Source organism: Fangia hongkongensis FSC776 = DSM 21703, assembly GCF_000379445.1.
Taxonomy (GTDB): domain Bacteria; phylum Pseudomonadota; class Gammaproteobacteria; order Francisellales; family Francisellaceae; genus Fangia; species Fangia hongkongensis.
This window is the reverse complement of record NZ_KB902274.1, coordinates 1-57,671: the sequence shown is the minus strand read 5'-3', so window position 1 is coordinate 57,671 and position 57,671 is coordinate 1. Positions and strand designations below refer to the sequence as shown.

At 35.9% G+C, this 57,671-nt stretch carries 51 protein-coding genes and 1 tRNA gene; 11 read left to right on the top strand and 41 right to left on the bottom strand.

Annotation, left to right across the window (positions count from 1 at the left end; genetic code table 11):
• Positions 1-36 precede the first annotated feature (36 nt).
• The 3 genes from A37Q_RS16635 to A37Q_RS0113265 form a co-directional block, all read right to left on the bottom strand.
• Positions 37-144 carry a winged helix-turn-helix transcriptional regulator gene (locus A37Q_RS16635; protein ID WP_154648709.1) on the bottom strand — a complete coding sequence of 36 codons (108 nt, stop codon included), beginning with the start codon at positions 142-144 and terminating at the stop codon, positions 37-39.
• Positions 134-1,300 (bottom strand): S1/P1 nuclease, encoded by a 1,167-nt coding sequence (locus A37Q_RS0113270; RefSeq protein ID WP_083907074.1) that lies wholly within the window; start codon positions 1,298-1,300, stop codon positions 134-136. Before A37Q_RS0113270 ends, A37Q_RS16635 begins: the two co-directional genes overlap by 11 nt.
• 255 nt (positions 1,301-1,555) lie before the next feature.
• A tRNA-Ser gene (locus A37Q_RS0113265) sits at positions 1,556-1,643 on the bottom strand.
• A gap of 145 nt (positions 1,644-1,788) precedes the next feature.
• Here A37Q_RS0113265 and A37Q_RS15600 point away from each other — a divergent pair.
• Complete coding sequence (locus A37Q_RS15600) at positions 1,789-3,246, top strand: M17 family metallopeptidase (RefSeq protein WP_018300773.1); 1,458 nt, start codon at positions 1,789-1,791, stop codon at positions 3,244-3,246.
• 24 nt (positions 3,247-3,270) lie between these two features.
• On the opposite strand, the gene A37Q_RS0113255 is transcribed toward A37Q_RS15600, so the two are convergent.
• The 3 genes from A37Q_RS0113255 to lipA are packed head-to-tail and all read right to left on the bottom strand — an operon-like array spanning position 3,271 to position 5,441.
• Positions 3,271-3,690 (bottom strand): VirK family protein, encoded by a 420-nt coding sequence (locus tag A37Q_RS0113255; RefSeq protein WP_018300772.1) that lies wholly within the window; start codon positions 3,688-3,690, stop codon positions 3,271-3,273.
• A gap of 27 nt (positions 3,691-3,717) precedes the next feature.
• Positions 3,718-4,389, bottom strand: a complete 672-nt coding sequence (elbB, locus tag A37Q_RS0113250) for an isoprenoid biosynthesis glyoxalase ElbB (protein WP_018300771.1) — start codon at positions 4,387-4,389, stop codon at positions 3,718-3,720.
• Positions 4,390-4,448: 59 nt separating this feature from the next.
• Entirely contained in the window at positions 4,449-5,441 is a 993-nt protein-coding gene (gene lipA / locus A37Q_RS0113245; RefSeq protein WP_018300770.1) for a lipoyl synthase, read from the bottom strand.
• Between the two features lie 181 nt (positions 5,442-5,622).
• Between lipA and A37Q_RS16330 the strand changes: the two genes are divergently transcribed.
• Positions 5,623-6,096, top strand: a complete 474-nt coding sequence (locus tag A37Q_RS16330; protein ID WP_154648708.1) for a hypothetical protein — start codon at positions 5,623-5,625, stop codon at positions 6,094-6,096.
• On the opposite strand, the gene epmA is transcribed toward A37Q_RS16330, so the two are convergent.
• The 6 genes from epmA to ligA form a co-directional block, all read right to left on the bottom strand.
• On the bottom strand, positions 6,093-7,028 hold the full coding sequence (gene epmA, locus A37Q_RS0113235) for an EF-P lysine aminoacylase EpmA (protein WP_018300768.1): 936 nt from the start codon (positions 7,026-7,028) through the stop codon (positions 6,093-6,095). The genes A37Q_RS16330 and epmA overlap by 4 nt on opposite strands.
• The gene (locus A37Q_RS0113230; RefSeq protein ID WP_018300767.1) at positions 7,021-7,410 is read right to left on the bottom strand and encodes a hypothetical protein; all 390 of its coding nucleotides are present in this window, start codon (positions 7,408-7,410) and stop codon (positions 7,021-7,023) included. Before A37Q_RS0113230 ends, epmA begins: the two co-directional genes overlap by 8 nt.
• Before the next feature lie 18 nt (positions 7,411-7,428).
• Positions 7,429-7,902, bottom strand: coding sequence for a hypothetical protein (locus A37Q_RS0113225; protein ID WP_018300766.1), 474 nt, complete (start codon positions 7,900-7,902; stop codon positions 7,429-7,431).
• Between the two features lie 94 nt (positions 7,903-7,996).
• The gene (locus tag A37Q_RS0113220) at positions 7,997-8,542 is read right to left on the bottom strand and encodes a manganese efflux pump MntP (protein ID WP_018300765.1); all 546 of its coding nucleotides are present in this window, start codon (positions 8,540-8,542) and stop codon (positions 7,997-7,999) included.
• 33 nt (positions 8,543-8,575) lie between these two features.
• The gene (locus A37Q_RS16425) at positions 8,576-10,141 is read right to left on the bottom strand and encodes a 5-(carboxyamino)imidazole ribonucleotide synthase (RefSeq protein WP_018300764.1); all 1,566 of its coding nucleotides are present in this window, start codon (positions 10,139-10,141) and stop codon (positions 8,576-8,578) included.
• A 35-nt stretch (positions 10,142-10,176) separates the two neighbouring features.
• Positions 10,177-12,273, bottom strand: a complete 2,097-nt coding sequence (gene ligA / locus A37Q_RS0113210; protein WP_018300763.1) for an NAD-dependent DNA ligase LigA — start codon at positions 12,271-12,273, stop codon at positions 10,177-10,179.
• 100 nt (positions 12,274-12,373) lie between these two features.
• Here ligA and A37Q_RS0113205 point away from each other — a divergent pair, with 100 nt between their 5' ends.
• Together A37Q_RS0113205 and A37Q_RS15590 are read left to right on the top strand one after the other, a co-directional pair.
• Entirely contained in the window at positions 12,374-12,820 is a 447-nt protein-coding gene (locus A37Q_RS0113205) for a YidH family protein (protein WP_051074496.1), read from the top strand.
• 61 nt (positions 12,821-12,881) lie between these two features.
• The gene (locus tag A37Q_RS15590) at positions 12,882-13,676 is read left to right on the top strand and encodes a pentapeptide repeat-containing protein (RefSeq protein WP_018300761.1); all 795 of its coding nucleotides are present in this window, start codon (positions 12,882-12,884) and stop codon (positions 13,674-13,676) included.
• A 21-nt stretch (positions 13,677-13,697) separates the two neighbouring features.
• On the opposite strand, the gene A37Q_RS0113195 is transcribed toward A37Q_RS15590, so the two are convergent.
• Positions 13,698-14,615, bottom strand: coding sequence for an FUSC family protein (locus A37Q_RS0113195; RefSeq protein ID WP_018300760.1), 918 nt, complete (start codon positions 14,613-14,615; stop codon positions 13,698-13,700).
• Positions 14,602-15,657 (bottom strand): hypothetical protein, encoded by a 1,056-nt coding sequence (locus A37Q_RS0113190; RefSeq protein WP_018300759.1) that lies wholly within the window; start codon positions 15,655-15,657, stop codon positions 14,602-14,604. Before A37Q_RS0113190 ends, A37Q_RS0113195 begins: the two co-directional genes overlap by 14 nt.
• 194 nt (positions 15,658-15,851) lie before the next feature.
• Between A37Q_RS0113190 and A37Q_RS15585 the strand changes: the two genes are divergently transcribed.
• Both A37Q_RS15585 and ruvX read left to right on the top strand, forming a co-directional pair.
• A complete protein-coding gene (locus tag A37Q_RS15585; RefSeq protein ID WP_018300758.1) occupies positions 15,852-16,715 on the top strand; it encodes a MurR/RpiR family transcriptional regulator in 864 nt (287 codons plus the stop codon).
• A gap of 5 nt (positions 16,716-16,720) precedes the next feature.
• Entirely contained in the window at positions 16,721-17,131 is a 411-nt protein-coding gene (ruvX, locus tag A37Q_RS0113180; protein WP_018300757.1) for a Holliday junction resolvase RuvX, read from the top strand.
• A 39-nt stretch (positions 17,132-17,170) separates the two neighbouring features.
• On the opposite strand, the gene A37Q_RS0113175 is transcribed toward ruvX, so the two are convergent.
• From A37Q_RS0113175 to A37Q_RS16030, 4 genes are all read right to left on the bottom strand, one after another.
• Positions 17,171-21,247: a DUF6242 domain-containing protein gene (locus tag A37Q_RS0113175; RefSeq protein WP_018300756.1), complete on the bottom strand. Its 4,077-nt coding sequence runs from the start codon at positions 21,245-21,247 to the stop codon at positions 17,171-17,173.
• A 147-nt stretch (positions 21,248-21,394) separates the two neighbouring features.
• Positions 21,395-21,583 (bottom strand): hypothetical protein, encoded by a 189-nt coding sequence (locus tag A37Q_RS0113170; RefSeq protein ID WP_018300755.1) that lies wholly within the window; start codon positions 21,581-21,583, stop codon positions 21,395-21,397.
• A gap of 73 nt (positions 21,584-21,656) precedes the next feature.
• Positions 21,657-22,379, bottom strand: coding sequence for a helix-turn-helix transcriptional regulator (locus A37Q_RS16035; protein WP_018300754.1), 723 nt, complete (start codon positions 22,377-22,379; stop codon positions 21,657-21,659).
• A gap of 71 nt (positions 22,380-22,450) precedes the next feature.
• Positions 22,451-22,885: a GNAT family N-acetyltransferase gene (locus A37Q_RS16030; RefSeq protein WP_169710327.1), complete on the bottom strand. Its 435-nt coding sequence runs from the start codon at positions 22,883-22,885 to the stop codon at positions 22,451-22,453.
• Positions 22,886-23,372: 487 nt separating this feature from the next.
• On the opposite strand from A37Q_RS16030, the gene A37Q_RS0113155 reads away from it, so the two are divergent.
• Positions 23,373-24,533, top strand: a complete 1,161-nt coding sequence (locus A37Q_RS0113155) for a serine hydrolase (RefSeq protein ID WP_018300752.1) — start codon at positions 23,373-23,375, stop codon at positions 24,531-24,533.
• A 129-nt stretch (positions 24,534-24,662) separates the two neighbouring features.
• The gene (locus A37Q_RS0113150) at positions 24,663-25,397 is read left to right on the top strand and encodes a LuxR C-terminal-related transcriptional regulator (RefSeq protein WP_018300751.1); all 735 of its coding nucleotides are present in this window, start codon (positions 24,663-24,665) and stop codon (positions 25,395-25,397) included.
• Here A37Q_RS0113150 and A37Q_RS16025 read toward each other — a convergent pair.
• The 15 genes from A37Q_RS16025 to A37Q_RS16020 form a co-directional block, all read right to left on the bottom strand.
• On the bottom strand, positions 25,394-26,074 hold the full coding sequence (locus tag A37Q_RS16025; protein ID WP_018300750.1) for a helix-turn-helix domain-containing protein: 681 nt from the start codon (positions 26,072-26,074) through the stop codon (positions 25,394-25,396). The genes A37Q_RS0113150 and A37Q_RS16025 overlap by 4 nt on opposite strands.
• Positions 26,075-26,089: 15 nt before the next feature.
• Complete coding sequence (locus A37Q_RS0113140) at positions 26,090-26,659, bottom strand: HNH endonuclease signature motif containing protein (RefSeq protein ID WP_018300749.1); 570 nt, start codon at positions 26,657-26,659, stop codon at positions 26,090-26,092.
• Positions 26,660-26,668: 9 nt separating this feature from the next.
• Positions 26,669-27,730, bottom strand: a complete 1,062-nt coding sequence (locus tag A37Q_RS0113135) for a secretion/conjugation apparatus DotM-related subunit (protein WP_018300748.1) — start codon at positions 27,728-27,730, stop codon at positions 26,669-26,671.
• Complete coding sequence (locus tag A37Q_RS0113130) at positions 27,717-28,013, bottom strand: hypothetical protein (protein ID WP_018300747.1); 297 nt, start codon at positions 28,011-28,013, stop codon at positions 27,717-27,719. The genes A37Q_RS0113135 and A37Q_RS0113130 overlap by 14 nt, the downstream gene beginning before the upstream one ends.
• Entirely contained in the window at positions 28,003-30,363 is a 2,361-nt protein-coding gene (locus A37Q_RS0113125; RefSeq protein ID WP_018300746.1) for a type IV secretory system conjugative DNA transfer family protein, read from the bottom strand. Before A37Q_RS0113125 ends, A37Q_RS0113130 begins: the two co-directional genes overlap by 11 nt.
• The gene (gene icmT / locus A37Q_RS0113120; RefSeq protein WP_018300745.1) at positions 30,350-30,604 is read right to left on the bottom strand and encodes an IcmT/TraK family protein; all 255 of its coding nucleotides are present in this window, start codon (positions 30,602-30,604) and stop codon (positions 30,350-30,352) included. Before icmT ends, A37Q_RS0113125 begins: the two co-directional genes overlap by 14 nt.
• The gene (locus A37Q_RS15565) at positions 30,594-31,721 is read right to left on the bottom strand and encodes a type IV pilus twitching motility protein PilT (RefSeq protein WP_200403641.1); all 1,128 of its coding nucleotides are present in this window, start codon (positions 31,719-31,721) and stop codon (positions 30,594-30,596) included. The genes icmT and A37Q_RS15565 overlap by 11 nt, the downstream gene beginning before the upstream one ends.
• Positions 31,722-31,726: 5 nt before the next feature.
• Positions 31,727-32,479, bottom strand: a complete 753-nt coding sequence (locus A37Q_RS15560; RefSeq protein WP_018300743.1) for a type IV secretory system conjugative DNA transfer family protein — start codon at positions 32,477-32,479, stop codon at positions 31,727-31,729.
• A 2-nt stretch (positions 32,480-32,481) separates the two neighbouring features.
• Positions 32,482-32,979 (bottom strand): DotD/TraH family lipoprotein, encoded by a 498-nt coding sequence (locus A37Q_RS0113105; protein WP_018300742.1) that lies wholly within the window; start codon positions 32,977-32,979, stop codon positions 32,482-32,484.
• A 2-nt stretch (positions 32,980-32,981) separates the two neighbouring features.
• Positions 32,982-33,419 (bottom strand): hypothetical protein, encoded by a 438-nt coding sequence (locus tag A37Q_RS0113100; protein ID WP_018300741.1) that lies wholly within the window; start codon positions 33,417-33,419, stop codon positions 32,982-32,984.
• A 13-nt stretch (positions 33,420-33,432) separates the two neighbouring features.
• Positions 33,433-33,990: a hypothetical protein gene (locus A37Q_RS0113095; protein WP_018300740.1), complete on the bottom strand. Its 558-nt coding sequence runs from the start codon at positions 33,988-33,990 to the stop codon at positions 33,433-33,435.
• 296 nt (positions 33,991-34,286) lie between these two features.
• Positions 34,287-34,499 (bottom strand): hypothetical protein, encoded by a 213-nt coding sequence (locus A37Q_RS0113090; protein ID WP_018300739.1) that lies wholly within the window; start codon positions 34,497-34,499, stop codon positions 34,287-34,289.
• Between the two features lie 144 nt (positions 34,500-34,643).
• Entirely contained in the window at positions 34,644-38,966 is a 4,323-nt protein-coding gene (locus tag A37Q_RS0113085; RefSeq protein ID WP_154648707.1) for a hypothetical protein, read from the bottom strand.
• Positions 38,967-39,522: 556 nt separating this feature from the next.
• Positions 39,523-41,454, bottom strand: a complete 1,932-nt coding sequence (locus tag A37Q_RS0113080) for a hypothetical protein (RefSeq protein WP_018300737.1) — start codon at positions 41,452-41,454, stop codon at positions 39,523-39,525.
• Positions 41,455-41,717: 263 nt separating this feature from the next.
• The gene (locus A37Q_RS16020) at positions 41,718-43,745 is read right to left on the bottom strand and encodes a leucine-rich repeat domain-containing protein (protein ID WP_018300735.1); all 2,028 of its coding nucleotides are present in this window, start codon (positions 43,743-43,745) and stop codon (positions 41,718-41,720) included.
• A 660-nt stretch (positions 43,746-44,405) separates the two neighbouring features.
• Here A37Q_RS16020 and A37Q_RS16325 point away from each other — a divergent pair.
• Positions 44,406-45,575, top strand: a complete 1,170-nt coding sequence (locus A37Q_RS16325; protein ID WP_169710325.1) for a hypothetical protein — start codon at positions 44,406-44,408, stop codon at positions 45,573-45,575.
• Positions 45,576-45,594: 19 nt separating this feature from the next.
• Here the strand turns inward: A37Q_RS16325 and A37Q_RS0113060 are convergent, their stop codons facing one another.
• The 4 genes from A37Q_RS0113060 to A37Q_RS0113045 form a co-directional block, all read right to left on the bottom strand.
• Positions 45,595-46,317 carry a PAS and helix-turn-helix domain-containing protein gene (locus A37Q_RS0113060; RefSeq protein WP_018300733.1) on the bottom strand — a complete coding sequence of 241 codons (723 nt, stop codon included), beginning with the start codon at positions 46,315-46,317 and terminating at the stop codon, positions 45,595-45,597.
• A 54-nt stretch (positions 46,318-46,371) separates the two neighbouring features.
• Entirely contained in the window at positions 46,372-47,631 is a 1,260-nt protein-coding gene (locus A37Q_RS0113055) for a DUF1996 domain-containing protein (protein ID WP_018300732.1), read from the bottom strand.
• A 154-nt stretch (positions 47,632-47,785) separates the two neighbouring features.
• Positions 47,786-49,846 carry a hypothetical protein gene (locus A37Q_RS0113050; RefSeq protein WP_018300731.1) on the bottom strand — a complete coding sequence of 687 codons (2,061 nt, stop codon included), beginning with the start codon at positions 49,844-49,846 and terminating at the stop codon, positions 47,786-47,788.
• A 54-nt stretch (positions 49,847-49,900) separates the two neighbouring features.
• Complete coding sequence (locus A37Q_RS0113045) at positions 49,901-50,161, bottom strand: hypothetical protein (RefSeq protein ID WP_018300730.1); 261 nt, start codon at positions 50,159-50,161, stop codon at positions 49,901-49,903.
• A 403-nt stretch (positions 50,162-50,564) separates the two neighbouring features.
• Between A37Q_RS0113045 and A37Q_RS0113040 the strand changes: the two genes are divergently transcribed.
• Positions 50,565-51,047, top strand: coding sequence for a hypothetical protein (locus A37Q_RS0113040; protein WP_018300729.1), 483 nt, complete (start codon positions 50,565-50,567; stop codon positions 51,045-51,047).
• A 68-nt stretch (positions 51,048-51,115) separates the two neighbouring features.
• On the opposite strand, the gene A37Q_RS16015 is transcribed toward A37Q_RS0113040, so the two are convergent.
• The gene (locus A37Q_RS16015) at positions 51,116-53,719 is read right to left on the bottom strand and encodes a leucine-rich repeat domain-containing protein (RefSeq protein ID WP_018300728.1); all 2,604 of its coding nucleotides are present in this window, start codon (positions 53,717-53,719) and stop codon (positions 51,116-51,118) included.
• Positions 53,720-53,956: 237 nt separating this feature from the next.
• Between A37Q_RS16015 and A37Q_RS0113030 the strand changes: the two genes are divergently transcribed.
• Positions 53,957-55,390 carry a hypothetical protein gene (locus A37Q_RS0113030; protein WP_018300727.1) on the top strand — a complete coding sequence of 478 codons (1,434 nt, stop codon included), beginning with the start codon at positions 53,957-53,959 and terminating at the stop codon, positions 55,388-55,390.
• Positions 55,391-55,489: 99 nt separating this feature from the next.
• Here the strand turns inward: A37Q_RS0113030 and A37Q_RS0113025 are convergent, their stop codons facing one another.
• The 3 genes from A37Q_RS0113025 to A37Q_RS16160 form a co-directional block, all read right to left on the bottom strand.
• Positions 55,490-55,804, bottom strand: coding sequence for a terminase gpP N-terminus-related DNA-binding protein (locus tag A37Q_RS0113025; RefSeq protein ID WP_018300726.1), 315 nt, complete (start codon positions 55,802-55,804; stop codon positions 55,490-55,492).
• Between the two features lie 343 nt (positions 55,805-56,147).
• On the bottom strand, positions 56,148-57,461 hold the full coding sequence (locus tag A37Q_RS15545; RefSeq protein ID WP_018300725.1) for an MFS transporter: 1,314 nt from the start codon (positions 57,459-57,461) through the stop codon (positions 56,148-56,150).
• On the bottom strand, positions 57,418-57,671 hold a 254-nt coding region (locus tag A37Q_RS16160; RefSeq protein WP_018300580.1), incomplete at its 5' end, for an IS1 family transposase. The genes A37Q_RS16160 and A37Q_RS15545, both read right to left, overlap by 44 nt.

The window sequence follows — 57,671 nt, the reverse complement described above, 5'->3', positions numbered from 1 at the left end:
AATAAAGAACCCCAGATAACCCCGCTCAATGGGTGCTCAGGTTTTATCTAATGCATTTGTATAATACTCTCCCCAATCCCGCAGATTTAAGAGAATCTTGCCTAAGGGCTTGCTTAATTCTGTTAGTGAATACTCAACTTTCACCTAGTTGATTTAAAGTAGGAATAGATTGGTCATGCATAATTGGCTTGATTAAATATTTTTGATAATTCCGCACACTAGGGTTAGGATTATATATTGCCTCTAATAACATTCCTAAGCGTAGCCCTCCTAAATACAACTGTCTATCAATTTTATAGGAATATTTTCTTGTGAAATAATGAGGATTAAATTTCAAATTGAGTTGTTTGCCAACTACAACAAAATATAAACCTCTGTCATTTATTAACAAGTTACAGGCAAGCTTACTAGATTCCATAGCCCAACTTTCAACATTAGGGAAGATTATATCCTCAAACCTAAAGCTATTTAATTTTCTTGAAAGCATAGATAAATACCCTAAATATACCCTCTTATGACTCTGCCATAACTCAAAGCCATTTGGACTATAAGAAGATGTTATAGTTTCTTGTAATTGATTATATTTCCCTAATACTCCATCAAAATATGCATGAAAATTAGAAAATGGATAAAGCTTAATCTCCGTGAATGGATTCCTACCTGAAACCTGATAATACAAAGGGGCTTTATGAGTGAATTTAATCCCATTACCTCCAGCAGTTTGAGTGCTATTAAACTTAGGGCTCACCGTATGTAAAGGTTGATGCAGATCTCCCATTAGGTGAATTAAATAGCGTAAAGCCGTTGCTTTCTCAGCATCAGAGGTTGTAGATAAGACCAAGGACTTAATTGCACTTTTAATTGCATTAACAACATTTGATTTTTTTACCAGAAAAAAACTCTGCATATACGCTGGCGTCAATGTGTTTTTACAATATGTTTTTGACCCTTGATATGCTAAATTAATATCAACACCAACATAGTGCATAGCCGAATAATTAGCTCTTAAACTATCACTTTTCCAATGATATCGTTTAATGTCATCCGCCCAGCTTGCCGCCCCTTGTATATAATTATAAGATTTGTATAGCACCTCTAAATCTGGCTTAGGCTGCTTTTCTTTAGCTAAAATTGGCACATCTGGCTTTTTATCTAACAGCTGATTAATCTTTAGCTGTGTTATGCTGCTTATTTTTTCATGTGCAACTTCCGCAGTTAATGCATGTCCAGTCACCCACCATGCATTGGCAGCATTAAATAGACAAATAACTAAAAAAGCAACTGACAACATCCTTCCCATTAAAGTTCACTCCCTTTCTTACACTTCCTTTTAAATAATTTCGATAACAACCCTTCCTAATATTAAGCCTCTATTCAATAAATAGAGTCTCACAATAATCTATCAAAAAGCATTAAATCAGAATAGCAGCATCAGGACAATATGTTGTCAATAGTAGACATAATGGAGATTTTTTAATATCTATAGCTAATTCATCGGTAAAAAATATCTTGTTTTTATCTATAAAAAATTGGAAGTGATTGAAGGATCAAGTTATGGCGGAGAGAGAGGGATTCGAACCCCCGGACCTGTTACAGTCAACGGTTTTCAAGACCGCCGCTTTCGACCACTCAGCCATCTCTCCGAACAACTGGAGACAATTATAACGGCATATTTTTAAATGAAAAGAGCTGAATTAAAAAAATATGCAGAAAAAACAATAAAAGGCTAATCATTTATCCTAAAAGGCATTATCCTCTATGTAGTTTAATTAATATGAGAGTTCAAAAATGCTACAGGCGTTAACTGGCCCACGTTTAAATTTCATCCATAGCATTGAAGATCATGAACAATATGATCTTATTATTGCGGCTAACAATCAGGAAAACTCGCTTCAATCACTGCCCTTTGGTGATGTTCTAATTGAGCGCATTCAAGCCAATAATATCAAACTTAAAAAAGGCTATCTTTCATCGTTGCCAAATAGAAAAGGCACTCAGATTATCTTGGTTGAAAATACGGACAATAAAGATGTTTATATCTGGCTGAGCCAATTAAGTAAGCTTTTAAGTAAAATTGATCTTATCGGCGCAAAGAAAATTGCCCTTTTTTTAGAAGATGCTTCTGAAAAAACAGCTAACCAGATTGTTAGAACCATTTTAGCACACACCCATAACATGCCAAATTATCAAAGAAAGCCAGATACGATCAAGGTTGACATTGATATCATCGGCGATTATGTGGAAGCGGACTTTTTGGAAGTGCTTGCAAAGGACAAAGGCAATGCACTGGCACGCTATTTAACTATTTTACCAACTAATTATTTAACACCTGAGATTTATATCGATGAGGTTAAGAAGCTTGCCCAGTCAGAGAACTGGCAATGTGAAGTGTATGATAAAAATGCTTTAAAAGAGATGGGCGCTGGTGCATTTTCTGCTGTTGCCAATGCCAGCGATCATGCAGCTATTGTTAAGCTTAGCTATTTTCCAGAAGATCAAAGTAGTAAGCAGCTTATCAGCTTTGTAGGCAAAGGCGTTTGCTTTGACACAGGTGGCGTCAGCATTAAACCACCACAATACATGCATGGCATGAACGATGATATGATGGGAAGCGCCGTTGCACTTGGTACTTTTCTTGCGCTTAGCATGCAACAAGTCCCAATTAAAATGGAATGCTATCTTGCTATTACGCAAAATAACATTGATAAAGATGCCTTTTTACCCAATGAGGTCGTTCGTGCATTAAATGGCAAGACCATTGAAGTTGTTGATACTGATGCAGAAGGTAGAATGGCATTAGCTGATGCACTTGTTCTAGCATGTCGCTCAAAACCTGATTTGTTAATTGATTATGCAACATTAACTGGGGCTGCGGTTCGTGCGCTTGGCACTGAATATGCCGCCATTTTCAGTAACCACTATGACTGGCAAGATAAGCTTGTAAATTATGGCATTAACTCTGGTGAGAAAGTCTGGCCCTTTCCGATGGATAAGCATTATCTAAACGAACTTAAATCTGAAGTAGCTGATTTAAAGCAATGTAATGTCACAGGCAATGCCGATCATATTTTAGCAGCTAAATTCCTTCAGCAGTTTGTCAACAAAGAAGTCCGTTGGCTGCACATGGATTTAGCTTCTTGTAAACACAAAGGCGGTCTTGGCGCTATTCCAACAGAAGTCAGCGGTGTTGGCGTGTGGTTTAGCTCAGAGTTAATTACACAATATATTTTCGCAAACGCCAACTAATGCATTCATTCCATGACTTGCCAGTTACAACTGGTATATGCTTGCTCCGCCCTCTTTACCAAGATGACATGTCACTGAAAATGGCTTCGATTGAGAGTAAGGCTGATAACTTTGCGCATTTAATACAACTGTCGTTAAAGTCAGCTTATTGTCTTTTGTAATATTATAGGTTGTGTTTTCAATAACTGCTTCACCCTTATGCTTAGGGTTATTCACTGTTAAATGAGAGCTTGAAAAACTAATACGATCTTTCAACAGCATCACAGCCTTTGGCTTGTAGCTTGCGCTTATCGGCAGCTGTGGTGTGCAATGGTTTAAATTGGTCACAACCACAATCTCCTTGCCATGCAATAGCGCATTATCAATATCTGCATATTGGTTTAGTGGAGCAGCAACTCCTAGCACTGGAGCACTAATCGCCAGTAGTAACAAGTATTTTTTCATCCTATTTTCCCTGTAACAAATTCACTTTTAACTTAATGGCGCTGTATTTTTAGCCAGCTCACATACTTTCTCTACGAGTTTATCAATCCCAAGGGAGATTTCATAAATGGAGCTTTGCGTCATATAAGCAGCTGTAGAGACAATCTGGTTCTCATAATCAACACAAATCTCATCTACCTTGGTATCAACATGTGTTGCCCCTTTTTCCATTGCAACTTTCGCTGTTTCAGAATCATTACCAATGGTTAGTTTGACACCTTTTGGGTAAATCTCAGGAATCATCATCGGTGATATGCAAATAAACCCAACTGGCTTGCCCGCATCTCTAAATGCACAAATGAATGATTTCAGCATTGGAAGAATCGTGTAATCAGCATTTTGCTTTATTGCAAAATCAAATAAATTCTTAGCTGCGCCAAATCCTCCTGGAAGAATAAGCGCATCATAATCAGTCGACTTGACTTCAGATAAATCTTTTATCTCACCCCGAGCAATGCGCGCGGACTCAATAAGCACATTTCTGGTTTCATTCATCTCTGTGCCTGTAACATGATTGATTACATGATATTGATCAACATTTGGCGCAATCACATCATGCTCAATGCCACGTTTACAAAGTGCAAGCAAGGTTAATACTGACTCATGAATTTCAGCGCCATCAAAGACACCTGATCCTGACAAAACAACTGCAATTTTCACTTCCTTCTCCTTATTTGTATTGGTTAATCATTCAAAAATTGATAACAAACTAACTCCCATCATTCGGTTAAATCTAAATTATTTCTCTTAAATACCCTATCTGCTCGATAACTAGAGCGAACCATCGGTCCCGATGCAACCTCCAAAAAGCCTTTTTGAAGCCCTATATCACGATACTCTTTAAACTCATCTGGTGTTACAAAGCGATCTATAGCTAAATGATGACGTGTTGGCTGCATATACTGCCCAAGCGTTAAAACATCAACACCCACAGCGCGCAAATCATCCATTGTTTCAAGCACCTCCTTGCGCGTTTCACCCAAACCCAACATTAAGCTTGTTTTGGTTAAGACTTTAGGCGCAGATTGTTTAACATAAGCTAAAACATCAAGCGTTTGCTGATAGCCTGCTCTTATATCTCTCACTGGATGAGTAAGGCGTTTAACCGTTTCAATATTTTGCGCAAAGACATCGACATCCGTTGCCAACAACTTATCAATACTTTTTTTACTTCCCTGAAAGTCAGGCGTTAGCGCCTCAACCTTAACCTCAGGCACCAAAAGCTTTATTTCATCTATTGCTTTAGCATAATGCCCAGCACCTCCATCTTCTAAATCATCACGATCTACAGAGGTGAGAACAACATATTGAAGGTTCATTAACTTCACGCTATTTGCTGCATTTTTAGGTTCATCTTTATCAAGCCAGCCCTTCGGATTCCCTGTATCGACAGAGCAAAATCTACAAGCACGTGTACAGACACTCCCCATTAACATAATGGTGGCTGTGCCATGTGACCAGCACTCATTAATGTTAGGACACTTTGCCTCTTCACAAACCGTGGATAAGCGCCTATCTTTAGTGATTTTTTTCACTTCATTGAATACAGCGGAAGAAGCTTGTTTCTTAACTTTAAGCCATTCTGGCTTTTTCAGTCGTATTTCATTTTCCTTTTTATTTCTTACCCCATCTTTAACAGCCGAGAAGCCCTCTTTTGTTTTATACTTCTCACCACTTTCAACCTTAACGGGAATATCCAATATTTTCTGCATTACACTTTCATACGTTTGCAACAATAAACTATGGCTATAATGACAAAAAAAAGCGCTCATGACAAACTTACTTTCATTAAGTTTTAATCTCTGCTAAACCTTAATTAAGTTTATTTTAATTTTTTCACTCTATCGTAAGACTGAAGTACAAGATATAAACAGTCATTGGAGGCACGTTAAAATGATTAAAAAAATAATGACTACATTAAACACAAAGCTAAAACTATCGATAACCGCTTTTACACTTTTAATGCTGGCAACACTTGGAAATACATTTGCAGCTTCACAAGGATCAACAGGAGCCACAGCCAGCACATCATCTACAGCCAGCTCCAATAGCACAACAGGAACTAATAACACAGCTGTTGCCACCCCGCAGGTAAAACCTGTATCTTCACCTAATGCTACAGCTAGCACGACAAATTCAGCATCTGGAACCAGTTCATCTGATAGCACAAACTCCAGCGACAGCGCCACCAATGATACAGATAATAGCACACCTGCAACCAACCCACTTACTAAAAAACAATCTAGCGGATCTGGTTCTGCTGCAAGCAGTACAAAAACAACGCCCACACAGCCAACTTTAGACTATGGCAATACATCCTCAGCGACAGGTACTTATAAAACAGCCGATCAAGTGACAAGCAACTAAATACAGAAACTTACATCTGATATCTTCTTTTTTCCTAAAAGGCACATAAATAATCGATCTAAACCAACTGCAACACCTGCACATTCAGGGAGTTTTTCAATACAGCTCAGAAGCGCCTCATCTATTTCTACTTGCTTTAAGCCAAGCTTGTCTCTCAAGGAAATTTCTGCCTCAAACTGCGCTTTAAGTTGATGCGCATTAGTTAACTCATTATAGCCATTTGCAAGTTCAATTCCTTTGCAAAAAAGCTCAAATCTTGCTGAAACTTGCTGTTTTTCCTTATCCAACACTTTTTTTGCCAGCGCAGATTGTGATGCTGGGTAGTGATAAATAAAAACAAACTCATTATAATCTGCAAGCTTAGGTTCAATTAGGTGAGTAAAGAGTAAATCTAAACAGTCATTATAGGTGAGATCTTTTAGCCCGACTACCTCCCCTATATGCTGAGTGACGAGCGCTAATAGCTTGGAGCTAGACGCTTGATGTGGATTTATATCAATATATTTTTCAAATAAACTTTGATAGCTGATATATATAAACTCTGCCTCGGGGTCGAGTGTTGTAATAAGCTTCTCAAGCTCTCCCATTAACTGCCAGTCATCAAAGCCTACTTTATACCACTCAAGCATCATAAATTCATGATGATGGTATCTGGCAGAGGGATCATCACGAAATGCTTTACAAATTTGATAAATTGATACTTTATATTCAGCCAACAGCTGTTTCATTGCATATTCAGGTGAGCTTTGCAAAAAGCGCTTACCTGATTGTGTTTGTATCGCAAAAACATCAATATATGGATCAGTAACAGGATGCGTATAAGCCAAAGGCGTGTCCACCTCCAAAACCCCTTCATCACAAAAAAATTGACGAATTTCAGCAAGGAATTTCGATTTTTTTTGTATCTCAAAGCGCTTGGGTAGATTAGTCATTTTGAGGATAAATTACTGACCCTTGGTGCTTTTTTTCATTCCAGATTTCATCTTCACTTAAAGATGTTTCAATATACTCAACTGGCGCACCTTCAATCTCTACCATAGCAACACGAAAATTCTCAATTGGAAAATAAGGCGCCAGAATAACTTTTTTCCCTTTGATCGCCTCATCGATTGAATTGACTTTAAATGCAACATGCGCTGTGGATTGAATAAGTGGATGCAAAGGACAACCTTCTTCAAAGCGGTGCCACTGAACACGGTGCCCATTATGTCCTTTTGTTGTATACATTTTAAAAGTTGAACTATAACGCTCACCTTCTTTTTTCACCTTGGTAGGAATCCCCATATGATGATATTCGTAGCTTACCTTTCCCACTTCTATTTCCTTAGTGTATTACTCAGCAGAAAGCTGCCGGTTGAACTCAAAAAAGCTACTTAGCACTATCTCTTCCAGCACATCCTGACAATCATTATTATAATAATTTTCTAAAGCACTTAGCATTTCTTCATAATAAGACTCAGATTGTGCCAAATTGCGAATATTCAGCTTTTCCATCAAGTTGATATACACTTGAAGACGAATCAGCGCCTCATCAGCAGATGCAGTTGTAAAAAGCACAGGCGCATCTTCATCATCAGCATCACCAGCAATCACAGAAACAGCATAGAGCTTACTGATCATCTTATCATCTGACTCATCCGTTTTTTGAGGGGCGCGAATAATTTGAAAATCAATCGTTAATACCCAGTCTAACATTTCACCTAGCTGATCTGCCATATCATCAATCATATGAAGCTTTTCTTCCAATGGTTGAGATAGATCATAATAGCTTTCAATATTTTTGTTGATTTCGCTTATTTCATGCATATAACAACAGTACTTTACCTAAATTCGATTGAGTATATACTTATCATCAGTGAATTTACAGCTTTTTATTTTGATGTAACAGGGTAACTTCTGATTAAAACATAAGAAGCTTAAACCCGATAATGATTAAGATAACACCCCCTAAAAGCTCGGCTTTTTTCCCTATAAAAGTGACCCCCTTTGCACCAACAACAGCACCGACAAAACTAAAAAAGAAGGTTACAAGTGCAATGATGATACATATGATAATGGGCGATAAAGGAATTAAAGCAATGCCAAAACCTGCAAACATAGCATCTAAGCTTGTGGCAATCGCTAACATGATAAGCGCTCTATGTGTCAGCTTTATTTTCATTTCATTTGAATCAGATGAAAATGCCTCCATAATCATCTTCACCCCTAAAATTGCTAAAATAATAAATGCGATCCAATAGGTATACTCCTTAGCCCAAATCAACAGCTTATATCCCATAAAAAGCCCCAATATAGGCATGATCCCCTGAAACACACCAAAGTAACTGCCCGATAAAAGCGCTGTTTTTATGGTTTTATGGCGATATTTTGCTCCCAGACCAATAGACACAGCAAACGCATCCATACTCAATGCAAATGCTAAAATTAGAACCTCTAACAAGTTCACTCTCCCCTAAGATGTTATGTTCTTTAGAGCACTTTAAAAGCGTTTTGTTCGAATGTGACAGGTAGGTGCTTCATGAAGCTTATTGAAGTAGTTTTGATGAAACTGCTCTGCACACCAAAATGGATAACACTTTGCATCAATGAGTTTTGTTGCAAGATGATAGCCTTTTTCTTCAAGCGTTTTCATTAACAAAAGCGCACACTCTTTTTGCTCCTCATCTACATAAAATATAGCACTTAGATACTGTGTCCCAATATCAACGCCTTGACCATTTTTTTGTGTTGGATCATGTATTTCAAAAAAAAGCTTCACCAAGGTCTCATAACTCACCATCTTAGGATCAAATGAAACCTCTACCACCTCCAAATGCCCAGTATCACCTTTTTTAACACGCTGATAATCTGGATGCTCTAAAGCGCCTCCCATATAACCAGACTTTGCTGATATAACACCTTCTTGACAAGAGAAATAATACTCAACACCCCAAAAACATCCTCCAGCAAAATAGGCTCTTTGGCAATCTACTGGCTTAGCCTCAATATATTGATAGATCAGCTTTTTTGCTTGATTCAATGCAGGTTCATCATGAGCAACAATATTAATATGTCCCATTTTTCGCCCCGCTCGAAGCGACTTTTGATAACTTTTGGGTCTAATAGTATCAGACTTCAAAAGCCCTTTTGGTACATCCTCCCCAATTAAGTTCACCATAAGCGTATAGGAGTATTTAAGTGATGGGTCAGCGACTTTTTCTCCAGAAATGGCCAGCATATGATTTTTAAACTGGCTTGTATATGAGGCATCAAGGGTGAAGTGTCCAGAGTTATGCACACGAGGCGCCATTTCGTTGGCATATAACATATTATCTTTAACAAAAAACTCAATTGCCAAGGTCCCAACATAATCAAAGTGTTTTAATAACTTATGAATATGGGCTTTAGCCATCTCTTGTAAGCAGCTATCCTCTAACAACACACTTTCACGTAAGATTCCATCGACATGTGTATTTTTCACCAGCGGGTAAAAAGCCACATTGCCAAATTGATCTTGTGTTGCCACTTGAGAGACTTCAAACTCAAAATCCACAAAGGACTCTGCAATCAAATCATACTGGCCGAGCTCACGCCAAGCCTGATCAATATCTTCTGTCTTTTTAATAACATACTGCCCTTTTCCATCATAGCCGAATCGCCTTGTTTTAACGATAAAGGGCAAACCAAATGTATCAGCGGCTTTTCTAAGCTCATCTTTGCTATTGACAGATAAATATCGATTTGTTTTCACATCCAACTTTGTAAATAAATACTTTTCTTTTAAGCGATCCTGTGCGACTTCTAAGGCATTGATACTCGGAAATACTTGTGCGCTTTTTGCTAGCGCTCTTAATAAATCAACTGATATATTTTCAATCTCATAACTGACCACATCATATCCTTCAAGTTTACTGCAATAGGCGCTTATTTCTTGATCTGAAGAATTGCCATCAAGATTAATCTCCGGCAAATCAAAGCTATCAACCTTAATAGCCAAATCCTTGGACTCTTCTTTTAACATTGCAGCTAATTGACCGTTCCCAAGTATCGCTATTTTCTTTGTCATTATCTCTGCCCCATTTAGCTTATTTTTGATGTATCTTACTTACTCTCGTTATTCAGTAGCACGCTCAGTTCGCGTTCATCTATTATCTTAATATTGAGTGATTGCGCTTTTTCAAGTTTTGAGCCGGCTTTATCCCCTGCAATGAGCATATCTGTTTTTTTTGAGACACTGCCTACACATTTTGCACCATAGCTTTGCAGCTTCTCCTTAAGCTTATCACGTGAGAAATCATTAAAGCTGCCAGTGATGACAAGTGTTTTATTAAAAAATGGATTATCCTCATCTATTTGACTCACTGTTTGAACCTCAGGATTGATCAGCTCAATACCACATTCAAGAAGTCGCTTCACCATATCTTGATTATTCTGGTTTTGCCAAAACTCTATTAGGTTTTTTGCCATTACCTCACCAATATCATTAATGCTAATAAGCGCATCAAAATTTGCTGAGGCTATGTTCTCGAGCGAACCAAAGTGTAATGCCAGCGCCTTAGAGGACACCTCGCCAATATCACGAATACCAATCGCATAAATAAAGCGCGCTAAATCAAGCTTTTTACTCGAAGCAATCGATGCCAAAAGATTTAATGAAGACTTCCTAGCCATTCTCTCAAGCTGCACTAAATCCGTTAAAGTCAACTGGTAAAGATCATCTGGCAGTTTAACCAACTCTTTATCTACCAATTGCTCTATTATTTTATCACCCAAGCCATCGATGTCAGCGGCCTTTCTTGAAGCGAAATGTTTAATTCTTTCTTTTGTTTGTGCCTTACATAGCCAATCTCCAGTACAGCGCGCAACGGCTTGATCATTGATAATCTCAATCTTTGAGTGACACACAGGGCAATTTTCAGGCATAACAATGCTTGTGGTATTTCTTCTATATTGAGGAAGCGGTCTTACCACTTCAGGAATAACATCTCCGGCCCTTCTAATAATGACCCTATCTCCAATGTGAACATCTTTTCGTTTAATCTCATCCATATTATGCAAAGTGGCATTAGAGACAATCACCCCCCCGACAGCAACAGGCTTTAATCTTGCAACTGGTGTAATAGCACCAGTTCGACCTATTTGAAAATCTACCCGTTCAATCTCAGTCTCCACCTCTTCAGCAGGAAATTTATGTGCCAGAGCCCATCTTGGCGCTTTTGCTATAAACCCCGCTTCTTGCTGCTTAGAAATTTCATTTAACTTATAGACAAGTCCATCGATATCATACGGCAAATCGGCACGAATATGTGATAGTTTATTATAGTATGCAATCAACCCCTTTGCACCCGAGACAACTTCAACCTCATTAGTTATCTGAAAACCCCAACTGTGAACATCCTGCATCATCTGATATTGTGTGTTGGGTACAGCATATCCCTCATGCACGCCAATACCATAAGCGTATAACTTAAGTGGTCTTTTTGCCGCTATTTTTGAATCTAACTGGCGAATACTGCCTGCTGCTGCATTTCTTGGGTTAGCAAATAGCTTCTGTCCTTTTTTTTCACTTTGTTGGTTGAGGGACAAAAAATCCGCTTTATTAATCACAATTTCACCGCGAACTTCAACATACCTTGGTGCATTTCCACTTAATACCAGTGGTACATTTCGAATGGTTTTGACATTTTCTGTAACCTCTTCGCCTTCAGTGCCATCCCCTCGTGTTAGTGCGTATAAAAGCTTTCCATCTTGATAATGAATACTGATTGCAAGACCATCTAACTTTGGCTCACATTCATATTGTAAATCAGAAATACCGGTTAAATCTTGAAGGCGCTTATCAAAAGCCTTGATATCTTCTTCACTAAAGCCATTTGAAAGTGACAACATCTGAAGTTTATGTTTTACAACATTAAAACTTGAAAGCACTTTAGCGCCAACGCGCGTTGTTGGCGAGTGCGTGCTATCTAGAAATAAAAAGCGCTCCTCTAAATTTTTCAGTAAATGATATAGCTCATCATAATCACGATCTGAAACCAACGGTTTGTCTAATGTGTGGTAATAATAATTACAATTGTGAATAAATTGACTGAGCTCATGATAAATGGTTTGAACCTCTAGCTCAGAGGACATCTTACTGTCAGCAATCACATGTTCAAGCTTGCGCTTAAGCTTCTCTACATCGTCTTTAATGTTCATTCATTTATATGGCACTTTAAAGTATTCATTATCATACTAAAGTTGCTATCGATGTTACAGGTTATTTTTTTGCCTTTTTCCGCAAATGAATAAAAATCCAATGCCGGCAATTCTATTTGCAAATGCTTGGTATATACTAAAGACACAAGTTATTTTACAAGGAATAAATATTGTGATTCAAAGCTTTAATGATCATGCTGCTAATGAAAGAACTTACCTTGCTTGGGTCAGGACCTCCATTGCCCTTATGGCGTTTGGCTTTTTGATTGAAAAGTTTGATATTTTCCTACGCATTATGGCAAAAGGCGTTGGTGTAAAAGCGCATACTTCTTTATCACAATCAGCTGAAATCATCGGGATTATTTTAATGCTCATTGCCGTTCTAATTATTTTAATCTCTTCCATTCGCTTTGGAATCAATAGAAAGCTCATTAATCAAAAAGAAATCGTCAGCTATAAAACCCGCTTCCCAGATATCTTCTTGGGCGTACTTTTATCTATTATTACTATTTTTATCGTTGCTTATGCTTGGTATATGCTGATGTAAAATCTTCTTTTGTTTTATGAAAAAACTTATTTCCATTAACCGTTAAATCTAATAAGAGGTAATGATTATTATGTCTATAGAGCATGCTCCCGAGACAGAAAAGTGGGAGGAGAGTTTAACTTTAGGGAATGAGAGCTTAATTGAAAACAGGAACTTTGTGAATTTAGACTGTGAAAACATAAATCATGAATATCTTACCTTTAGAAACTGTAAAATTAAGGGCTCAAATTTCAAATATTCAAGTCTGCCGAATTTAAAGATGTTTAACTGTGAAATATATGATTGTGACTTTTCTCAAGCAACACTCAATGATGCAGAATTTGAAAGCTGTTCTTTCTATCAGGCTGATAATGCCTTGGGATGTGATTTTTTCAGGACGAGTTTATTAAGAGCGGCCTTCACAAATTGTAATATTTCACTTAACAATTTTGAGCTAGCTGATGCTTTTCAGATAAGCATAAAGGACTGCAAAGCACATGGTTGTAATTTTAAGCACACTAACTTTACGACAGTAGTCAGTAAAAGTAAGATTTTTAGTATCGCAGAGTTGACTAACAGTGATTTTAGATATTCTGATTTTACTGGGGTGTATTTAGAAAAGTGTAATTTATCATGCAGCCGATTTATAGATGTCATTTTATCTGAGGCAAACTTAGAGGGAGCTAATCTAACAAGTACTGATTTTGCGCCCAGCCAGTATATTAACTTGCAATTATTTCAAGCAGATTTAAGGCATGCTCAAATTTGTAACGTCAACATAAAGGAGTTGGACTTTTCAGGTGTTAAAATAGTTGAGTGGCAGCAAGATATATTTATGGAAGGTTTGGGAATCACGGTATTTCCTGATAACTCTTAACAGCTCTAGTTTCTCACTTTCTTATGTACGCGGCTTTGCAAAACTGCTAACAATATCCTGATAGGAATCCTCAAATAAATCATACAAGTTAATGAGCTTTTTCTGACAAAAAATACTTATTTCCTGCTGAAAATCCCGCATATTTTGATCTTCTTCCACATGTTTATTCGCTTTTTGCATAAACAATAAGTATTGATAATAGCTCATAGAAAGCTCATCTAGCGCGCCGAGCATAGAGCGAAAAAGATGCATTTGTTTTTGTGATAATTCCATCTCTGCATTAAACAAATTGGCAACCATCTCCTTTTGTAATTTTTGCAACTTCAACAAGCGTTTAATACCATGCTTTCTAAGCAATAATTTATCGCTTTCACTCGCGCTTAACATGAGCGCATAATACTCTTTTTGTGCTTGCTGCAAAGTGTCTAGTTCTTCTAAGAGCCTATGTTTCATTGACCTTGGCCTAAAAAGAAAAGTCATCAGCAAAATACAACCAGCTCCGATAATAATATCAATAACACGCGTAACAAAAAGGGCAAAATCCCAATAAGAGAGTACACCGACAAACATCACTAAAAACAAGCTATTAAACAATATACCTGCAGCGTAATTGACCACGGTGAAATACAAGCTTAAAAGTCCTAATATCAGTATAATAACAATTAAAGACTCAATAGGTAAAAAGAGACTTAAATAATAATAGATAACCGTTCCTGCCAAACAGCCAATTAAAGTATTTGATACAATTGCTTTTGAGCGAAATAGAATATCCCTTCGATGTATGCTGATACTAATTGAGATAATGGCAACAATGCTCCAATAATTTCGTGGCAAGGATAGAAACTCTGTAATCAAAATGCTCAAGACAATAGCGCAAATGACTCTAAAGGCGAGCAAATGATGTATCGGTCTTCTGTCAAAGCGTTCAAATAAGCGCATGGAAGTTTCTCCTAAGATGCTTGGCTGTGACAACTATGCTTTCAAGCGCAATGAATAAATCATAAAAAAGCGCTTTTGATCCTTTAATTTCACTTTGATGCGTTATCATGTACCTTTGCAAAAAATCAAGCTTGCTTTCATAGTTTTCATACCTTGAAATAAAATCCCCTTCTTCTTTGAGTGTGATTGCAAGTACTGGCAACCTAAGCGCAATTAAAATAAGCTCTTGCAGTTGCATTTCTTTTGTTAAAGGTTGAATTAACTTGGGTGGTTTTAATAACAGGCTTTGATAAATTGAAACAATACGGCAAAGTAAAATCACTAAATTATGATAATCAACACAATTTTTATCCCAATAGATTTTGCGCTCAGGTTTTAATATCCATGAACGGCCTTTTTTCTGCATCAGCTCAGCACGCTCAAGAATATAAGATTCTAACGCTAGAATTTCATGTGTTTTGTTTTCACTGTCATTAAGCTTCATCCCAAGTTTTCTTAATAAATGTTGTGTATCAAACACATATTGCCTAATCAAAGATTTCAGCTGATTGGGAGTATCCCAAGGCGAGATAATAATCACCAACACATAAAATAAAAAGCCTGCAAATAAAAGACTTAAGGTTAATTGCCACAACATAGTGGCTTTTACCGGCAAATGCATCGATGAAATGGCAAGTACAATCACAAGATAACCCGGAAATAACTGAAAGCTATTACCATACTTTCTAAGCCAAAAAGCAAAATAACTTGCCACTATAATAATGATAAATGCAACAATGCGCGAGAGATTCAGCAAATCAGAAAATAACAATATACAAAGAAAACTAAGCGCAAATGAAAAAAAGATCCTCTTTTTTGTTTTAACATCTCCGATAGCGCACGCCAGTGCAATAAATGACAAAAAATACAATGTCCAGATAATCACTTCATAAGGCAACTTTAAGATCAAAGCAAAAGCAAAATAAACCACCATACATATTGCAACTTTTCCCACCATCAGTAAAATGAGCGCACCTGGATCATTTTTGCTTATTTTCAGCATTTCCCCTCACCTCTATATCGTAAAAAAACACCCAATTGTAAAATATATTTGTTATAATAGCATACCTCAGGGCAAAACTTTGTTAAACTTAGCCCAACTTATTGTAAATACTTCCGTTTAAATGAACCCTATTAATTGCTAGAATCAATGGCTGTGTCGTTCATTTTTACGTTTTAAGCACTCAGGGGAAAACTGTGAGACACGATGAAACAATTTTAGAAAAACTACAAAATGGTGAGTTTAAACTTAGAAAATCTGAGCAAAAAGTAGCAAACTGGGTGATGGAAAATGCCGGTGAAACAACTGCGCTTAATATCACAACCATTGCACAAAAAATTGGTGTGAGTGAGCCGACTATTGTACGCTTTTGCCGCGCAGTTGGCTGTAAAGGTTATCAAGAATTTAAAATCAAATTTGCAGAAGATTTGGCGCTTGGAAAAATCAATGAATCGATTGATATCAAAGTGGATGATACTACCGAGGCAGTTAAAGATAAAGTTGCACAATTTGCCAGAGCCGCGATTTCAAATGTTGATCGTGAAATTGATAGTGCACAATTAGAGCTTGCTACTCAAGCGCTGATGGATGCCAACAGAGTTATCGTCTGTGGCTTTGGGGCATCTAATTGCACCGCATTTGACAGCTTTCATAAGCTCTTTAGAATGACACCCAAAGTTGGCTATCATCCTGATATGCATATGTCAGCCATGGCAGTTGGTTCACTGCAGCCCAATGATGCTATAATTGCCATCTCTAATAGTGGTAAATCAGAAGCTTTAATTAGCTTATGTAAACTGGCACGCTCAAACGGTGCCAAGGTCATTACCATTACAGATCCTGACTCACCCGTTGATCAAACTGCCAGCATTCGACTGAATATAAAAAAACAGGTTGATACCGGGTTATTTGTTCCAATGGCACATCGCTTGAAACAGCTGACTATTATTGATTTTCTGGTATATAACTACGCAAGGCTTAATGAGCAAGATGCACAACAGCGTTTGCAAAAAACCAAAACAGCATTAACTGATCTTAAGCAACAGCATAGCATTATTTAATCTCTATGATCACAAAACTAATTGGTCTTGATTTTGGTAAATCCAGAATTGGCATTGCCACAGGACAAATGATTACGAAAACTGCCACCCCACTTGCCACCATAAAAGCAAAATCAGGCACCCCCCACTGGCAGGAACTTGATGATATTATTAAAAAATACAAACCACACCATATTGTCGTCGGCTTACCAATTGATGCGAAAGATCAAGAAACAGATATGACCAAAGCTGCACGCGAATTTGCTGAGCTTATAAAAACGCGCTATCAACAACCTGTCAGTTTAATCTCAGAAACTTTTTCAACTCGAGAGGCGCGTTGGCGCTTAGAGGAAGTGAAAAACAAATCAAACCGCCATCTAAAAGTAGATGCATTTGCAGCCTGTGTTATTTTAGAAACTTGGATGAATGAGCAATAAAGATAAGCTATTTCTGATATTTTTCTCTATTTATCGCTCCTAATTTAATAAGTCCTGAGCAATGGACAATCCATTAAAGGTTGCTGCATACACAGAACTACCAAGGGCAAAGGTATTATGGATGCGGTTGTCTCCCAGCCCTTCATTTACTTTTACCACCTCCCAATTTTTACCATCATCTTTAGAGATAAACACCCCTCCACCATCACTTGCTAAATATATACGCTTGCCGACTACATACACTTTACCTATCACCTTATAAGGCAAGCTTTCAGAAATATTTTCCCAATTTTTACCATCATCTTTAGAAATAGATAGTCCATCACTGGTTGCAGCATAAATGGTATTATTAGCAACATATACACCATGGACGCTGGTATTACTCATCCCTTCAAAGTAGGTTTTCCAAGTTTTCCCACCATCTTTAGAAATAGCCACACCCTTATAGGTTGCTGCATATATTTCACCATTATCAGTAGTGAAAATATCTGATATTCTCACATCATCCAGACCTTGCTCTGTTGTACTATTTATCCAACTTTTTCCACCATCATGTGACACAGATATTCCATGAGCATAACTTGCTACATAAATAGAATTTCCTATGGCATATACATTGGTAATTTCATCACTTATTAAGCCACTATTTTCTTTTGTCTTGTTTACCCAGTTATAACCGCCATCATATGAAATAGCTAAGCCCTTTTCTGTTGCAGCATAAATCACATTAGCTGACATAGTGATATTATTGACAAGCACGCTTCCCAATCCTTTATTTCTTTGCTCCCAAGTCTTGCCATTATCTTTGGAGACAAATACACCATGACCAAAGCTTGCAGCATAAATAGTATTACCTGAAACATATACTCCATATATTTTATGATTATTTACATCGCTAGTAATAACATGATTCTCCCATTTGCCTTCAGCTGTTTTAGTAGTAACTGATAGGCCTTTTGTTGTTCCAAGATAAATATTACTTCCACTTATTGCTATGCTGTTAATTGAGTGTGAAGAAACACCATTAGCGGGCGTTTTTATTGTCCATGTAACGCCATTATCTTTTGAAGTATACAATCCATTTTTTGAGGTAAGCGCATACATCGTTGATCCGCTAACCTCAATCTCTATCACGCCAATTGTCTCATTTTGACTGAGCACCTGATAATCCCAGTTTTTTCCTTCATCTTTGCTAATAGCAATCCCGCCTGCTGTGGCAACATAAATAATACCTGAATTCACATATAATCCACTTGCACGATTAAATAAAGAATCTCCATCTTTTATTTGAACATTACTCCAGTTGGTCCCATTATCTTTTGAAATATATATTCCACGATCAAGGCTTGCAGCATAAAGAATACCTTGTGAAATAAACAAACCTTGCATATCTGTTGAAGTGATTGGTGAGCTCCAAGTTTTGCCAGCATCTTCTGACATAGATACCCCTTTCATAGTTGCAACATAGATGCGATCACCTTCTGCTATAACATCTCTAATATAGTTGCTTACTAAACCATCAGCTACTGTTTTATTCTGCCAATTCGCTCCATCATCATAAGAAATAGATAGCCCATCATGCGTTGCTGCATAAATGGTATTTCCTTCAACATATATTCTCCAGACAAGGTTGCTCCCAAGTCCATTTTCAACAGTTGCATTTTTCCACGTTACGCCACCATCTTTTGAAATATAAATGCCACCACTACTCGATGCTAAATAAATCACACCATTTTTATAATATACATCCCTAATAATTTCATTTTCAAATGGATAGGAGCTAGTGTGATTATTCCACGTTTTAGCATTATCCTTAGAGATTGATAAGCCACCTATAGTTGCTACATATACTTTATCATCGCTTAACACAACCTGATTAATAATGTTATTTCCTAGCCCATCAGTTGTTGTTTTGATTTGCCAATTTTTATAATTGTCATCTGAAATATACAAGCCACTCTCTGTAGCAGCATATATATAAGCCCCTTTGACATAGACAGCATGGATATATTTATCTTGCAAATAACTCTCCCAGCTTTCTCCTTCATTGTTGGAAACTGAAATACCATTTGATGTTGCTACGTAGATACTCGGGTCTCCATCAATAATATACCCCTTTGTGACGTACACATTTTGAATGTTATCGCTTGGTAAGCCATTTGATATAGTCCTTGTTATCCAAGTTTTTCCCTCGTCTTTTGAAATAGATAGCCCTGATGACGTCGCAGCATAAATTGTATTTGAAAAAACATATATATCATTAATATTATCGCTTGCCAGACCATCTGCAGCCGTTTGTTTTTCCCATGTCTTTCCACCATCTTTAGAGATTGATAAACCCGAGGCGCTAGCAGCATAAATATCGCTATTAGACACATATACCGCTGTAAGGTTATTGCTTGCCAAGCCATCTGCGACTGTCTTATTCTGCCAAGTTTTTCCCTCATCTTTTGAAATAGATAGCCCCGATGCCGTCGCAGCATAAATAGTATTATCAAATACAAAAACAGCCCTAATATCATTACTTAATAACCCATCTGCGACTGTCTTATTTTGCCAAGTTTTTCCCTCATCTTTTGAAATAGATAGCCCTGATGCCGTCGCAGCATAAATATGCTTATTTTGTATATAAATATCATTAACATGACTTCCAGCAATATTTTGATGGTAACGCTTTAAGTTATTTGGAATACTATAATAAGCTGGATAATGATTAATACTAATCGCCTCAGATACCTGATGGTGCTCATCATCTTTAATTATTAATGTAGTATCTAAACTTTGTACGCTTTGAATACTATCAGGCTGATAGGACAGTGTGTACCGGCAAGTTGCCTTTGGTATTAATGTATTATCCTGTAGGTGCTTACAGGAGCTTAATCTGGAGATTACCTCCAGATCTGAAATGGGAGTAGAGAAAGATAAGTTGATATTATGAAGATCAAGATTAGAAGATGTATTTTCAACTGTAACAATAAGCTTCTTATCTGCAAGGTTATTTGTTACTAAATGATGCCGAGATAATGCCACACTCATCCAAAGCGGCGTATAGGCCAATACACTATGCTCTACTTGATTAAAGTTATTACCATTAACAATGAAATTTGATTTTCCATTAGCAAAGCTGCCCGCTTGTAAAGAGATTGTACATTGGCTTAATGCTGGTAATATTTCTTGACATGTATTGCTGCTTATTTTTACACCTTCAGCCAGTGTTTTATTCAGCTTTAAAGACAGTGCGCTCACAGGAGATACATTCTTAACCGTTAGCGCCATTTCTTCATTAGGAAGTAACTTTTGATTTTCTTCCAGTGAAGAGCTAATTGAAATTATTGGGCGGACAATAGGAACAGCAGAAGACAACACCGTAGTGCCATATTGGTTTTTTAGATCAAAAGCAACTTTTTTAGAATTAGACTGACTACTTGCATTGACAACAATAGTACAATTTTGATCATTGGATATAATGGAGGTGCAATTATTCTGACTAAAGGATAAATCAGGATCTTGAGAGACCAATTGAGATTTAGATAAATCAACAACTTTTCCTGTTTGATTAGAAATACTGATTGTTGCCGAGTGCCCTGCGCCAAGACCAGTTCTATATTCATTACCAGTAATGGTGCTAGTTAAGCTTTTAAGTATAAAGCTACCTTGAATTGTGCTACGATTTGCACTTGGGCCAATTACGCCACTTATTGTATATTCAATATTTTCACCTAAAAGATCTACTGCTGATGATTTTGGTAAAAGTGTAATTACACAAGGATCAAGGCTAGAGAAATGACTACAACTATTGCCATATAATATAGTAAATTTATCATTATACTGCGCATTCTTAAAATTAAACTTAAGATCATGCACCTCGCTACTTTCTTTACCAATTCTTAACGTACTTTTTTCAGCTTTTGTTGTGACTGAAATTTGCATAGAAGCACCCATCACCAGTATATTATCTGATGAACTACTTAGACTTTCAACAGGCGTTACGGGTGTTACATCTGAGGAGCCGTCACCACTGCCCGATGAGCACCCAGTTAGAATGGCAATGGCAACTGCTGCCACCACAGTTTTTACTTTATTGATTCCACTTTTTTGCTCTATAAATTTATGCATATTTCTCCCCTAAAGATTGTCTAACTGCACTATCACTGTTAAGGGTACTTAAGACATAAATAACAACCCAATCGTTTTAATTGTTATCATCACTTTGTTTAATTTAGCTTTAGGTATAGGTAAAAATTTGCAAAAGAACTTTTACTATTATGGGAAAATATTATTAGTCTTTTCGATAACACAAATTTGATTTTCTTTACCCAAAAAAGAAGCATATTCAAATTTAAACAGAGTGTGTATATGCGCCACAGGCTTTTCTATAACGGCTGAATTCGAACGTAGCGTTCCTCCATGACTTAACACACCAAGCAATAGAACCACTACTTTCAAATGCATAACAACCCCAACTGTTTAAACTGATATTGGCAAGCGTATCGCTTTTAGCGTAAAAATACCGTCGGGAGAATTACTAATAAGAAAGCCAATGCTCAGGCACAAAGTTAAAATAACCTAAAGACATTGCCTTGTCTATTAAAGCATTTTTACTTCCTACACTAAATTTATGGCGCATGCATGCTACATAATATTCAACTGAGCGAACACCCAGTTTTAAACGATTTGCTATTTCCTTCACACTAAAGCCACGCAATAAAAACGCCAAACAATCGAGTTCTCTGGCATTAAAATCATATTTATCATCATGAGCTGACTTGAATGTTAATAAACCTTGCTTTAATACACCCTTCTTATCACGAAATAGTGCTATCGCTGAATTCATCATCGTGGTATTCATCAGATTTATTCCTTGATAGGCAATACCAACAACCTCGTCTTTTGTATTTTTTATTGGTTGTCGAGGAGAAAGGTAAAAGCAAATTTCGCCTGCCGCAGATTCTGTACAGGTTAATATTGAAAGCTTTTTGTCTTCAACTATAATATTTTTGTTTTGTTTGATAAATTCTTCTGCCAATTCTGATGCATTGCTTTTACTATGCTCAATTGTCAAGCCAACTATATCTTCAATTTTTTGATATCCCATATAATCAATAAGCGATTGATTAGCGAGCATCACTTGGCTATTTAAATCCATGAAAACTGTAAGCGTTGAAAACTGATCCAATAAGGCTTTTTGCTCTTTTAAAAATAATTCTTTATCCGGATTGAGTAACTGTTTTAAAAATGCATCATTCATATTCTATTAATTCTAAAATCACAATTTATCAAAATACTAACACTCTGTTTTTTCAATTTAATTTCGGACTATTATGTAAATATATATTTTACTAACTTAAATCTACTTATCAGACCTTGCTCCTGTGCACGATAAAAACCTGCCTTATTTGAGACAATATATCCCTGATTCAAATATAAAGCTATGGCTGGATGATTTTTAGCAAACACATATAGCTCGCTTCGCTTTACACCAAGCAGCTGTATTTCTCTTTGATAAAAATCCATTAAATACTTTGCATAAGAGCGCCTACGGTATGCTCTATCTACATAAATATAAAGCAAAAAAGCTGTCTTTACTTCTGAGTACTCAATAATATCAAACCAAATATAGCCTATTATTTTATCATCACAAAATAAGACGTAGAAGTATAAATCATCAATTGATTCTGTGTCAAATAAACTTTCAACTTCCTCTTTAGCTAAGCTATAAGCTTCTTCTATCCCCTCGCACTCCTTGTTTTTCACCAACTCACTGGCATATGTGGTAATTGAATCAGATACGAGCTCTTTAAATAACTCATAAGTTGGTTTCTTGATCTTAAGTGTATGATTTTTACTAAGCCTCTTGCTGTTTGCACTCCTTCTAGACTCATCATTATATATAGACATTCATCAACACTCATCTATAGCAGAACACTGTTATAGCAAACGCTATAGCTTCACGATAGTTTTGACTATTTAAAGTGACTAAAACGGACAAAGTGACTATAGATTTGGCTGTATTTTCAAATACCTTCACAGATATAAAACACAAATATGAGTGAAATGCACTCATATACAGCGCGAAAAAATCTCTTTTTTCATCACTTTGATGAGTATTTTTTTTATATTTTCCTTATTCTTATCAACTACGATAGACTACCTTTATATTGAGAATAACGGCAAATATGTCGGTTAACACTTTCTAAATTTTAAAAAGCAACTTTAAAATCATCAAATGGGAGCACTTCTTATGATCAAGCTAAAGCCAATTTTTCTATTTGCAACTTGCCTTTTTTCATCATCTGCCCTAGCAAATTCTCTTCCTTGCACCCCTCTTGAAAATTCAAATACGTTGATTCAAACAGCAAGTATTAATCAGTTGATTAATCAGGGAATTTATAAAATGGGGCAACTACCTGGGCTTTTAGTTGGTGTAGTCGCAAATGGAAAAACACAACTTTTTAGCTGTGGTGAAACAGTAAAAGGAAATAACATACGACCAACAGGCGATACCATATGGCAAATTGGCTCTGTCTCTAAGGTTTTGACTACTAGTATTTTTGCCATGATGGTTGATCAAGGAAAGATCACCTTAACAGCAAAGCTTCAGGATAACCTTCCTAAAGGTACCACTGTTCCTTCATATCAAGGCAGAAGCATTACTCTACTTGATCTTGCGACTCATACTTCAGGTTTACCCCGTGAAATCACGGGGCTGAATAAAAACACTACTTTTCAATCCAATGAATCCTTTAATCAAAATCGCGCCTATAAATGGCTTTCTCAGTATCAGCTAACTATAGAGCCTGGAACACATTACCAATACTCCAATATTGGGTTTGGACTGTTGGGAAATGCATTAGCTTATCATGAAAAAACCACCTATGCGGAACTAATACACAGCTATTTAAATCAACAGCTGGAAATGAAAAATACCACTGTAAAACTAACGGAAAAACAGAAAAAAGATCAAGCAAAAAGCTACTGGTTTAATGGTACGCTTATTAAATCAAACTGGCAGTTTAATTTTAATCAGCCAAGTGGCGGAGTGTACTCCACTGGTGATGATTTATTACGTTTTATTCAATATAATCTAAACTTACTCTCTGGCAATGACTTTTCTGCTAATCAAATTGCTCATGCCACTTATATTTATCGGGATGCTTTAGATAATAAGCTCCGCTTTTCAGATTCAGGTATGGCACTAGGCTGGTCTGTTGATGACCCTGAGAATGGCCTACCCATTGTATTACATAAAAATGGCTGGGTTAGTGGGTTTAATACTTGGGTTATTTTGCTGCCTACAGAAAAAATTGGTATTTTTTCAATCTCTAATAAGCCCTACCTCGCAATAAAAGGCCAGCTGTTAAGCATTGCAAGATTACTTATGAACCATGCTCAACAAAAATGAAAGTAAAGTTTAAACCAAAAAACCATTTTATATATAGAGTTTTATAGATCTATGACTTCTCATAAAGATAACATTTTGACAATTTGCCAAAAATTCAACCTTACAAAGGTATTGCAGGAACTATACACAATGTTAAATTGTTGTGGCATTGATTATGCAAATGTAAATGAGCACTTCACTTGGTGCGCCCCCTTATCAACACATAAATATGCCTCTCGCTTCCATTTAAACAAACATTACCGACTTGAAGACCCTTATCATGACTACCATTTAGCGCGTTTACTACCTAAAATATGTAGCTTTTCAGATCTTTCTACCTACTCTGAAAGCTGGGGGGATTTACTCTATCCAAGTATCTCCAGTTATGGAGAGTGCCACGCATTATCTTATTGTTTCATGCAAGATAACACTGTTCATCGGTTTGTCTTCTATTATGCAGATATCCACCAAGCAATGACATTTTACATTCGCTGCCTAGACTTATACCCTCTTCTAATGGATCTAATGCCTTGTTTAATTGATATTCAAATCAAATTCCAAAAATTGCCTCGAATTGATGCAAGAAAATTAAAGCCGCTAAAACTATCACCTCGCTGGTATAGTGAAAAAGAAAAGTTTGATATATCAAAGCACTACCCATTTAATGCAAAAGAAGTATTGTTTTTTGAGGTCTTATCTCAAGGAATTAAGGAGAAAAATGAAATTGCCACTAGGCTAAAGATTTCACCTAGAACTATAGATGGCTATATTCATAAGTTTAAACAAAAGCTACAGCTAGATAGTGTGCATGAGTTATTTGAATATGCTAAAAAGTGCCAGATATTTGGAGAGAGTATTGCTAAATCAGAAGTTAAAAAAACTTAACTCTGTTGTGAAGTATCGATTGATATTAGTGAATTCGGGATAATTTTTAAATAACCCAATGCAATTGCTTTATCAACAAGTTCTGAACTATAGATAACCTCAAACTTCGCCCTCATTCTAGCAATATAAGTTTCTATCGTCTTATTTGAAACAGCAAAGATATTAGCTATCTGCATAATTGAAACACCTCTAATAAAGTAAAATAGGACTTCTTCTTCACGCTGTGACAAATCCTGATGGTTTGCTGAACGTCCAATCTCAACCACCATTTCAACTTTTTTGCCTTGTTTCTTGAAAAAGTGTGCATTTACTTTTATCCATGGAGCGTGACTAAAATCAGTGATATTTCTATGCACTCCAACTAGCACACCATCTTCAAAATATGGCTCAGTAATACAATAAAGATACTTAAAAAAACGCCCAACTCTGACAATACATAAATAATTACTATTTTTAAGACCCTTTAGCACTTCTTTTTCATATTCACTCCACATAATAGCCATCTCTAAAGATAATATGCTGTCATCTTGTAAAGACAGTATCTCTTTTTGAGTTGAGACAGAGAGCAGTTTTATATAATTTTTATTTGCGTAAATATAGCTACCATCCAAATGCTTGATTGCAATTGCATTGGGCAAAAAATCAAGTAATGCAAATATCTCTTTGCTATGATCCATCTAATTAAACTTATTCTAGCTCCAGTTAAAATGTTGTAAAAAATCATACCCAGGCAGCCACCTAATAGCACAGAGAAAATCATCTCCTGCTGCCGGTTTGTTAAACAAAAGCCCTAGATAATCTTTAAAATCAGTCTTGATTTGAACTACTTGTTCCACCTGTTTAGACAGTGACTCTAACTCATTAAGTGCCTCTTTTACCTCAAAGATATTTTCACCTTTGGCAATAAGATCTCGAAAGTATTGATACTTTCTATTTAAATCAGCTTGTGACATATTGGGCAATAATATTAAGCTATGATTATATTGCGATAATAGTGCAAGATCAAGCAATTGACTATAAGCACAAAAATCACATGCCAATATGTGATTATCGGGGGCGTTGTTTGAATAATCTCCATCAACGTTAATAATATGAAACACATCGAAGGCGTTTTTTGCTTCATAGTGACAAAAAGCACACATGCTAGCACTTTTTTGAGCGATATCTAAAAGATAACTACGATACTTACGATGTTCACGTCTTTTCATAAAAGCATAACCATTTCCGGGCTTTGCTAGGAGGCTCAGTTCTTTTTTTTGCATATTCTCAACTTATAGATAATTACTATATTCCTGTTTTAATGCGGCAATAACATTGTGAAGCATTGGTGTTTTTAGCCTTGTAGACAACGACTTTTCAGCTTGCCAGTGAGTGATAATGGCAATGCCTTCACAAAAATACGTTTTTCGTCCAAGGTTGTTTAAACCATACCAGAGCGCACGATCAATGGACTTTAGCCACAAAAAATTTGAACAAGCCAAAGAGCCATCTTGTCTTGCTATAAAAAGCAGTTCAACCAGTAGTGTTGTCACATAGTAATGTCGATGGATCTTCTCTCCAATCATTTCAGAGGCTCCATATTGAGATATAGCCCGCTCAACTTTCAACTTTAGTTGTTTGTCAGAGTGCTTTTTGCTGATTTTACCGCTGTATGAGTAGTGTTTATTAAGCAGGTTCAGTATATTCTCTCCCAGCTGACGATCTTTCATGCAATATGAGCAGAAGGCTGCAAAAAGGCCGTAATGCGCCCATGGTATATTACTACTATTTTGCCATTTATTTCCCAGCTGAGTCTGCATACATATCGAAACCGCAATCTCATCAATCTTCTTAGATTTTGCAAGCTTATAGTATTTAATGTACTCAATCGGCTTTAATGCTAGCGACTTTTTATCGTTAAGTAACGATGCTTTTTTTTCATGTGGCAAAAAAACACGTTCAAAGCTTTCTCTTATTTTCAACGAAAATGTACGCATATTATATTCTTGTCGATAACGGCGTGATGGGTGAAATAACCACAATAATAATATAAATAACACACCTAGAGAAAAATAGATTGGACTTAATGCATAAGCAACGCTATAAGAAAGATATTTCAAGTCAACCAATGTCACCTTTTGGGTTAACACATGATTACACCAGTTCATGAGCATTAAATAACTGTCATTCCATAACATAATGATAGATAGCTCAAAGCGGCGAAGCATAAAGATGATACGAATAACATTATCATGAAAATACCAATAGATAAATAAGCATGAAATTAAAATAGCAATAGCAACATAAGCTGGCCCCATGCCTGTATCATCATGGTTTGAACTATTTTGCATCATAGGCTTGCCCTAAGTAATGATCCACATTAAATGTATTGTCCTGTAGTGCATTTAATAACTCATCACATAAAAATAAAGTGACAATAGCATTATCCAAAATACCATCTGGCACAACAGAATCATCGCTAAAAATATAATTATAATTCCGACACGCCTCTTGTGAAAACTTCCGCAAAAGTGCCTCCTTCAATAATAGGCGGTCATAGTCAACTCTCTTGCCTTTTTCAATAAATTGAATTTGTCTCTTTACAGTTAGTTTTCTGATAATTTCATCAATCGTCATGCGATACCTCTTCTGAATGATTCATAATGATGCTACTTTTAAATAAAGAATTAAGCTCTGAGTTTTCTCGACCCTTCAGATAATCTTCAGATGTCAATTTTATCATGTTAATCCGCTTTTCAATTTCTGCACGACTTGTTACTAAGCCAACACCTTTGTAGGTATTAAATCGATAACAAAACTTATATATAGACTCAAGGTTAATTAATCGATCATTAAAACTTGCATGCTCAACATCAAAATAAGGACTATTGAGTTTATCATCTATAGATATTTCACCAAATAACACACTATCTGGTAACAATTTAATTTCAGTATTTCTTACTTGCTTACTCTCAACATTCTCTATTGAAGAGTTTATTTTTTCATTAATATCATTGAGTGGCTCTTTTTTATCGCCCTTATCTGAGTGTATTTCACTTATCTCTACTTGCGGTTTAACATCATCGCTTTGCAAAAGCTCTGAGTGTAACATTACCGGATCTAGTTTACATCTAATCTGTTTCCCAGTTTTTTGCCCAGATAATTTAACAAGCCTAATATAACTCTCACTAAGTGGCTCAACTTTTAAAAACTGATTTAATCCAATATAAGATGTTTTAGGCGGTGCTGCATAAAATGATTTGGCTCTAACAATAGTAGATTTAAAGAAAATGTGCGCCTCTCCCGGCAACTGGTCCTTTAAATCCATCAAATCAATTCTTGCTCGCTTCTCGATACCGGCCTCTTTACTATCTTTATATCCCAAAGCATCACCATCTTGCCCCATATTATAAGCTCTTACAGTTGACACGTAGGCCTCCCCCGCTGTCTTATTAAAAAAGTCCCATGTCTCAGTAGGGTCTTCCAACTTCATACACAGCTTGATATTTGTATTGGCAAAAATAGAGGCAGCTTCCTCTTTAGATGCTTTTTGAAATGCGGGAATATCTTGTCCTGCAAATACAACGGAAAAGCCCAAAGAGCGAGCCTGTGCAGGCACAACTGCAAACCCTTCAACTGCATAATAGCCATATTCATCCAATATACATAAAAAAGGCGTATCTGAATTTGATGGTTTAGACTCAATCACCTCACTATAATCACCTTGAATACGACTGCCTAAACCAGCCGCTAACATTGCTTTTAATGAAGCAATAATCAATTTTCCAAGATTAGATAATTCATCAGGTGACTTCTCAAGTGCAGGTAAAAGAACCACCAATATTCGCTTATTCAAAATGACATCTGTAAAATCAACATCAGCAAGATTGGTACGCATAATATGCGCATATACATCTGCTAATGAACCAAATATTCTGGTTAATTGCATGGTAATATAACCATGTTGCTCATAGGTTTTATCTGACTGCTTTCCAACGTTTTTTTGTTGATATCCAGGCAGTGTTGCCAAATAATTGTACATTGGATCAACAACATCAATGGGTAATTTTTCATGAAGTGAAACCACACTATTATTATGATCAAGCACTTTATTATCGGCTAATAAGTCCTCAAGCACATCCAAAACAAAATAGCGTCTTATTGTATTTGCCTCTAGCAATAAATAGCCTTGATCTCTTAAATAAACCAAAATACGCATTAAAGCTTCAACAAAGGAAATAGCACGTCCTTTCCACATATCCCCATCTCCTCCACCTTGACTGGAAGATTGCATCATACTTACAATCAACTGTGACAACATGCTAGATGAGCCAATTGAAAATGGATTTAAGGTATTTGATATTTTCTCTTTTTGTGGCCCAATGATATCTTCAGCACCAGTCATATAATTAATGACAAGTAAATCATCTTCTCTACCCATAAATTTTGCCATTGAATACACTTGCGCATATAACGAATTGTCCCCTTTTCCATCAACATAAATAAAGCCACTGCCTTGGCAAATGGCATTAAATGCTAAAGAAAGCAAAGTTTGTGTTTTCCCTGAGCCCGTTGAACCGAGAATTAAAGCATGGGTGCGCATATCTTCATTAGAGAACCAAAGCTCATGTTTAGAGGCTACTTCATTTCCAAATAAATAAATTCCCTTTGCCTCTTTTGCCTTTTTACTATGATGGTTACTATCAGAAAAATCTGGATATCTAGATCCAATTGGCAGCCTGAAGGGAAGTTTTGGCACTTGCCAAAAAGCATTCCAAAAAATCACCAATATCAACACAAACAATAGATCACTAACTAAAGGTAAAAAATATATCAACACCATCAACAACAGCAGCAAAATAATACTACCAGTTCGTGATGACATTAAATCATAAAATACAAAAATAAGTGCTCTGGTATCACGAACACTCTCACTAGGCTTGGCTTCCTGTGACTTATTTAAGCCTCTGAATTTATTCCGACTCATGAAGCTCAACTGTCTTCTCCCGCCCAAAGATCCATTCCCTTAAGTTCAAAAGAAACACTTTAAGGGTAACATTGTAATACCGAAGCACCAAAAGCAAAATGCCCATACCAACAGCAAGTGTGAGTGTCCAAACACGAAAATGAAATAGGCTTAATAGTATAGGAAAAAAAACCTGCGCCTCAATTATAAAGAATTTTGGCGAACGCCCAGAGTCACGCCAATGTGTTAAATCATCCTGCATAAGAATACTCACCTTTATCCGCTTTGAATGACTGGCTGTATTGATAAAACGTCTCTTGTGAGATCTCACCTTGCTGATAGAGTGATAACAGATGCTCTTGACGTGTACTTTTTTGCCTTGTCATTTCACTTTCTAAGAAGCTATCGAGCTTATTTATCGACATTTGTGAATAAGTGAAATGCTGATCAAATAAGATATACTCTCTAAGCGCAACCCTCCCTCCTTGAGAGCGAGGCAGTAAGCTCTGCCAAATAATCGCTCGAAGTGAACTTAAAAGATCATATAATACTCTATCACGCTCATTAGAAGGAAATAGAAGCAAGATTCGACTCAATGCACCAATGACACTTTGACTATGAACCGTACTATAAACAGCGTGACCTGTCATTGCTGACTCAATTACCGATAATAGTGTTTCTTTGTCTCTGGATTCACCAACCATAATGGCAGTTGGGGTGCGTCTTAATGCATTTTTCACAGCATAGCTATAGCTTGGTAGATAACGTGGAATCTCTGATTGAGCAATAATAGAGTGACCAATCTGTGCAGGAAGAAGATACTCTATTGGTGATTCAAAAGTGATGATTTTCTCACCTAATTGACTTTTTTGTGCCCGTTCGGTCATCATCGAAGCTAACAGTGTTGATTTGCCCGAGCCCGTTGCACCACAAATAATAACAATCCCTTCACGAACATAACTTAACTGTGCTAATTTATCTGGAAAATTTAATGCATCTAGTGTTGGTAAGATCATAGGCATTATACGAAGTGATAACTGCACACCAATAGAACTACCATAATGAACCATTGTTGCATTGACTCTAAATCGCTTACATTTATCTTTATCTGGTAATACGTATGAAAAATCAATATCAGTCCCTGTTAACACTTTGGCAACAGCATTACTACCATAGAGTAGATTTGTCACATCTTCTGCTTCATGGTGTGTTAAGCTACGCATGGTTAATTGAATGTTTCTGCCATCTTTGACCGCCATCACCGGGCAGCCAGATTGGAAACTCAAGTCACTATAATGATGTGTATAAGCATACTTTAAAATTTGATAATAATGTGTCTGTAATAAATATGCTGGCTCGACATCAAAAATATAGTTCATATACATCATAAGCCACTTTGCGTTTTATCTGATTTAAGGACAATCTGCCATTTTTTAGCATTCTTTTGAAACTCTGGCAAAAGCTCTAAGTGAAGTGCACGGCTATCGATAAGTAAATCGTTTTTATTGGCTGAGACTGCTTTTAATGATGTGCTAACATATGGCAGAGTCACCATGTTTCGATTAATCAGCTCGTAATATAAAATCATGCCTGAAAAATCACGTGTTAACACATATAATCTCTGTTTGAATATATCAACACCTTGCTCAATACCTTTATCCCAAGCAATATTAATATATTTCTTCCATAGTAGCATTTCAGCTTTATTTTTAGGTAAAACAGACTTATCTGGCAATTCAGGTGGCGCATAATTCATTACCAAATAATCTCTCCATGTTGGCGGAGTTGACACAAAATGAGATTGCTTATCTATGTGATAAACCTGACCATTAACCGTGACATTTCTTGCATTTTTGCTGATCATCGATTGATTGTACCCTGTTTCAATAACCGCTGGCATAACGTTATTTGGCAACATCAGACTATTAAAATTATAGCTCTGATACAACAAAGGCGCTATTGTGTCTAAAGAGCGATTAATCACCTTTGAGGTAAAAGCAAGTCCACCTTGTACACCAACTTCCATTGCAGCCTCTTTAAGTGCACGCACTCTCAAGCTTTGCATTTTGGTATCATATGCAACTTGAGCTGTATTTTGATTCAGCGCCTCTAAGTAGGCAAGCGTCATTGCAACCATCACTACTTATACCTAACACTGATTATATGAACCTTGGTATTAATATGGATATCACTCATTAGCGCAGATTGTGAAGCAATATCCCTTAGAATATTAATTGCACTTGCTGTCATAGGAGCATTCAATTTGCCAAGAATAACAAGAATGGGAAAAGCAGGCTTCTTACCAAAATACTGTACTTTGTAACCGACTTCCTTTGCAACTTTCCCAAGCACATTCTCAAGTGGTCCATACCAACTCACTGATAAAACTCGGTTTAATTGTTTATCATGAATGTTTTTAAAAGGGATTGGATTTTTACCATATTTCAACTGGTTTGAAAGCGACAGCGCTGTGAGGGACTGTTGCACTTTTTCACTTGAAAGTTGAATTTCATTCAGAATAACTTTGTTGATATATTCATACTGCTTTTTTTGCTTTTGAGCCGCTTTTGTTGGCGGCGTATGCGCGCAAGCAGTTATGAACATCAACAAAATAAGATAAAAGCCTATATATTTCATTGCTACCCTGCAGGGGTTATTGGCTGCATTGGCACGGTACCAAACGAGTCACCAACACTTTGTACTTGAAAGACTTGCTGTGCATCTTTATTCCCAGCATCACTTCCCAGTGTTGTTTGCAGCATTTGAATAAATGGCACCAAGCAGACAAGTGCAATACCAATGGCTAAATGCCCTGAGCCATGTTTGACATGCTCCCCTTGTGCACCTTGGTTAGTATGATGTTTTCGAAATAGCTGTAAAGAGCTAAAAATAAACCAAAGACCAACTACAGTTGCAATAATCTGAATGAAGGTTTTAATCTGATTAAAAAAACCAAGCATACTTCGCCCCCATTCAGTAAAGCCATTAGCACTGAAACCCACGGCATAACTCATCCCTACAGTCAGGCAAATAAGCGCAGAGCCTAAAGCAAGCTTTTTAAAGTTCACATATTTCATATCAATCTCCTTCTTAGGTTGGTAAATGATAAATGCCTTGTAGTATTGCCAAACAAAACTCCAGATTCATCCCTATAATGCCAGCGACGAAATAAGATATAATTTGAGCAACACCACCTTCTTGCTGGCCTTCGCCAACTTTAATTAACAAAAACATCCCCTTGATAAGGGCGATAAAACCAATGATATTTAACAAAGCAAAAATTAGATATTTCTGTGCAATAGTACTACTATCAACACCCAAGTTTGATATTTGAGTAATATACGCACTAATCGCATTTGTTGGATCTAACGATGTTGTTGGCATTACTGTAATGGTTATCATCTGAATAAATCCAGTTGATGAGATTAATATCACGCCAGAGAAAAACATCATCGCCGTTGTAATCGGCGCATAATAGCGGAACATTTGCTGTGTTTTCCCATGCTTACTCAGGCGAATAAGCGCAATAAATAAAAGCACAAAACCAATGATGGTGGCAATAACACGAATCAGTGTAAACAGATTGATCTTGCTTCCACCTAGAATCTTTAAAATAGATTCGATGTAGACAACTGCTTCACTTGCCACCTGTATTCCCCAATCTTGAATCTTAGACTCAGTATCAAATGAATCTAGCTAAGAAAACACAGATAGTGGAATTAATAGTCATTAATTGCAAAATAGTAAACGATTTACGTATTTTTCGAAATTGCGCTAAACTCAACCGATATAAGCACTGTAAACTAGTAAGAGATAAGAATAATACAAAGTGCAAATAATCTGTAATTGCAATCCTTTTGCACTTGATTTCAGTCTAGATTAAAGGCATAAATCAAAAAGTTTTATACCTCAGCAATCTCTACAAGAAAACCTAAGTATAAAGATTATGTATTGAGTCCATTTGTATTGGAGGGCTCTATTAATGGTTCTTGCTCAAATAAACTGGACATTTTTTTAAAATCTGAAGGCTCAGGTGAATTCACCTGCTTAGCCTCATTATGTAGGGAGTTAGGGAAAAAGTTTGCCATTTTTATTGCAACCACCTTATCAGGAAGAATGTTCACTTTATAACTCTCTTCCTTCAATTTATTCACCATTAAAATTCTCCCAGTATTTACAACTATTTGTCATTATAAAGCTAAGGTTACTATATCACCATATAGGATAAAGCAGTTTTTCAATATCCCTATATAAATCATCACTCTGTCCATGGAATTAAATAGGTAATTTCTTAAACTGCTTTATTGAGGTCCTGTATCTCTGATTTCATTATTAGGCTGATCACCTTTAGGCTTGTCTATTGTTTCAAATAAATTTAACACATATTCATTAGTAGAATGATCGGTCAACCACCAGCTTCCTGATCCATGGATAGAAGCCTTCAAAGAAATATCCCTCATTTCATCTTCAGATAACCGTTCATTTGAGTCTAAATTCTTACCTTCATACAGCATTTTAACTCTTTTAGGGACCATTATTTCTTTGTCTACCCCATTTGCATCTTGTATCTTTATTTTATGTGCAGATCGACCAAATCCGAGCTTGAAGCTATGATTATTATTAATAAGATCAGTTTTAATTTTTTGTTTAATTAAGTTGTGTATATCATCATTTTCTCCCCCGTCTCCCAAGTCTCTACTTTTATCACTTTCTCTTTTGTCTCCCGAGGCTCCACTTTCATCACCTTTTTGACTGAATCTTTCTTGCACTTTCTGAAGAGTCTCTAGCTCTTTTTTAGTAAGAGTATTTTGTGATATTTCTGAGAAAGGATTTGTATTATTTTCTTTATCCTGTAGTTTTTCCTTGATGCTATCTAAATCTATTTTCTCTTCATCACTTAAACCTTTTTTACCTAAAGACTCAAGTGACTTTTTATCTGTAATAAATTGAGCTACAGATTTTTTAAAAAACAATCTCGCATCATTATTTGAAAGATTTGAACGGCTATTGCGATAACTTTCCTTAAACCCATCAGATACTTTATCTGACCCAACAATCACATCAAGTAAATTTGCTAATCGTTCAAATTGATTTTCATATTCTGTAGCTGTCATCGTTTTTAAATCATTATTACTATCAAAAAAATGATTTTTTATATAGCTCTGTAATAGGTTTTTTGTATTTTCATCCTCTAAACCAGAATGTTTTTGAACCCTTTCAAGAAGAACTTTAATATTATCCATCCCCTCCTGACAGGCATTTTCCTTCTCTACATACTGGCTGTTCTCACTCAACATCTTATTTATATTCTGAATTGTCTTTCCCGCTGCTATTTCAGCTTTGTATTCATCAAATTCACCTTGTATCGCTTTGTTCTTTTGCGTTTTTGCTTCAATCTTCTTTTCTACTTCAGCTTTGTATCTATCAAATTCATCCTGCATCTCTTTGCTCTTTTGAGCTTGTTCTTCAATCTCACTCTGTTGCCGACTAATTTCCTCATCTTTTGCGCCCAAAGTAGTTTTATATTTAGCTTTTGTATCACTTAGCTTTGTCTCTAGGCTAGCATTCTCATCTCTTACCCCTTTATACTCGCGCTCGGTTTCACCTAGTTTCAGCTCAATATTTTTTAATTCTTTAGCTTTATCTGCCAATTGATTTTGTGCACTATCTTTCTCCAGCTCCAATTTAATGTTTTTTTCGCTCTCAGCTTCTTTCTCTTTTTTCACACTTTCAATCTGTTCAGTAATTCTTTCTATTTCTTCTTTATTTGTATTGGATTCTTGTTCTAGCGCTTTCCTTCTCTTTTCAAGAATATCCATGCTTTCTTCAAGATTCTTTACTTTACCATTACTCTCCTGAACTTGAGCATCTAAAGATTCTACCTCCTCCGTTTTTACTGTAAGCTCATCTGATAATTGAGTTTGTGCAGCCTCAAGATCCTTAACATTTTGTTTTAATTCAATTTTCTCAGCTTCCAACTCCCTTTGTTGATCTTTCAGACCCTGTATTTCTTTCCTCTGCTTCTCATTTTGATCATTCAGTTCTTTAAGCTTTTTTGTCTTGCTCTTCAATTCCTTTTGTAACTTTGTATTTTCTTCAGTTACTTGCTCTGCAAGTTGTTTAAAGTTTTCATTTTCATTATGACGATCTTCTTCTTCCTCAGTTGGGAATATTTCTTGCTCCTTTTGTATTTCACTTATAACATCTAATGCTGCCGAAGCCTTGCTTTCGATATTAGATTGTATTTGACCAATACTATTTGTTGTCACTCCTAAGTCTGTCTCTAGAGTCCTAGTATCTTCTATAATATTTTTCTGATTATTTAAAGCGTTAATAACCTCCTGTAACTTTTCTTGTATTTTTGTCTTGCTCTCATCAGTAATCTCTCCGTTCAACAGATTTTGAGCACTTTTTAGCTCATCTATAGCTGTTTGAGTATATTCTTTATTATGACGAACTATTTCTGTAAGCTGACCTAACTTTGCCTGCAAGATCTCCAACTGACTATGATCCATTTTAAGTTCATAGCTTAAACGTTGAATCTCTAGCAAAATCAAATTCACAGCACTCAATGGTTGTGCATTTAAAGTTGTCCCTTGATAAGGTGCTGTAATATTAGACTCTTTGGTAAATTCTAGATCTGTTTTCCCAATCAGCCCTGCTAATTTTCTGGAGGATTGATAAAAGTTGTTAACATTGCGAATAAAAGTATCTTCATTATCATCAATTTCATCAACTTTTTTTTCTAACTCCTGAGTTAATTCTTTAGGAAGATTTGCCTTAATACCCAGCAATCTTTGTGATAAAAATTTTGTCACCTCATTAGAAGCCAAACCCTTATCCATAGATGCTTCTTTAATGTATTCTTCTACCTTATTTGTAGATTCCTCTAGTAGCTTAATGACTGATTGTAAATCTGCTTTACGTGTTTTAACCCACCAAATAGATCCCAGAGACTCTGTTAGCGTTTTAATTGAGCTAATACAGGCTTCAATTCCATACATTAACTCACAAGCTTTAACCAGATTCTCTGCTTTGTCTTGAGCTTTATCTTTATCAGAGGAGAAATACTTTAAATAATGCTCATTTGTATGGTCTTGCTTAATTGGATGTCGTTGGTTAAAATTCTTTTCGGCAGCGAGAACACACTCTTTTAATTTATTGTCATCTAAATTTAAGTGTGCTAGCTCCTGCTCTAGCTGTAGACGATAAATTGCTCTGACTAAATCATTATTAATAAGCTCAGGGCGTTTTAATTCAGTAAACTGCTTTTGAGTATATTTACCTCTGCCAGCTTTGGTTTCTTCTAATTGCAAAGACTTATGGGTGTGTGAAGCGAGGCTTTTCTCCATAGCAGAGCTTTTGTCATCATTGCCTTTTGGGTTTGTCTCCAACATTGATTGATCTGAATTCACAAATGGATTATTAGTTGGCATCCCTATTCTTTCATGGACATCAGCATATTCATTAACCGTAAATCTTTTAGAAATAAAATCACTTTGATCATAATTCTTAGCTTGCTTACTCTGAGCTATATTTATAGCTCCTTGATTAGTCTGGCTACTTTCTAATGCTATAGCCTCAGCAATAATATGAGCATCGGCATATGCCTCTAATAGAACTTGTTCATAAACATGAAACAAATCTAAACGCACAGAGTCAAGACCTTTTTTTTGTGCTTTATCTAAGCGCTTTTCTGACATCTGAGAAACAAAAACAGAAGTTGCAAGCAGGTTATTCGTTAACATAAAAGTATTACTTTCCAGCGTGTTAACAGCCTTGTTAAAATTACTTTTGTTATATTGATCTCTTACATATTCATTAATATCAGATAAAACAAATTCACAGTATTTCTCAAAAAAATCCTGCCGCTTACTACCTTGGTCGCTTTCAGTTAATTTTTTATTCTCAACTGATACGTTAGTGGTTACGCTTTCTTTATCTTCACTTTGCTCATCACCTTTATTGTATTTATCATCAAATAAAGTACTGTTCATTAGTGTAGACTCAATCGCACCTGAAATTGCACTTGTCACCTGCTCAACTTTTTTTGGATCTACCATTTTATCATCAGATGATAGTGGCATATTTAACAACTTTTCAGTCACACGAGCCAGTGTATAAAGAACATTAGATAAGCCAGTAGCTGTATTATTTATATTGACACCTTCTGTTCGAGTATTTGCTCGATATTCCTGATATGAGTCAAGTAAAAGAATAAGAAAGTCAAACTTCTTAAAATTTTTGGCCTTTTCCTCTCTATTTAGATTTAACTCTTTTTCTTTAATATTGACTAAGACATGTGTGAAGTTTTTTAGATACTCATCAACATTGTTTGCTTTAGCATTAGCATTATCTATTTTTTGTTTGACCGGTACGGCTTTTAGATCATCTTCAATAGTTGCAATCAATTCTTGTGCATACTCATTACCATGGAGCTTCTCTAGATTTGTTATTAGTTGATCAAGAAACTGACCATAATATTGTCCTCCACTTAATGCATTAACAGTTACACCCTTTCTCGCTACTGAATTATAATCTTCCACATTTTCCCATGATTTTTCAACACTAATAAAAAAATCCTGAACCATATTTTTTATGCCATTCCCAGCATGTTTTCTCATGTTGAACATAACCTATCCTCCACTTAATTGATTAAACGAAATAAAATTTTCAATACAAAATGTATCTATATTTCAACTGTATAAATAACCTGCCAAAATAGGCTAGCAACTGAAGAAAAACTCATCAAATTGATCATAAAGTGATACTTTTATGATTTAATCACAGCAAATTGAATAGTGATAATGCTTAACTTGTCCTACATGCTTGTATAGCTATTATTCGTCTTTGGGAACTAAAAGTTATTATCTTCCTTGATTAGTGGATCGTGAGTCAAACAGTATGTAAACGCATGATTAATGATAAAGCCACTTACAGACATAATAAAGCGCATTGAAAGCTCGGTAGAGAACTGTGGCTTGCGGGTGAAACAAACCACAGCTTTCTACACATGAACCCCCACATGGCTCACTTTAAAACGCATTTATATTATTACTAAGATTTCACTCCCTTTGATAATGGAACTATAGCTTGATTTACTCACCATAAAAACCTTCCAGTACTAACTTCATCAATATGATTGTTTTAAGGAGATTTTTAGGTGAGCTTACACATTACCTAAATAGCAGCATCAAAGGTAACGCTACTGGTATTATCTTTCTCACTTAATGATTGGAATAAATAGTTATGCTCATCTTTAGCGCCAAAAAGCTCTTTATGTGCTAGCTTTAAATTTTTATCTTGATCACGATCTAAAGTAATGTTAACCCCTTCAAACATTTTTAAGTATTTTATATACTCCTCTTTAGTCCGGCCTTTCGGTAATGAAAGTTTAACGGTTGGCGCACTTGATAAAAGATCCTCTAAAAGAGCTTCTTTTTCTTGCTCACTTTTCCCTTTAGCTTCCTGATATTTCTCTTTAAATTCCTGCTTTTTCTCTTCTAATGTATGATTACAAAACCGAACAATAGTCGCTATATTCTGCGCTAAGTCACCTTCAGCAGATAAAGTTTTAACACCTGATTTGTCTTTGCTGAGCGTATATGTATTCGTGCTACTTCTATTAGTAAATAAAAAGGACTCTCCCCCGGTAAATGATGCTGCGCCTTGTTTAGCTCGAGTCCATAAATCTGGATTCTCTATCACCTTGTATTCGTCTTTTGTAAATACCTGATCTAAAAACGCTTGCTGACTAGTCTTATCTTTGGGAAAAGCCAAATATTCACTTGCAGCAATCACTGATAGATCAGGACTCTCAAAGTTCTCTTGCGGGCTTTCTCTAACCTCTAATCTAATTTCTCTTTCTGCTTGATCTGCTGAAGACTTACGTCTTGGCGAGGACATATTATCACTTCTTCGCTGCTTAATAGCGCGTTCATCTTCATTATCTTCTCTTTTACGCTTTCTACTTCTTGCTATATTTAAATTTTGGGGGCGTGACTGATCATTATTTTCCGTTTTATTTTCTCTTTTTACCCTTCTAGGAGGAGATGAGGGAGTACTAAAAGCACTTGTCAACCCTGCGCTAGAAACAGGGTTTAGATTATCCCTTATATCTTTAACAGCTTGCAAAATCTGCTCCAATTCAACTTCATACTTTTCGGACAGATTTGTGTTTTTTTTTGCCTTTACAAGCTCTGACTGTAATGAAGCAGCCTTTTTATTTAACTTAGTTTTCAAGTTTGACTTTTTCCTAATCTCACCATTATATGGACCATCTCGCATATCATAATATTGACTATTCATCTCTTGGAGGTTAGCTAATCTTTCTTTGTAGCCCTCTAACTCAAGGTTTACTTGGCGTGTTGCAAAATTTTCGTCACTACCTTCTTCACGCTCAATAGCATTAAAGGGCAAAGGCTCACTTTCACTTTGCTCTTGTGATAATTCTGTATTATACAAACCACCGTTTTCGCTATCTAATGGTACATAACTGTCAACTAAGTGTTCTCCTTCAACCTGATTATCATCCTGCAAAGAAAATAACTCATCTTCACTATTACTTTCCCCTGATTGCAAAACCGACCCTTGTTGATGTTGTTCTCCAATATCTTCAGTTACAGTTATACTCCCCTCCGCCTTCTGAGCCTCTTCTGATAGGCTTATAACTTCCTCAATGCTAGAGTTTACATCGTTTTGTTCATCTATTTTATGCTCTTCGGCACTATCATCTTGATTTACTTCAGTCAGACTTTCTTCAGGCATACTTATATCAATATTCTCTGTGCTACTTTGCCCAATAATTTTACTGTCATCGTTTTCTTGTTTAGTTTGAAAGTCACTATTTCCACTTGGAGCTTTTTCACCGCTGTTTTGTTCTATTGTTAGCTCAACATCCATAGCTTCAACAGTTTCATTACTACTTGATGTAACACCTTCATCCTTTTCTTCTGTCTCATGTATACCATCATTTGCGGCATCCGTACTTTGGGGATTTTCTAAAGGAGTGGATTGATCAGACTCAGAAGTATTAACTTCAGCATAGTTTTCCCCTGAAACATCTGCTTGAGTCTCTTGATTTTCTGCTGTCTTTTTTGTGTCATTAGCCATAACCCTTCTCCTATTTATTTAAAATTGCATTACCAACCAATCAAACCTTGCCGCGAATTAAACAGCATACTTACTCAGCAAATTTATACCTAAATAACTTCATTATCGATAAAGGAATTTTAGTATCATCAAAGTGATTACAAATAGACTGACAATAAAAATAATTTGCACCATAGATATTATTGTTTAACAAAAAAATAAGTAGCGTTAAAAGCATTCACCCTATATTGCCCACCTTTTTCCAAACTATAAAGATTAAATATTTAAAGAGGATCTAAAGCTGTATTATCACATTCTTTATCACTTTCTGAACTACTTTGGAATATGGCATTAAAGGTTGATGATGGCTGAAGCATTAATTCTATCTTTTGCAAATACTCAATCAGTTTTAGTTGATTAGTATTATAATCACACCCCTGTGACATGCCAGATTTTAGCGCGGTATAGTGTTTAATCTCATCCATTCCTGCCTCCTTGTATGGAAAAAAACCTTGTGGATCATTAATGTAATCATAATCATATTTCACCAGTATTTCGTATAACTTGCTGTACCCCTCTTCAAGCACTTTATTATAATCAGCGTTCTCTGGTAAAGCATAGCGACAATAGTTATGTGTAATTAGAGCCAGCTTATCTTCATCTAAAGTATAACAGCCGTTTTCATCTTGCAGGGCCTTACCCTCTTTATCTGTTATACAGATAACTTGGGCAAACTTATAGGCGCACTCGCTTGATACTAGATCAAATGCAAAATCAATATTATTTGTGCCTGAAGGCAGCGTATATTTTCGGTTATTGATTTTAATTTTGTTATTTTGTATACATTCACTACCATCCAAATAAACTGCATTCACAAGACCATGAGCACATTCAATTGCATCTCCACGGCTAAGGCTAAGTATTTTTTCATGCTTTTGAATATAATCCATCAATGCAAGCTTCTCGAGAAGGCTTGGATCTAACGCTTGCCCAGTCTCCTGCATGCGTAAAAAATGTTTTTTAGATAATAAATCAGCAACTGGCGTTGAACAGTCACCTAATGATCCTATTATCTCAACCATCACCAAGTCATAATCGTCCTTAAGATGAGACAATAAATATGACAGTCCATTAAATACAATATCCTTATGCCCATTTCTATATAAAGCTGTTTGCGTAGCTTTTGCTAAAAACTTCTGCAAGTTTTCATTTGACGATATAATCTCCTTAATAAAATCACTCTGACAATCAAGCTCCTTTAACACTTCTAACCAGTCATTCTCCTCGTGATTGAATTCATATGCCGCCATATTGTATTCAATGTTATTAAACCCCGAGCACTCAAGGTAATGTATGGTACCATTATCTAAAGGATTGTTTTGTAAATGAATCTCATTGCAATTTGGTAACCTCGTGACAGCTTCAGGAATACTACTAAGCTGATTATGCTGTAATGCTAAAATTTGTAGGCTGCTTATATTTGAAATAGTAGAAGGAAGTTGTTGTAAATTATTATGCAAAACAAATAAACGCTTTAAATTAGGAATAACCCCGATACTCTCTGGCAATCCCTGCAACTGATTATTTGATATATCTAAACTTTCAAGCAACTGCAAGCTTGCGATTGACTCTGGAAGCACCTCTATACAGTTGTCTGACAAATCAATACATCTCAAATTTGAGCTTTCATGAAACTCATCTGCAATTGTATGGATTCTATTATTCCTGACATCTAAATCATTAAGTGCTGGCAAACCCATAATACACTTCGGTAATACCTCTAATTGATTAGATGATGCATTAAAGTAACTAAGGCTTGTTAGCTGAGCACAACTCTCTGGAAGAAAGCTTAACTTATTATATTTAATAAATAGCATCTGCAAAATATCCAAATTACCAATCGTTGTTGGCAGTGATTGTAATTGATTACTATTCGCAGAAAGGCCAATTAGCATTTTCAAGTTTCCGATAGATTCAGGTAACCTTTCTAGCTTGTTATTATCTGCCCTAAGATACTGAAGGTTCCCTAAATTACCAATGCTTTCAGGCAAACTCATAAGTCCATTATGATCCAACTCCAAGTTCTCAAGCTGAAGTAAACTAGCAATATTTTCAGGCAAATATACAAGATCATTATCTTGCAAATTAAGTGATTTAATTTGGCTAAAAAAGCCTTTATTACCTTCAATTAATCTCTCTAAATCTTCTGCTGTAAGGGACATATTTGAAAGGTTTAAAAAAACAGCTCCACTCTCTTTACATTGATCAATTTCAATCTGTGCACGATTAAAAGCATGGCTTGATCCAAACATATTTTCTCTCCTTCGTTTTACATAAAAATTATAAAATAATGTGAGTATTAAACATTATTTGTCATTCATCATAATCTTGCTTCTATAGCTATCTATCTTTTGAGTGAAGTTAGGACTATGTAGCAGATTTTATATCTGTAATGACGATGATAAAACATACCTTAACTCTCCTACTTTTAGCTCAAACAATTCCATCTATAATCTACACCTGATTGTTTTATTTCCCCATAAGGCAATACTATTTTTAGACTAAATGATAAGTTTCACACTCAGTGAAAATATACCTGACATATAAACAACAGATTTAAAGCAAAATGCTTATTTATCTTTCTTGTTATTGATAGAAAAGATGGCTTTTAGCTAGGATGAAATAGCATTTATTAATAAGATAATTTAACAGGAGCAGCTATGTACTCACACCCTCATAACATATCAAAAAAACCAATTGATCAGCAAACTATATCTAATCCAGAAGAGCCACACTTACTTACTTTGCAGTTTAATTATCAACGCTCAATGAATGCTGCACTCAACAATAGGATCTTTGTGAGTGAGTTACTAATTACTATTAATGACAAACTTAAAGATAATGCTATTGATCTAAAGGATTTGATCAGTTCTCCTCACAAAGCAAACTCCATGGTAATTCAAAGCTCCTTTTTGAAAGAAGATACACAAGGACTCACAGACTGTTCAATTACACTTGAGCTAAGTGTTATCAACACGGAATCAGGGAAACCATGTATTACTTATTGCAAAGCAAATTCTCCCTTAGGGGACTCTGAAAGAAAACATAATCTTTCGACTAAAAATATTGCCTACCACCCTATTTTACAAGCTATACAGCAACTGCTCGCCCCCCAAATACCCTTCCAACCTGAGCAAAAATCTCGTTTGTCTTCAACCTCATCTATGAATAATCAATCTTCAGCAACTCATTTATCAAGCACCTCTCAATCAGACTCAGACGAGGCATATTCATCAAATAAAAGTAAAGAGGATTCTGAGAAAACGCTTCAATATTTGGAGAGTAAGGTATTAGAATACTCATTTAATAGATCTATTGACAAGACATCATCTTACTTAGAAGGTCTATATAAACTCCGCCAAGTTTTGTTTCCAAATGATGATGCTAAAAATTATCTGCTTTATTTAGTTGGAACAGCCTACCAGCAAACAGGCTGGAGAAGTGATGAAAAACGAGCGCTATTCTCATCCTATTATAAAAAAATTAATGCGTGTACAGACAAGCAAAAGATCAGAGAACTAACAAAGCAGTTTGCAGAAATAATTTATTCAGACATGAACTCATCAAGCTCTAAAGCTATAGCAACAAGGCTCAAACAATTTTGCCAGAAACTCAATATCGCAATAAATACTCAAGGTATAACCATTAATGCTAGAGCCATAGATAAGCTAGCAAGTGATTATCTAGCCAAGCATGGTGAAAAAGCTAGTTTTTTTCACTCTAATCAGCCTATCGCCAGCAAGCTTAAGAGTTATGCAGAGGCTAATGAAAATGCGAGTGAAAAAGAATGTATAGATCAGCTCACCAAAAGCCTTAGCGAGCTTCAGAAGCAAGGCTTACTTTCTGAGGAAATTGTCACATTATTAAATACTCACCCAAAATTGCAGCGAAAACAAGTGGAAACCCATCAGGTTATTGGACATGCAGTTATTGCAAAAACCCCATTTGAACTTGCTAATGAATTTCGCATCGCATTTGAGCTACCAACTATCGATAGCTATCAATCATTATTTAATGATAATAAGGCACTTTATAAGGTCCAAGCAGAATTAGAAGAATTCCAATATAATGGTTGTTTATAAACATTTTGAGCCATAACACCTATGATATCAGCCAATGCTCTGGGACAAAATTAAAATACCCCAAAGCAATGGCTTTATCTATTAACAGCCTTTTACTTTCTACATTTAGCTTGTAACGCATACGCGCTATATGATACTCAATGGTTCTAGAATTTAACCTTAACGCATTTGCAATTTCTTTAACACCAAAACCACGTAATAAAAAAGCCAAACAATCAAGCTCTCTAGAAGTTAGGTCATGAGGGTCATCCAAAGTGGATACCAGTTTTAGCAGTCCTTGGTTAAATCCACCTTTTTTATTGCGAAATAATGACATTACTGAATTCATTAAGGTTGTATTTGTCAGATTAACTCCCTGATAAACAATACCAACAACTTCTCCAGATGCATTTTTTATTGGCTTTCTCGGAGACAGATACACTCTTAGCTCGCCTGAAGCAGCTCCCGAGCAAGATAATATAGAGAAGTCCTGATTCTGAGATACAATCTCATCATTTTGATCAATAAATTCTTCAGCCAACTCCACTCCCTTTCCGCGACAAGCTTCAACTGTCTTACCCAGTACATCGTCAAGCCTTTCATACCCCAGATACTCCAACTCTGCCTGATTTGCCAAAACAATTCGACTGTCAGTATCCATAAACATTATTAGAGCTGAAAATTGATCTAGAAATACTTTTTGCATCTCTAATGTAGCTTTTTCATTAATTCCCAATATATTATTTAACGCACTTTCATTCATCTTTTACCTATTGAGTATCCTCGCCTCTTTTCATACTAAAGTGTATTTATTACATCACCTGCGATAGTGATCAATATTCTCACCATTATTAATCCCATTAAGCATTTGTGGTGTAGAAAAACACGTCCATGGATCCGATAAGCAATTAGCATGCAAAGCATTTAAGCTACTTTGTTGCCAGCCATTAAAAAAATCTGCATGTAGTGTTTCCCCATTGCCAATACCTTTATCAACATTCCCCTGCATTTTATCAGAAGCTAAATAATAATGGCTATCTCCTGATGTTGGATAAGTGACTCTAATTTCAATTTGCGGAATTCTATAAGGATGCTCTTGACTCCAATAATATGACATATGCTGCCCTTTAGATTGAGGCATTTTCCCATCCCACCACTGAGGAAACACGATGATACTGTAAAGCTTACTTGATAAGTTCCCGCTTTCTTTTGCACAATTTGGGATGCGATTATATGTCTTAGAGTTATATTCACATGCCCACCTGACGCCGTGATTGTAGTTCATATCGCCCGTCGCTGGCATAGCTGACCCTGCAATCATGTTAAAATACTGAGGGATTGGGACAATATATTTTGGGTCAACTGGAGAGTATATTTTATAGTATATTTGCACTCTCTCAGGATTGATCGCTTTATCATTCTCATTATATAATGTGGGGGCCCAATAAGCACTAAGATCTTCAGCAACATCACAGTTTGTTATACTATTTAAATCATCCTTTTTCACATAGTATGCGGCATTCGATGCAACATACTTCTGATGCGCTCTATTTCCCTGCATTAAGCTTGTGGCAGTTGAATTGTAATTTGTATTTCTATTACCATAAAAATCATGCATATGCATTGACTCTTGTACACCTCGCTGAACAATTGAATCCCATCTTGCTCTATGAGACAATGCACAGTTAACGACAAACTCTCCTTGATTTGTTGCCCTATACACACGCTTTGCTTCAGTAGCTGTTAAAAAATGCTCAGAGGCATTATGCCACTTCATATTCTCATTTGGAGATTGTACCATCTTATCTTCTAGGTAAATTGGCGCTTGTGTGCCATCTCTATGTGGAACAATAACCTTAAATGATTGACAACTTTTTTCGCCCTCATTAAACACACACACTTTACCATCTATCTGATCGCCCTCACCTTTTTTAAAAACAATCTTAGATTTATACGTCTCAAAAAGGTTCTTTCTGATCACTTCTCTACTACTAAAAGCATCTAAGTCACTTCCATAGGATAAAGTTAATAAAGCCATACTGCCAAGTGATACAACAATAGTATGATAATTTTTCATGCATAGTCCAAATTATTATGTTGGACTAAAGAATAGCAAGAGTGTGCCATAAAACATCAAGGAAAATAAATTTGAAGGGATAACTCATCAAATCGATGAATTATCATTTGGATTTTCGCAACAAACGCTATTGCCTTTGATTTGATGCTGATATCTAAGCTGGAAAAGTAATATCAAATAAGAATCCTTGAGCATCTGGATTCTTGTTAACCACAATCGTTCGACAAAATAACCCACTTAAAGTGTCCTTACAATTCTTATGAAATAAATCACTAAATGCTTCCTCACTGATAGATTGAGAAATATTTGGAAGCTTGACTGTTACTTTAAAGTCCTTGTTATCTTGTACACGCGTACCATTGAATGATAATACACATTTGTTATCGGTTAGCTCACTTAAATATATGGGGCTTGTATTTTTATATGATATCACCTTAGTGCCTTTACTTTGCGTGTTACCTTGTACTTTATTCCCACAAATTACCGCATCATGAATTTCATATAGATTGACTGGCGAGTAATGCACTGCAATTGTTTGCTTAACTGGGAGCTGTTGATCATGATTTTCTAAACCATCATTACCAGAGACATCAACCACTACGCCATCGCCTATTGTTTCAACATTGCCATAAGCATCATCAATTGAAAAACCATAAGCATACTTTAGGCCCATCTGCTGATGTATAAAAGCGACCCAAGGGTTTAGTGCTGGGTTGGCATACATAATTCGATGATACGCATTAATCAATGCTTTGCCTTCTGGTGTTTTAGAATCAGGCAAAGGATAATTGTAGCTTTTTTGTTTTTCATCCATACAGTTTGCAAAATCCACAAAGCCAATTATTCGTGTGAGAGCAAAACTTAGGGTAAGCTGTTTTTGACTATTTGGGCAGTTTTTATTATAGTTTTTCTCAAAAGCATCCCAAATAATTTTACCATCTCGTGTGTTGATTGCCTGACGCCACGCATTTTGAATATCTTTAATAAATTGCCACTGGCTTGAGAGTGATGTATTTACCCAATGACCATCATTTGCCTTTCTATTTAATTGAAAATTTAAGCCATTTGATGCTTTTTCATGTATCGGTAACCCTGCATGCAAATCCTGTAATGCCACAGCTAGACTTGGCACTTTGATTTGCGCCCTTTCATTATGGTTTTTCAAGGACTTTTCAATACGTTCAGAATCAATGTACTTTGGCCATAAATCATCTGTATTAGGATTCATTAATAGTGAGTTTTTAATTTTGTCTTGAAAGGTACTGATGGGCATATCTGTGCCAACCCATCCAAGTGTTCTATCCAGATAGTTAACACGTCCTAAAGCTAAACCAAGATAAATATTATCAACATAGGAAATATCATAATCTACAGGGATAGCATTCCATTTATAATTATTACCCCCATCACTTCCAAAGGTATACTCTATTAACTGCATCGGATCATTATTAGGAAATGATGTATTAAGTTTATCTTGATACACGACACTTTTAACATTATGACAACCAGATACATCACGCCCTATTTCACAAACACGCGTATCTTGCAACGCTGATACAAATGTATTTTTTGCCAGTGCTTTATCTTGTTGCCCCATTCTCACTAAAACCACGCTTGGATTGTCATACATATAGATTCTTGTTCCACGCCACCAGTCAATATAAAGGTCATTATTTTTTTGTTTTTCTTTAAACTCAGAATACAAAGGAACGGCTACCATAGCATAATGATGTGGCGCAATGCCTTTTAAGCCTCCCACATAAACTCGATAAACACCACTGGTATAAATAGGAGCTGTTTTTTGATGCCCAAAATATGTCATTAACCATGTATCTGGATTATCTATATGTGCAATCACATCCTTAATCTTTCTGGAAGTTTCAATAACAGGATAAATAGTATGAGTTGCATCGCTATTATATAAAACCACCACCTTGGTTGGCAAAGAGCCTAATGTCACAAAGATAGAACTATAGCTTGAACTTATCTCTTTACTATGTGAATAAGCCTCTAAACCAATATCATATAATTTACCTTGCTCATTTTGATCTACTGGAGCATGGAAAGAAATGCTATATTGACAACTCTCATTCGCATTTAATGTATTTAGACAGGTTGTGCCAGCTTTATCAAACGTAGTAAATTTTGAAGGGAAGCTTTTGATATTTTTAAGATCATAAGGAGACTCCCCATGATTAGTTAGCGTAAATTGCACCTTTTTTGTGTAACCTGGATATAACGAATAATCCGCAGGCTTTACGACTTTAATTTATATATTATCTGAATGCACAGGTTTTGCTGGCTTGAGAGGTGCAAGTGAGGGAGATAAAGGTGTTAATGGCACTTTATTTGCTGGCTTAAGAGGCGCCAGAGAGGGAGACAAAGGTGTTAATGGCTCCTTTTTTGCCGGTGATAGCGGTGACCAAGCTTTACTGTGTTGAGATGATGAAGAACTCCCCTCACCCCCACAAGCAGCTAATCCCGCCGAAATGGACAAAACAAATAATACTCTTGTATATTTTAGTTTCATGTGTACCCCTTTTAAATAATTCCACAATTTGCATAGCATTAGATACTTAACAACACATCGCTTTAGAGTGATGCTGTCATCAAGCCCAACTGTTATGCGTAATAATTGATTTGCTAAATTAACCTAAAAAGAGTTACTCCTTCCTATAATTACAAACACTTATAGTCAGTTTGACTATATTTAACACCTGTTTGCTAAGAAAATGCAAAACTATAGATAAGTCATATGATAAATATCATTGATTCGTTGAGTTGCGACATAATCCATTCATTTGGCTTAATTTGGTCAATTCGTCCAGAATCTTTAGCATAGCCCAAATCTTCTTTCCTCAATATGAAATTAGATTTACCCTTCAAAACACATTTGAATAAATCATGTTTTTAAACTAAAAGGAGATACTCTCATGATAAAACTGGCAATATCGGTCAGCTGTGCATTTATTGCTCTTGCTAATATAGGGCAGGCAGAAGTACATTATTCATGCCCAACTGTAAATAATATGAACCATGCATATCAGCAATGGAAAAACCACCCTAACAGATCAGCTGACTTTGAGTTTATTGATAGTCACACTGGGTTTAACAATATCTGGTATACAGCTTACCTACACCAGTTTAAACAAGTTACTTCATTTGAAGGCGCAATGATTCCTACTAAAGCAGGAATGCTCAAGTTTATTCAGTGTTGGTACCATGTAGATGGTTTTCAAAATTCAAAAGATTTCCTAGTGGCTGAACTATATCAAGGTCGAATAAATAACTCATTTTATAGCGGTCTTTATCAAAAGTATTGGCAAGCAGTACCAGCAAAATCATCATGTACTAGTTCAACGGCTAATTGTACATTTATACTTGATGATGGGAATAAGGATGTTGTAAAAATTTGATATCCCACCTAGTGATATCTCCACGGACAACTCAACTTGATTGGATCTGAAGTTGAGACACTACACTCTTAAAGATCCAGAGTTCGTCTATTATTGCTAGCAAAATTATCTTCTGTAAATAGAGATTTTAGTTGTCTTGATGTCTCTGATTCAAAATCTATTGAAAACCCCCTACGACTTTCCTCTCTTTGTGATTTAGCTTCAAGTATAAATTTAATATCACAGTCAAATATTTTTTCTTCTTGTAGTAAATCTTTAACCTGCTGCATTGCTTTTGTAGGAGTACCCCACTTATTACCAAAATACTCTGCCACAACTTGCTCTACATTTGATTTAGCTAACTCATTCTTATTTTCACAAGCCACCCTATTTAATTCAATAGCTCGATCAAACTCTATAGCGCCTTTGTTATAGGATCTAGCATTGCTTTTCACTACATCTAAACTCTGGAAATCAAGTAATGTCTTTTTTAAATCTTTATTGGTAATGTCGTCGTTTAATGCCAAAATACTCATAACAGTTGCATTTCTGGAGGTCGATGATAGAAGCTGTGAAACAATATATTTAGCAAATTTAATAGCAATATGTTCTAATTTATCTCTATCCTTACACCTCATAATTTCTTCTTTAAATAAATCTAAAGTCATGCGTTTTCCGATACTAAAATCACCTGTGTTTTTATATGCCTTATCAACTAAAGCAAGCATTTTCCCTTTTAGATCTATTGGGTTATGGCGTAAGTACAATTCCTCTACGTTCTTTAGTGCTCTCATGGACGCAGGTAATGAACATAAATTGTTATCTCCTAAATGGAGCACCTCTAAATTATTCAAATTCCCTATGGACTCAGGCAATGACTCCAAGTTGTTAGAACCTAAATGAAGCACCTTTAAACTATCCAAATTCCCTATGGACTCAGGCAATGACTCCAAGTTGTTAGAATTTAAATGTAACACCTCCAAAGTATTTAAATTTCCTATAAATTCGGGTAATGAACATAAATTGTTACTCCCCAAATAAAGCAACTTGACATTTTTTAGCTCCTCTATAGATTTAGGTAATGATTCTAAATTGTTACCACCTAAATCAAGATATTTAACTCTTTCAAATACCTCTTTATTATTTTCAATTAGCACACTTAAATCCTTTGCACTAAGATTAAGACACCCTAACCGTAAAGGATTTTGTATAGTGTTCTGATCTTCACTCCACCTATTAATTTCTTCCTGTGCTTTTTCTATATTTTCATCATTATCATAATCATCTAACGCTTCCAGATAAATACCTGCACTAATATTATCTGGTAAGTCGGGAGAACTATCTGAAGCACCATTATCCGAAAATAGAGATGGCATCCCATCAGATAATTTTTTCTTTGACACAACCTTCTGAGACATTTTCTCTCTTAGCTGCATTATCCTATTACCAATAAATATTATTATTTCCTTAGCATTTCCCTTGTACTCATCTGGAATTACACTCTGATCTAAAATATCATACATATAACCAATTAATTTCTCTATTTCGTCTGGATCAAGTTTTTTAGATAAGTCCTGACACAAATCCTCAAACTCTTGGATGTTCTCAACACTACCCAACGCTAAGGTAAATGCTTTTTGTTCTTTTAGTGAAGTAGTAGTCGCTTCTTGACCTCCTGTCATTTCTCGCACTTGATGCCCTTTTCGTAATAGAGGATCATTCTTATGCATGGGACTAAATCGTAATTTGGATAATAGCTTTGATAGGGCAATAAATGTCGTTTTGGGATTGAATCCTGCTTTAAGTACTTTTGCTAATGGCGCTACTGTAAATTCATTATTTAATTCACGCCCACTTTGGCCTTTTTCCCAGTGAGTAGCTAGATAATCATGATCAATCTTTCCATAAGCTGAAAATTTTCCATCTTGATTAGCAACAGAAAATTGAGCAACGCCAAAATTCTTTTTGTGCGCATCATCTTCAATAAGGAAATACATATATACTAACAAAGATATTAAATTTGGATATGCTTCCTCCTGAGGGTTAACATTAGAATAAGATTTAAAACCTTCTAAAGCCTTAGAGGCAACTCCAATAATATTATCTTCATCATCTAAAAATAAAAATGAAGAAGAGGCTTTCTCTCCCATAAAATATTGCCAGAATTTAGAGTAAATTAATTCTGACACATAAGCTTCTATTTGATCATCTCTTTCCTTACCAGTAAGTTTATCAGGAAGACGTTTGACAAAGAAAATATTTTCATTTTCATCTTTAAATGTAGTAACTTCGTGAGCAGACTTATCAGCTTTTGCATCAGTTGGTTCTAGATTAGAAAAACATACAGATATAGGCTCGTCTTTTATTTTTTTAAAATCACCTCCAATATCAAATGCAGTTAAGCTTAAAGAACTATCTTTTGTAATTTTTTCTACATATGAATCATATCTCTCTAAACTATGCGAAATAGCCGCCTTTAATGAAGGGGAACATTCATTATTTTGCACAGCAAGCTCGATTATACTGTGAATAATTCCCTCATCCTCTTTAGCTTTAAATTTATCAAGCTGTTTTTGTAGCTCCAAGGCTTGCTTTTTTTGCTTTTTGCGGGTGGCGCTGAGAGTATTCCTCCCTGTCTTATTATCAATATAAAATGAGAGTGTTACGGTCATAACATCATATAGAGACGGCATAAATATTTCCTAAAATCAGTGACAGTTTGTACATCCAATATTAGAAACTTGCATTATAAATTAATCCTATTTATAGCAATAAACTAGCATGATGATAGCTCTCTGCATCTTTTAAAGATAATTTTCACCAAATAAGTCCTATATCAAGCGTATTGATGATATCCATCTCTCAAGGTAGTTTATCCCATAAGTTATCTTTAAGGTGATTATATTCATACAAGATTCGTTGGCTTCAATATGCTTAATATTAAATTGAAATTTAAAAAGTTATTATCCCTCTCACTAATAGTCACGTCTACTTTAGCAGCGCATAATTTATTTGCCAGTGCCTCAATTGGTAATATTCCTGGTCTAAATGGTAATCACGATAGACTCGCTATTGGAACAGATGGCAGGTCAGAATCTCTTTCGACGCTAAAAATAATATCTAATAGTCTGGTTGAAAAGTATAGACAGAATCCCTTTGGATATGATAAGCACAATACTTCAGTATCTGGAATAAAATATGGACACTATTCAGGAGACAGTATCATTGCATATGATTTTACTGATTCTCATGGTATTACAAAAGTATGTTATGATGTGTTGTCTTCGGTTACAGGTGATAGCAATTACCATGGGTGCATAGGGGTAGGAAGCCATCCTTCAATAGCGTCTATTGGTCAAGGACGTTTCGCTATACTATTCCAAAGACCAGCTGATAGTGATGGCTATACGGAAATTACTTACGGTATTATTGATGTAAACAAAGGAACAATCAGCTCCTTGTTCAAGAGTATTATTGCTGATAAGAATCCATCGTTAGTTTTTATCACTACAGGAAAGTATAAAGGATATCTTGCTCAAGTAGGGCTTTTTGATAATAAGATGGTGTATAGCGTCATTAATCCAAGTGAACTTGGAAATCAAGGCATGTTTATATACTCAAGAATGTATCCCCACCTATACGGACACAATCCATCAGCAACAATAATAAACTCAGGCAGCTACTCAGGCTCGATTGCCGTAGCATATGAAACAGAACTTGGGTTATGGTATATGGTCATCGACCCCGTTAATGGTGCAATTCTCCATAAAAATCCAATTGGCAATCAAATAGCCACCAACCCATCTGTTGTTGCTATTAAGAGCGGCAACTATGCAGGGAAATTAGCAGAAGTGCATACAGATGTTAATGGCGCTACACGGCTGGGTGTCATTGACCCAAGTAATGGCGTGCTTTTAATGGACAATGTTCTTCTGACACCGATGAAAGTATACAAATGTCCCGCAGGAGACAAAATTAATCTTATTAGTGTAAAGGAGGATTATGATAGAGATGGGATTATTTGGAAAGGTATATATTCAGGAAAAATCAATGATCTAACTCTGGTACAAAATATAAATGGTTACTATTCACACAATAAAAGTGACATTTCAAAAGCAAAGGTGGAGAGTAATAATCGATTGGCGAATAGCTTTTTTTCAAATACCGACTACCCTCATTTATCATGTTTGTATACGGTTACTGGTAGCGGGATTAAAGGTGGTGATAGGCTTGACTTAATGATAGATGGTAAGCTTTTACCAAACTCAGGGAAAAACTGTAAGCTATCAGGTGGAGACATTTTCGAATGGGGGTATGGTTTTGGTTGCAGTGGAGATTCTTGCCAGCTTGAATGTAGATCGTGAATAAAACCATGGTCGCACTACCTCCCAATTTTATCAAAACTCAGGCATTAGCACTGTTACATAAAACACTTCATGGATAACGGCCTAATAAAATATTAGCTATACTTCAAAATCATAGTTTCCCCAGTTCTTATAGAGCGCATTGTCAATCGTAATCCCATTAACACGAATCTTTGTTAATAACTTACTATATGGAGTAGCATGAGTTGGCACCACCCCTGGTGTATTACTTAAAACAATTTGATATCTGCGACAATACTTACGTACCGTTGTTTCCTTATAGCCTGTTAATTTACAAATATCTTGGTAGGTATAACCTTGCAGTTGTAGGTCTATAAGACTATCTGAAACAGGTTTGTTATATCTATTCTCTAATACCTCTGCAAAGCTGCTACTGGCGTATTGATTTCCCATGTTGTTCTAATATGCTTGTTGAGTTGCTTAAAATGTATATTAGTTGATCATGACTATATGGCGCAACCATTTTATGGCTAACTCATCAAACTGACTGCTATCTATAATGGACAGTGTTGCTACTTAAGAGTACAAGGCAAACATACACCATCATCGGGTTAAGCTTGAATACTGCGAGCTTAGATTATACGATAACTTTAAAAGTAAGCTAAATTGCTATCCTCGCAGTAAGCTATGGAGAGTTCAACCTAAATGAGATTAAAAACACTTGCTTTGCTGATACCTGTAGTTGACTGCAAACATAAATTATAGCTTAAGATGAAACACTAGCTACTTTTGGAATTTAACGCGACACGACCAAAGAGCGAACTCGAACATAATCAATATGTCTGACTTTATTTGTCGGTAGATAAAGTGTAGTTATAGCACCAATAATAAGGAGACTGTAAATAAAACCAATTAAACCATATAATGGAGATATTCTAACAAATATGTCGGCAAGCATCGGTGCAAAGCCAGAGATTGACACGCCTATACCATAAGCAATAGAACAACCAGATGCACGTACATTTTTTGGAAAAATCTCAGAGTATATAGGTGTTATAACTCCCTGAAGAAAGGATACAAGTGCACTAATTAATACAGTGCCCATTATGATCAATATGTAGCTTGTAGAGTGAAATAATAGCATTACTGGCATTGATAATACTATCATTAGTAAAAGACATATATTCAATGATTTTTTCCGACCCCAATAATCAGAAAAAAGCCCTGAAGCAGGGACTATAATACATACAAGTCCTAGAGCTAAGCTATTGATACCCAGTGCTGTGGATTGAGCTATATTGAGATGCTGTGTCATATAAGTAACAAGATAAGTTGCTAAAATATAAAATAAAGAAGCAGCGATAGCTGAAAGTACGATAACACATACAAGGCTTCTCCTATGATTTTTAAATACTGTTTTGACAGGTGAAAAATTATTATTTTTAACAATGTTAGTATTTACGTTAGCATCTTTTTCTTTGAGAGTGATTTGCATAATTAAAAGGATAACACTTATCAAAAAAGGAACTCTCCAAGCATATTCCTGTAGAGAATCAGGAGTTAATTTTATTGCAATAACACTAACAAAAGCCGCTAACAAAAAACCAATGACTGATACAGCATAAGCAATACCTATATTTAAACCTTTTAAGCGATAATTTTCATCTTCAGTTGTAATGGTTAAAAGGTTGCCAAATTGCCCACCTGCAGATAATCCTTGGAGCATGCGAAGTATAACCAGTAAAATTGGAGCCAGTATACCTATTGTTGAAAAACCTGGGAGAAAAGCCATTCCTAGTGTTGCTAACCCCATCATAGCAATAGAGAGGTTCATTGCATAATGACGACCCACTTTATCGCCTAAATGCCCAAAAACAAAAGCTCCTAAAGGTCGGGCTAAAAAACCAGCACCAAAAACTGCAAAAGTTGCCAGCAACGAAATAAAAGGATTTAAATTAGGAAAAAACGTCGCGGCTATTGCTACTGCAAAATAGCCATAAAGGCTAAAATCATACCATTCAATAACATTGCCAAGTGAAATTTTTGGTGGTGTTTCCCTTTGTCTTTTATATGTTTCTTCCCCATTCGACTCGATTGATGTAAAGACCAATCACAGCGTCATGCATAAACTCGCTTTTTGAAAAACAAATGCTCTTTCTAGCAAGCCTTTTAATCCTTGTCCTAAAGGTTAGAAACTTACGCTCAATCTTTTGTGTATTTCGCTTCCCTATCTCATGATATCTCTCAGGAATATATTTCGTGTAGCTGCCCCAGTCATCACTGAAAAAGCACTTTACCTTAAAATGCTGTAATGTTTTAA

Excerpts from the sequence above, each read along its gene's own strand:
- A37Q_RS0113270 (WP_083907074.1), bottom strand. The coding sequence starts at position 1,300 with ATGGGAAGGATGTTGTCAGTTGCTTTTTTAGTTATTTGTCTATTTAAT.
- A37Q_RS15600 (WP_018300773.1), top strand. The coding sequence starts at position 1,789 with ATGCTACAGGCGTTAACTGGCCCACGTTTAAATTTCATCCATAGCATT.
- A37Q_RS0113255 (WP_018300772.1), bottom strand. The coding sequence starts at position 3,690 with ATGAAAAAATACTTGTTACTACTGGCGATTAGTGCTCCAGTGCTAGGA.
- lipA (WP_018300770.1), bottom strand. The coding sequence starts at position 5,441 with ATGCAGAAAATATTGGATATTCCCGTTAAGGTTGAAAGTGGTGAGAAG.
- A37Q_RS16330 (WP_154648708.1), top strand. The coding sequence starts at position 5,623 with ATGATTAAAAAAATAATGACTACATTAAACACAAAGCTAAAACTATCG.
- epmA (WP_018300768.1), bottom strand. The coding sequence starts at position 7,028 with ATGACTAATCTACCCAAGCGCTTTGAGATACAAAAAAAATCGAAATTC.
- A37Q_RS0113225 (WP_018300766.1), bottom strand. The coding sequence starts at position 7,902 with ATGCATGAAATAAGCGAAATCAACAAAAATATTGAAAGCTATTATGAT.
- A37Q_RS16425 (WP_018300764.1), bottom strand. The coding sequence starts at position 10,141 with ATGACAAAGAAAATAGCGATACTTGGGAACGGTCAATTAGCTGCAATG.
- ligA (WP_018300763.1), bottom strand. The coding sequence starts at position 12,273 with ATGAACATTAAAGACGATGTAGAGAAGCTTAAGCGCAAGCTTGAACAT.
- A37Q_RS0113205 (WP_051074496.1), top strand. The coding sequence starts at position 12,374 with ATGCCGGCAATTCTATTTGCAAATGCTTGGTATATACTAAAGACACAA.
- A37Q_RS15590 (WP_018300761.1), top strand. The coding sequence starts at position 12,882 with ATGATTATTATGTCTATAGAGCATGCTCCCGAGACAGAAAAGTGGGAG.
- A37Q_RS0113195 (WP_018300760.1), bottom strand. The coding sequence starts at position 14,615 with ATGCGCTTATTTGAACGCTTTGACAGAAGACCGATACATCATTTGCTC.
- A37Q_RS0113190 (WP_018300759.1), bottom strand. The coding sequence starts at position 15,657 with ATGCTGAAAATAAGCAAAAATGATCCAGGTGCGCTCATTTTACTGATG.
- ruvX (WP_018300757.1), top strand. The coding sequence starts at position 16,721 with ATGATCACAAAACTAATTGGTCTTGATTTTGGTAAATCCAGAATTGGC.
- A37Q_RS0113175 (WP_018300756.1), bottom strand. The coding sequence starts at position 21,247 with ATGCATAAATTTATAGAGCAAAAAAGTGGAATCAATAAAGTAAAAACT.
- A37Q_RS0113170 (WP_018300755.1), bottom strand. The coding sequence starts at position 21,583 with ATGCATTTGAAAGTAGTGGTTCTATTGCTTGGTGTGTTAAGTCATGGA.
- A37Q_RS16035 (WP_018300754.1), bottom strand. The coding sequence starts at position 22,379 with ATGAATGATGCATTTTTAAAACAGTTACTCAATCCGGATAAAGAATTA.
- A37Q_RS0113155 (WP_018300752.1), top strand. The coding sequence starts at position 23,373 with ATGATCAAGCTAAAGCCAATTTTTCTATTTGCAACTTGCCTTTTTTCA.
- A37Q_RS0113150 (WP_018300751.1), top strand. The coding sequence starts at position 24,663 with ATGTTAAATTGTTGTGGCATTGATTATGCAAATGTAAATGAGCACTTC.
- A37Q_RS16025 (WP_018300750.1), bottom strand. The coding sequence starts at position 26,074 with ATGGATCATAGCAAAGAGATATTTGCATTACTTGATTTTTTGCCCAAT.
- A37Q_RS0113140 (WP_018300749.1), bottom strand. The coding sequence starts at position 26,659 with ATGCAAAAAAAAGAACTGAGCCTCCTAGCAAAGCCCGGAAATGGTTAT.
- A37Q_RS0113135 (WP_018300748.1), bottom strand. The coding sequence starts at position 27,730 with ATGATGCAAAATAGTTCAAACCATGATGATACAGGCATGGGGCCAGCT.
- A37Q_RS0113130 (WP_018300747.1), bottom strand. The coding sequence starts at position 28,013 with ATGACGATTGATGAAATTATCAGAAAACTAACTGTAAAGAGACAAATT.
- A37Q_RS0113125 (WP_018300746.1), bottom strand. The coding sequence starts at position 30,363 with ATGAGTCGGAATAAATTCAGAGGCTTAAATAAGTCACAGGAAGCCAAG.
- icmT (WP_018300745.1), bottom strand. The coding sequence starts at position 30,604 with ATGCAGGATGATTTAACACATTGGCGTGACTCTGGGCGTTCGCCAAAA.
- A37Q_RS15565 (WP_200403641.1), bottom strand. The coding sequence starts at position 31,721 with ATGAACTATATTTTTGATGTCGAGCCAGCATATTTATTACAGACACAT.
- A37Q_RS15560 (WP_018300743.1), bottom strand. The coding sequence starts at position 32,479 with ATGGTTGCAATGACGCTTGCCTACTTAGAGGCGCTGAATCAAAATACA.
- A37Q_RS0113105 (WP_018300742.1), bottom strand. The coding sequence starts at position 32,979 with ATGAAATATATAGGCTTTTATCTTATTTTGTTGATGTTCATAACTGCT.
- A37Q_RS0113100 (WP_018300741.1), bottom strand. The coding sequence starts at position 33,419 with ATGAAATATGTGAACTTTAAAAAGCTTGCTTTAGGCTCTGCGCTTATT.
- A37Q_RS0113090 (WP_018300739.1), bottom strand. The coding sequence starts at position 34,499 with ATGGTGAATAAATTGAAGGAAGAGAGTTATAAAGTGAACATTCTTCCT.
- A37Q_RS0113085 (WP_154648707.1), bottom strand. The coding sequence starts at position 38,966 with ATGAGAAAACATGCTGGGAATGGCATAAAAAATATGGTTCAGGATTTT.
- A37Q_RS0113080 (WP_018300737.1), bottom strand. The coding sequence starts at position 41,454 with ATGGCTAATGACACAAAAAAGACAGCAGAAAATCAAGAGACTCAAGCA.
- A37Q_RS16020 (WP_018300735.1), bottom strand. The coding sequence starts at position 43,745 with ATGTTTGGATCAAGCCATGCTTTTAATCGTGCACAGATTGAAATTGAT.
- A37Q_RS0113060 (WP_018300733.1), bottom strand. The coding sequence starts at position 46,317 with ATGAATGAAAGTGCGTTAAATAATATATTGGGAATTAATGAAAAAGCT.
- A37Q_RS0113055 (WP_018300732.1), bottom strand. The coding sequence starts at position 47,631 with ATGAAAAATTATCATACTATTGTTGTATCACTTGGCAGTATGGCTTTA.
- A37Q_RS0113045 (WP_018300730.1), bottom strand. The coding sequence starts at position 50,161 with ATGAAACTAAAATATACAAGAGTATTATTTGTTTTGTCCATTTCGGCG.
- A37Q_RS0113040 (WP_018300729.1), top strand. The coding sequence starts at position 50,565 with ATGATAAAACTGGCAATATCGGTCAGCTGTGCATTTATTGCTCTTGCT.
- A37Q_RS16015 (WP_018300728.1), bottom strand. The coding sequence starts at position 53,719 with ATGCCGTCTCTATATGATGTTATGACCGTAACACTCTCATTTTATATT.
- A37Q_RS0113030 (WP_018300727.1), top strand. The coding sequence starts at position 53,957 with ATGCTTAATATTAAATTGAAATTTAAAAAGTTATTATCCCTCTCACTA.
- A37Q_RS0113025 (WP_018300726.1), bottom strand. The coding sequence starts at position 55,804 with ATGGGAAATCAATACGCCAGTAGCAGCTTTGCAGAGGTATTAGAGAAT.